Source organism: Pseudomonas sp. B2021 (assembly GCF_018135665.1).
Lineage (GTDB): Bacteria > Pseudomonadota > Gammaproteobacteria > Pseudomonadales > Pseudomonadaceae > Aquipseudomonas > Aquipseudomonas lactis.
The window spans coordinates 32228-89611 of the sequence record NZ_SMOF01000001.1 but is presented as its reverse complement, the minus strand read 5'-3'; the positions used below and the strand labels follow the sequence as shown (position 1 = coordinate 89611).

The 57384-nt window shown below is 59.9% G+C and carries 53 protein-coding genes and 1 pseudogene (1 of these 54 running past the window's edge); 22 read left to right on the top strand and 32 right to left on the bottom strand.

What is annotated here, in order from left to right:
• The 4 genes from E1K68_RS00390 to E1K68_RS00375 all read right to left on the bottom strand — a co-directional run.
• Positions 1–68 carry the 5' portion of a histone deacetylase family protein gene (locus E1K68_RS00390; protein WP_212613650.1) on the bottom strand. 967 nt of this gene lie to the left of the window's left edge, so the window shows 68 of its 1035 coding nt (coding positions 1–68); its start codon is at positions 66–68; its stop codon lies beyond the left edge, outside the window.
• Positions 69–201: 133 nt separating this feature from the next.
• A complete protein-coding gene (locus E1K68_RS00385) occupies positions 202–1194 on the bottom strand; it encodes an AraC family transcriptional regulator (protein ID WP_003195702.1) in 993 nt (330 codons plus the stop codon).
• A gap of 50 nt (positions 1195–1244) precedes the next feature.
• Positions 1245–2222 carry an asparaginase gene (locus E1K68_RS00380; RefSeq protein ID WP_034134093.1) on the bottom strand — a complete coding sequence of 326 codons (978 nt, stop codon included), beginning with the start codon at positions 2220–2222 and terminating at the stop codon, positions 1245–1247.
• Positions 2223–2298: 76 nt separating this feature from the next.
• Positions 2299–3744 carry an alanine/glycine:cation symporter family protein gene (locus tag E1K68_RS00375; RefSeq protein WP_003195697.1) on the bottom strand — a complete coding sequence of 482 codons (1446 nt, stop codon included), beginning with the start codon at positions 3742–3744 and terminating at the stop codon, positions 2299–2301.
• Between the two features lie 628 nt (positions 3745–4372).
• On the opposite strand from E1K68_RS00375, the pseudogene E1K68_RS28115 reads away from it, so the two are divergent.
• The 3 genes and pseudogenes from E1K68_RS28115 to E1K68_RS00365 all read left to right on the top strand — a co-directional run.
• A pseudogene (locus E1K68_RS28115) lies at positions 4373–4570 on the top strand (PAAR domain-containing protein); the annotation flags it as partial.
• Positions 4571–4822: 252 nt separating this feature from the next.
• Positions 4823–5785 carry a hypothetical protein gene (locus E1K68_RS00370; RefSeq protein ID WP_309298516.1) on the top strand — a complete coding sequence of 321 codons (963 nt, stop codon included), beginning with the start codon at positions 4823–4825 and terminating at the stop codon, positions 5783–5785.
• Positions 5786–6651: 866 nt separating this feature from the next.
• Complete coding sequence (locus E1K68_RS00365; RefSeq protein WP_212613649.1) at positions 6652–7041, top strand: hypothetical protein; 390 nt, start codon at positions 6652–6654, stop codon at positions 7039–7041.
• 73 nt (positions 7042–7114) lie between these two features.
• On the opposite strand, the gene E1K68_RS00360 is transcribed toward E1K68_RS00365, so the two are convergent.
• The 18 genes from E1K68_RS00360 to aspA form a co-directional block, all read right to left on the bottom strand.
• A complete protein-coding gene (locus E1K68_RS00360) occupies positions 7115–8341 on the bottom strand; it encodes a hypothetical protein (RefSeq protein ID WP_212613648.1) in 1227 nt (408 codons plus the stop codon).
• A gap of 444 nt (positions 8342–8785) precedes the next feature.
• Entirely contained in the window at positions 8786–9745 is a 960-nt protein-coding gene (locus E1K68_RS00355) for a PDR/VanB family oxidoreductase (RefSeq protein WP_094774002.1), read from the bottom strand.
• Positions 9742–10776, bottom strand: coding sequence for an aromatic ring-hydroxylating dioxygenase subunit alpha (locus E1K68_RS00350; RefSeq protein ID WP_003195686.1), 1035 nt, complete (start codon positions 10774–10776; stop codon positions 9742–9744). The genes E1K68_RS00355 and E1K68_RS00350 overlap by 4 nt, the downstream gene beginning before the upstream one ends.
• A 19-nt stretch (positions 10777–10795) precedes the next feature.
• Positions 10796–11023 (bottom strand): recombinase-like helix-turn-helix domain-containing protein, encoded by a 228-nt coding sequence (locus tag E1K68_RS00345; RefSeq protein WP_003195684.1) that lies wholly within the window; start codon positions 11021–11023, stop codon positions 10796–10798.
• A gap of 25 nt (positions 11024–11048) precedes the next feature.
• A complete protein-coding gene (locus tag E1K68_RS00340) occupies positions 11049–12191 on the bottom strand; it encodes an FAD-dependent monooxygenase (protein WP_034134088.1) in 1143 nt (380 codons plus the stop codon).
• Positions 12192–12204: 13 nt separating this feature from the next.
• Positions 12205–13170, bottom strand: a complete 966-nt coding sequence (locus E1K68_RS00335) for a VOC family protein (RefSeq protein WP_003195680.1) — start codon at positions 13168–13170, stop codon at positions 12205–12207.
• Positions 13167–14663 carry an aldehyde dehydrogenase gene (locus E1K68_RS00330; protein ID WP_169912817.1) on the bottom strand — a complete coding sequence of 499 codons (1497 nt, stop codon included), beginning with the start codon at positions 14661–14663 and terminating at the stop codon, positions 13167–13169. The genes E1K68_RS00335 and E1K68_RS00330 overlap by 4 nt, the downstream gene beginning before the upstream one ends.
• 9 nt (positions 14664–14672) lie before the next feature.
• Entirely contained in the window at positions 14673–15476 is an 804-nt protein-coding gene (locus E1K68_RS00325) for an aspartate dehydrogenase (protein WP_003195676.1), read from the bottom strand.
• 10 nt (positions 15477–15486) lie between these two features.
• The gene (locus E1K68_RS00320) at positions 15487–17172 is read right to left on the bottom strand and encodes a thiamine pyrophosphate-binding protein (protein WP_212613647.1); all 1686 of its coding nucleotides are present in this window, start codon (positions 17170–17172) and stop codon (positions 15487–15489) included.
• Complete coding sequence (locus E1K68_RS00315) at positions 17165–17962, bottom strand: SDR family oxidoreductase (RefSeq protein ID WP_003195673.1); 798 nt, start codon at positions 17960–17962, stop codon at positions 17165–17167. Before E1K68_RS00315 ends, E1K68_RS00320 begins: the two co-directional genes overlap by 8 nt.
• Position 17963: 1 nt before the next feature.
• On the bottom strand, positions 17964–18797 hold the full coding sequence (locus tag E1K68_RS00310) for an IclR family transcriptional regulator (protein WP_003195671.1): 834 nt from the start codon (positions 18795–18797) through the stop codon (positions 17964–17966).
• Positions 18794–19672, bottom strand: coding sequence for an alpha/beta hydrolase (locus E1K68_RS00305; protein WP_003195669.1), 879 nt, complete (start codon positions 19670–19672; stop codon positions 18794–18796). Before E1K68_RS00305 ends, E1K68_RS00310 begins: the two co-directional genes overlap by 4 nt.
• Before the next feature lie 4 nt (positions 19673–19676).
• Complete coding sequence (locus E1K68_RS00300; RefSeq protein ID WP_212613646.1) at positions 19677–20216, bottom strand: cupin domain-containing protein; 540 nt, start codon at positions 20214–20216, stop codon at positions 19677–19679.
• A 13-nt stretch (positions 20217–20229) separates the two neighbouring features.
• Complete coding sequence (locus E1K68_RS00295) at positions 20230–20997, bottom strand: SDR family oxidoreductase (RefSeq protein ID WP_003195665.1); 768 nt, start codon at positions 20995–20997, stop codon at positions 20230–20232.
• Positions 20994–21770, bottom strand: a complete 777-nt coding sequence (locus tag E1K68_RS00290) for an ABC transporter permease (RefSeq protein ID WP_003195663.1) — start codon at positions 21768–21770, stop codon at positions 20994–20996. Before E1K68_RS00290 ends, E1K68_RS00295 begins: the two co-directional genes overlap by 4 nt.
• A 27-nt stretch (positions 21771–21797) precedes the next feature.
• On the bottom strand, positions 21798–22790 hold the full coding sequence (locus tag E1K68_RS00285) for an ABC transporter substrate-binding protein (protein WP_003195661.1): 993 nt from the start codon (positions 22788–22790) through the stop codon (positions 21798–21800).
• Between the two features lie 39 nt (positions 22791–22829).
• Positions 22830–23666, bottom strand: a complete 837-nt coding sequence (locus E1K68_RS00280) for an ABC transporter ATP-binding protein (RefSeq protein ID WP_050499539.1) — start codon at positions 23664–23666, stop codon at positions 22830–22832.
• Between the two features lie 409 nt (positions 23667–24075).
• Positions 24076–25500, bottom strand: a complete 1425-nt coding sequence (gene aspA / locus E1K68_RS00275) for an aspartate ammonia-lyase (protein ID WP_003195657.1) — start codon at positions 25498–25500, stop codon at positions 24076–24078.
• A 181-nt stretch (positions 25501–25681) separates the two neighbouring features.
• Here aspA and E1K68_RS00270 point away from each other — a divergent pair, with 181 nt between their 5' ends.
• From E1K68_RS00270 to E1K68_RS00240, 7 genes are all read left to right on the top strand, one after another.
• Entirely contained in the window at positions 25682–26602 is a 921-nt protein-coding gene (locus E1K68_RS00270) for a LysR substrate-binding domain-containing protein (protein WP_003195655.1), read from the top strand.
• 184 nt (positions 26603–26786) lie between these two features.
• Complete coding sequence (locus tag E1K68_RS00265) at positions 26787–27152, top strand: helix-turn-helix transcriptional regulator (protein ID WP_236270440.1); 366 nt, start codon at positions 26787–26789, stop codon at positions 27150–27152.
• Positions 27149–28453: a type II toxin-antitoxin system HipA family toxin gene (locus E1K68_RS00260; protein ID WP_212613645.1), complete on the top strand. Its 1305-nt coding sequence runs from the start codon at positions 27149–27151 to the stop codon at positions 28451–28453. Before E1K68_RS00265 ends, E1K68_RS00260 begins: the two co-directional genes overlap by 4 nt.
• Positions 28454–28648: 195 nt before the next feature.
• The gene (gene purE / locus E1K68_RS00255) at positions 28649–29140 is read left to right on the top strand and encodes a 5-(carboxyamino)imidazole ribonucleotide mutase (RefSeq protein ID WP_003195648.1); all 492 of its coding nucleotides are present in this window, start codon (positions 28649–28651) and stop codon (positions 29138–29140) included.
• A gap of 11 nt (positions 29141–29151) precedes the next feature.
• Positions 29152–30237 carry a 5-(carboxyamino)imidazole ribonucleotide synthase gene (locus tag E1K68_RS00250; protein ID WP_003195644.1) on the top strand — a complete coding sequence of 362 codons (1086 nt, stop codon included), beginning with the start codon at positions 29152–29154 and terminating at the stop codon, positions 30235–30237.
• A gap of 105 nt (positions 30238–30342) precedes the next feature.
• A complete protein-coding gene (locus tag E1K68_RS00245) occupies positions 30343–30588 on the top strand; it encodes a GlsB/YeaQ/YmgE family stress response membrane protein (protein WP_003195642.1) in 246 nt (81 codons plus the stop codon).
• A 77-nt stretch (positions 30589–30665) separates the two neighbouring features.
• A complete protein-coding gene (locus E1K68_RS00240) occupies positions 30666–31202 on the top strand; it encodes a DUF3299 domain-containing protein (protein ID WP_212613644.1) in 537 nt (178 codons plus the stop codon).
• A gap of 116 nt (positions 31203–31318) precedes the next feature.
• On the opposite strand, the gene E1K68_RS00235 is transcribed toward E1K68_RS00240, so the two are convergent.
• Both E1K68_RS00235 and E1K68_RS00230 read right to left on the bottom strand, forming a co-directional pair.
• A complete protein-coding gene (locus E1K68_RS00235) occupies positions 31319–32218 on the bottom strand; it encodes a D-hexose-6-phosphate mutarotase (protein ID WP_212613643.1) in 900 nt (299 codons plus the stop codon).
• Between the two features lie 58 nt (positions 32219–32276).
• Entirely contained in the window at positions 32277–32681 is a 405-nt protein-coding gene (locus tag E1K68_RS00230) for an acyl-CoA thioesterase (RefSeq protein ID WP_003176975.1), read from the bottom strand.
• Between the two features lie 561 nt (positions 32682–33242).
• On the opposite strand from E1K68_RS00230, the gene E1K68_RS00225 reads away from it, so the two are divergent.
• From E1K68_RS00225 to E1K68_RS00195, 7 genes are all read left to right on the top strand, one after another.
• Entirely contained in the window at positions 33243–34523 is a 1281-nt protein-coding gene (locus E1K68_RS00225) for an MFS transporter (RefSeq protein WP_186007458.1), read from the top strand.
• A gap of 119 nt (positions 34524–34642) precedes the next feature.
• Positions 34643–35629 carry a phosphate ABC transporter substrate-binding protein PstS gene (locus E1K68_RS00220; RefSeq protein ID WP_003195633.1) on the top strand — a complete coding sequence of 329 codons (987 nt, stop codon included), beginning with the start codon at positions 34643–34645 and terminating at the stop codon, positions 35627–35629.
• A 484-nt stretch (positions 35630–36113) separates the two neighbouring features.
• Entirely contained in the window at positions 36114–38147 is a 2034-nt protein-coding gene (locus E1K68_RS00215) for an ABC transporter permease subunit (RefSeq protein ID WP_212614862.1), read from the top strand.
• A 15-nt stretch (positions 38148–38162) separates the two neighbouring features.
• Positions 38163–39833 (top strand): phosphate ABC transporter permease PstA, encoded by a 1671-nt coding sequence (gene pstA / locus E1K68_RS00210; RefSeq protein WP_003195629.1) that lies wholly within the window; start codon positions 38163–38165, stop codon positions 39831–39833.
• A gap of 164 nt (positions 39834–39997) precedes the next feature.
• Positions 39998–40831: a phosphate ABC transporter ATP-binding protein PstB gene (pstB, locus tag E1K68_RS00205; protein ID WP_003195626.1), complete on the top strand. Its 834-nt coding sequence runs from the start codon at positions 39998–40000 to the stop codon at positions 40829–40831.
• A gap of 70 nt (positions 40832–40901) precedes the next feature.
• Entirely contained in the window at positions 40902–41663 is a 762-nt protein-coding gene (gene phoU / locus E1K68_RS00200) for a phosphate signaling complex protein PhoU (RefSeq protein ID WP_003195624.1), read from the top strand.
• A gap of 164 nt (positions 41664–41827) precedes the next feature.
• The gene (locus E1K68_RS00195; RefSeq protein ID WP_003195622.1) at positions 41828–42727 is read left to right on the top strand and encodes a response regulator; all 900 of its coding nucleotides are present in this window, start codon (positions 41828–41830) and stop codon (positions 42725–42727) included.
• Positions 42728–42859: 132 nt separating this feature from the next.
• Here the strand turns inward: E1K68_RS00195 and E1K68_RS00190 are convergent, their stop codons facing one another.
• The 3 genes from E1K68_RS00190 to phoB form a co-directional block, all read right to left on the bottom strand.
• The gene (locus E1K68_RS00190; protein ID WP_003195620.1) at positions 42860–44200 is read right to left on the bottom strand and encodes a hemolysin family protein; all 1341 of its coding nucleotides are present in this window, start codon (positions 44198–44200) and stop codon (positions 42860–42862) included.
• A 176-nt stretch (positions 44201–44376) separates the two neighbouring features.
• A complete protein-coding gene (gene phoR / locus E1K68_RS00185) occupies positions 44377–45663 on the bottom strand; it encodes a phosphate regulon sensor histidine kinase PhoR (RefSeq protein WP_186354929.1) in 1287 nt (428 codons plus the stop codon).
• Positions 45664–45758: 95 nt separating this feature from the next.
• Positions 45759–46448: a phosphate regulon transcriptional regulator PhoB gene (gene phoB, locus E1K68_RS00180; RefSeq protein WP_003195617.1), complete on the bottom strand. Its 690-nt coding sequence runs from the start codon at positions 46446–46448 to the stop codon at positions 45759–45761.
• A gap of 152 nt (positions 46449–46600) precedes the next feature.
• Between phoB and E1K68_RS00175 the strand changes: the two genes are divergently transcribed.
• Complete coding sequence (locus E1K68_RS00175) at positions 46601–46978, top strand: hypothetical protein (RefSeq protein ID WP_003195615.1); 378 nt, start codon at positions 46601–46603, stop codon at positions 46976–46978.
• 122 nt (positions 46979–47100) lie between these two features.
• Here the strand turns inward: E1K68_RS00175 and ubiA are convergent, their stop codons facing one another.
• Entirely contained in the window at positions 47101–47991 is an 891-nt protein-coding gene (gene ubiA, locus E1K68_RS00170) for a 4-hydroxybenzoate octaprenyltransferase (RefSeq protein WP_003195613.1), read from the bottom strand.
• Positions 47991–48554 carry a chorismate lyase gene (locus E1K68_RS00165; protein WP_003195610.1) on the bottom strand — a complete coding sequence of 188 codons (564 nt, stop codon included), beginning with the start codon at positions 48552–48554 and terminating at the stop codon, positions 47991–47993. The genes ubiA and E1K68_RS00165 overlap by 1 nt, the downstream gene beginning before the upstream one ends.
• Before the next feature lie 195 nt (positions 48555–48749).
• On the opposite strand from E1K68_RS00165, the gene E1K68_RS00160 reads away from it, so the two are divergent.
• The 4 genes from E1K68_RS00160 to E1K68_RS00145 all read left to right on the top strand — a co-directional run bounded on the left by E1K68_RS00160 (position 48750) and on the right by E1K68_RS00145 (position 52036).
• On the top strand, positions 48750–48917 hold the full coding sequence (locus tag E1K68_RS00160; RefSeq protein WP_002555879.1) for a rubredoxin: 168 nt from the start codon (positions 48750–48752) through the stop codon (positions 48915–48917).
• Positions 48918–48953: 36 nt separating this feature from the next.
• Complete coding sequence (locus tag E1K68_RS00155) at positions 48954–50102, top strand: FAD-dependent oxidoreductase (protein WP_003195591.1); 1149 nt, start codon at positions 48954–48956, stop codon at positions 50100–50102.
• A 190-nt stretch (positions 50103–50292) separates the two neighbouring features.
• On the top strand, positions 50293–50568 hold the full coding sequence (locus E1K68_RS00150; RefSeq protein WP_003195589.1) for an HU family DNA-binding protein: 276 nt from the start codon (positions 50293–50295) through the stop codon (positions 50566–50568).
• A 274-nt stretch (positions 50569–50842) separates the two neighbouring features.
• Entirely contained in the window at positions 50843–52036 is a 1194-nt protein-coding gene (locus E1K68_RS00145; RefSeq protein ID WP_212613642.1) for a type III secretion effector protein, read from the top strand.
• A 394-nt stretch (positions 52037–52430) separates the two neighbouring features.
• Here E1K68_RS00145 and E1K68_RS27650 read toward each other — a convergent pair whose 3' ends face one another.
• The 3 genes from E1K68_RS27650 to E1K68_RS00130 form a co-directional block, all read right to left on the bottom strand.
• The gene (locus E1K68_RS27650; protein WP_003195582.1) at positions 52431–53018 is read right to left on the bottom strand and encodes a hypothetical protein; all 588 of its coding nucleotides are present in this window, start codon (positions 53016–53018) and stop codon (positions 52431–52433) included.
• A 179-nt stretch (positions 53019–53197) separates the two neighbouring features.
• Positions 53198–53857: a hypothetical protein gene (locus tag E1K68_RS00135; RefSeq protein ID WP_212613641.1), complete on the bottom strand. Its 660-nt coding sequence runs from the start codon at positions 53855–53857 to the stop codon at positions 53198–53200.
• Positions 53857–57384: RHS repeat-associated core domain-containing protein (locus tag E1K68_RS00130; RefSeq protein ID WP_212613640.1), on the bottom strand; the 3528-nt coding region annotated here is incomplete at its 5' end. The genes E1K68_RS00135 and E1K68_RS00130, both read right to left, overlap by 1 nt.

Genomic DNA, 57384 nt, shown 5'->3' with positions numbered 1-57384 from the left:
AGTTGCCCGTCCATCAGCTCACAGCGGCCATGGTGCAGGTGGTGATCGTCCGAGTAGATCGTCAGCATGTTGTTGTTCTCCGCAGGCTGTATTCGTGAGTGCAGTCTTGCGGCGCACGCGGTTTATGAGAACGACAGGAGCGGCCAAAAGGGGATCAATATGGCCAAAGTGTGTGTCCGCAATTCGCCCCTCATTGGCGCGTCATGCACGAAATTGGCTCGGCGTGACGCCGCTCCAGCGCACGAACGCATGCCTGAAGCTTGCCGTTTCGCTGAACCCCAGCGTCTCGGCAATCCGGTGGATCGGCCACAGGCCGTTAGCCAACAACTGTTTGGCGCGTTCGAAACGCAGCTCATCGAGCAGTTCCTGATAGCTGCAACCCAGGTTGTGCAGGTGCCGGCGCAGGGTGCGCGCAGAACAGTTCATCTGCTGAGCCAGGCCATCGAGCCCAGGTGCGGCGTGCAATTGTGCAGCCAGCAGCTGGCGGATTCGCCCCAGCCAGGCCTCGCGCCCGGTGAATTCGGTGTTCTGTTTGCGGCAACGTTCGACCATGGCCTGGTGGGTGACCGCGTCGGCCAGGGGCAAAGGTTGGGCGAGCCAGCGTTTATCAAAGGCGAACGCGTTGGCGATAGCCTGAAACTGCAGCGGGCAGTCGAAGCTCTCGGCGTAGCGGGCCTGATAATCCGGCGCATCGTGCTCGAACCGAGCGCCCAGCAACGGCAGTGGATGGCCGAGCAGGTCGTCGCAAATGACCTTCAGTGATCCCAGGCACAGCTCGACATTGAAGGCAGTCAGTGCCGGGTTTTCGCGGTAATCGCCGGCCGTGAACCAGATACGCTCGCCGTCCTCTTCCAGGCTCAGTTCGAAGAGTGTTCCCAACAGCGCCGGATACCGCAGGGCCAGGCGCAAAGCGTCACCGAAAGTGGCACTGGTGAGCAGGGCATAGCCCAGTAGGCCGTACGAGGAAACATGCATACGCCGTCCAACGATCAGGCCGATATCACGCTGATGGGCCACGGCATTGGCACACACTTGCATCTCCTGATGTGTGGCGATACGCGTGTCGGCGCGGCTCAAATCCGCCGCACAGATGCCGCTGCCGGCCAGCAATGCTTCAGGGGGCAAGCCTTCGACCTCGAAGGTACGCAGCACTAGGGAAACGGCATTGAGGGTGGTGAGGTGGGAATGCAGCATGGGAACTTCCAGCCAGGGGATAGCTGGAAGTGGAGCAAGTTACATGCCGGTCAGCTCAGCTCGCCGCACAGGTCCAATTCCACCAGGCGACGGATTTCTGCGCTGTCCAGCCCCGCGCCGATCAAGGCGTTGAGCTTGCCGAAGGCCGCTTCTCGGGTCATGCCGCCGCCGGACAGTACACCCACGCTGCGCAGGCGGCTGCCGGCTTCGTAGACATCCAGTTCCACGCCGCCTTCATGGCATTGGGTGATTGCAACCACTACCACCTCTTGATCCTGCGCACGTTTCAGGCTGGCGAGGAAGGCCGGATTGTCACTTGGCCCGGTGCCGCTGCCGAAGCATTCGAGTACCAATGCCTGGATGCCGCTGTCGATCAATGCATCCAGTTGCGCGGCAGCAATGCCAGGAACCAGCGGCAGGACACCAACGTTGGCCGGGGCCTTGTCGTTGCGGTAGGCCAGCGCGGCGGGAAGCTTGTCTGCCAGCGCAACACCGCCATTGCGTTGCAGTGCGGCAAACGGGTTGCGCCCAAAACTGCGAATCTTCGCGCAGCGAGTCGGCGCCATCAGCGCGCCGTGGAAGTACAGGTGCACACCCGGCTTCAGGCCTTCGCCCAAGGCCGTCAACGCACCGCTGACGTTCTCCCAGGCATCGCTATCCGGTACACCCGCTGGCAGCATCGAACCGGTGAACACCACCGGCGCCGGCAGGCCCAGCAGTTGGAAGCTCATGGCCGCCGCGCTGTAGGCCAGGGTGTCGGTGCCGTGCAGGATCAGCACGGCGTCGCAGCCGGCATCTACCGCCTCGACCACGGCGCTGCGCAGGCGTTGCCAGTAGGCAGGGTTCATGTTGGCGCTGTCGATCAGTGGCGACATTTCCTGGAAGCGCCACGCGGGCAGGTCTGCGCCGGCAAACTGTTCACGCATGCGCACTTCAAAACCAGACGCGGGCGCCAGGCCGTTGGCGCTGGCCTGCATGCCAATGGTGCCGCCGGTATAGAGCACCATCACGTTATTAGCTGATTGCATCGAAAATCTCCTGAACGAAAAACGCCGCCGGGCCCAGAGCATGCCCAAGGCCGGGCGGCGTGTCATCTAGCTGCGATTAACGTTGCGCTTGAGCGCTCAGTTCCGCTGCCGGGGCCGTTTCGGTTTTCACCGGGTTGGCCGGCCATGCCTTGCGGTCCAGGTCCAGGTCGGGGAACTGGCTGGAATCGAACACCGGAGTCTTGATGCCCGCCGCGCGCTGGTTGTCGTAGTCATTGAGGATGCGCATGGCAATCTTGAACAGGAACGCCAGGGCGAACAGGTTGACGAACGCGAGCATGGTCATGGTGATGTCGGCGAAGGCGAATACCGTGCTCAGGTTCTCGATCGAGCCCCAGAAAATCAGCACCAGCACCAAGGCGCGATAACCCATCAGCACCTTGCGGTTGTTACCGACCAGGAAGCGCAGGTTGCTCTCGCCCAAGTAGTAGTTGTACATGATCGAGGTGAACACGAACAACGCCAGGGCCACCGAGATGAACATACGGCCCCAGTCACCGACTACCGCCGCCAGGGAGTTCTGGGTCAGGGCAATGCCGTCACCTTCAAAGCCTGGGGTGTAGAAACCGGACAGCAAAATCAGCAACGCAGTACAGGTGCAGATCACGAAGGTGTCGAGGAACACGCTGAACGCCTGCACCACGCCTTGGGCGATCGGGTGTTCTACCGACGCCACTGCCGCCACGTTAGGCGCACTGCCCAAGCCTGCTTCGTTGGCGAACACGCCGCGCTTCACACCCATGATGATCGCACTGCCCACCAGGCCACCGAAGGCTTGGTCGAGGCCGAACGCGCTCTTGACGATGGTCGCGAGCATGGCCGGTACATGGTCGAATTGCAGCACGATCACGTACAGGGTCACGGCGATGTAGACCAGGGTCTTGACCGGCACCAGCAGGTCGGCAATCGAGGCGATACGCTTGATCCCGCCGATGAACACCAGGCCCAGCAACACCGCCAGCGCAAGGCCGGTGTAGGTGGTGTCGAGGCCGAAGGCGTTGTTCAGCGAGTGCGTTACAGCGTGGGCTTGCAGGCCGTTGAAGGCAAAGCCGAAGGTCACCAGCAGCAGGAACGCCATGACCATACCCAGCCAGCGCTTGTGCAGGCCGTGCTGGATGTAATAGGCCGGGCCGCCACGGTAGGTGCCTTCAGCGTCGGTGCGCTTGTACAACTGGCCGAGGGAGCACTCGATAAAGCTCGAAGACATGCCCACCAGCGCGGTAACCCACATCCAGAACACGGCACCCGGGCCACCCAACGTCACGGCAATGCCGACACCGGCGATGTTACCGGCACCCACGCGGCCCGCCAAGCTGAGCATCAGCGCCTGGAACGAGCTGAGTTGGCCGGCGCTGCTCTTGAGGCTGTCTTTAAACACCGAGAACATGTGGAAAAAGTGACGCAATTGCACGAAACGCGAGCGGATCGTGAAATAACCGCCGAGCCCGACTATGAGCACGATCAGTACTTTCCCTGAGAGGAAGTCGTTGATGACTTCGAGCATGGAGTGTTCCTCGCTGATTTTTCTGATGGCAAACGCAGGACGGTCCGACGCATCGCTCGGCACCAGGCAGTGCACGACGCTCGATCCCCATCCTTTTGCGGGTGTTGTTATTCATGCGCTTTCGCGGTGTACCCGGGCCTCGTTATCGACGGCCGCAGACGCGAAGAGGGGCGGCACTATACCTAGGTGCGCGCCAGCCGTCTGCAAGGGGCGTAATTGACCGAGGAACGGTCAATTGGAAAAATCGCGCCGGGGCCGATAAATAGCTTACCTGTGGCGAGGGAGCTCGCTCCCGTTGGACTGCGCAGCAGTCCCATTTTCCGGGGCCGCTTCGCGTCCCAGCGCAAGCTTGCTCCCTCGCCACAACAGCCATTTGACGACTGTGCCTGGAAACGTTGGTGGCAACGAGTAATACGCGCCCGGTGCCCGGCATCGGGCGCCGCAACCCATCAGATTTATACGACAAAACTCACGGAATCGTCCGACTTTACCCTAAGTAAATCCCTCTCCAAAGTTTGGCTTGCCGCTGACTTTCCCTTACTCGTTTACCTCGATTGAAATGCGTCACGCGTATCGAGGCGGGGAGGAAAGCACGGCCAAAACACCATATGGATAAAGGGTAAAAACAATGAGTGAAGGGCACTTTGTTGGTCTAGGTGACAAAACTACATGCGGCGGTAAGATTCTCGACGGTGACGCCAGGGTAAATATGCACGGTGTTCTCCATGCGCGCGAAGGCGACCGAGTGACGTGCGGGAAACATGCAGGGACTTACCAGATTCTAGGCGGCATTTCCCATATTCAAAGTCATGGAAAACGTGTCGCTGGCACGCTGGACAGCTTCAGCAGTTGCCCCTGTCGAGCTCGCCTGGTTCCCTCGGTGTACTCGGCCACCTACGTAAACCAGAGCGCCCCATCACCCATGGGCCAGAGAGTTGCTCCATCGAGTGCATCAGCTGTAAACGGTAGCCCTGCAGCACCGCATCAATCTGGTTTCGTGCCATCCGCTCATACAGTGCCAACGCCATTCAACGGTGCGCACGGCCAGGAGCCAGGCTTCTATATCGTGCCCCAGAGCATGACCCGCGAGGCGCTGGAAGCCACACTTTTTCCGACGCTCGACCCGGCTGTAATGCGCAAGTTTCAGGCACTGAATCCCAATACCGGCAACGTCAAAGCCGGCTCGATGATCGTGCTCAGCGATCCGAACAACACCTCCTGCACCTATCAGGAAGCGCAACTGATGCAGGCGGCTCAACACGTCAGCGCATCTCTGGATGAGCTGACGCCGGACGAGGCCGACTTTCTGTATCGCCATGGTGCTGAAATCGCCGGTTTCATCGGCCACACCTCAACCTGGTTAGGTGTCAGTGCGGTGGTGATGGAAAAGCACCTGAGCAATCTGCGCGAAACCCTGCAGGCCATGGAGCGCCTGCATCAGGACAGCTATCGGCAGCACGGACACCTTAGGTCACCGCAGTTCTTTGCTGATCGCCAGCGGTTGATGAATCAGTTGGATGCTCATCTGCTCAACTCCACGCGCCTGCGCGGCCAGACAACCTTGGGCGATCACCCCAAGTTGAAAACGGCCCTGGGTATATCCAGTCGCAGCTTGGTACATCACTGGGACAAGGCGGGTGGGCCGGGTCAGATTCCGGGGTATGCGGCTCATGTGGAGGCGACGAGTCGGGCCGCCAAATACATGAAGACGGGCGGCTACATCGGGATTGGTATTGGCGGTGTTTCGTCGGTTTTGGCTATTCAACAGATATGTACCGGCGATTCGATTACGGCTTGTGAGAAGATTAAGTTTACTGAAGTTGGGAAATTTGGTGGGTCTACTATCGGTGGTTATATGACTGGAAAAATCGCCCAATCAGCGAGTGGCCCCATCTGCTTGGCGCTTGGCGCCTCTACTGGTATCGGTGGTGTTGTCTGCGTCGCGGCTGTCGTGGGAGCTGGCGCCTGGCTGGGAACGACTGTCGGAGGTATGAAGGGCGAAGAGTTAGGAGAGAAGTTGTATGAGAAAACCTTGCCATGATATCGGAGGATTTTTGGAACTCTTGGGTAGGTATCTGGCTTGTGGCTGGCCCGTTCCTGCTGGGAATTGCCAGTATTGTATACAGTCTTTATCTCAGCCATCGTCACTTGAGCTCCATAAAGCATGCTTTGAAGAATAGTCGCTATGTTTATCTTTGGGGGCCGAGTCTAGGAAAACGAGGCTTGGTTTGGTCTCTCTTGGAAATAGCAAAAATCACAGGGATGATAATGATGCCGAGGGCGTATATTCAGCTAGGAGATCTAGACTCTGACGATATAAAAAACTTTCCTCCTTATCTGAAGTTTCTATTGAAGATTGATTTTTTAATGTTGGTGAGTGGTGTCGTTTGGCTAGCAATTATATCTATGTTACAGGCGCTTAAGTAACTTGGTATGGCTACTGAGTGCTGGGGGCCGGCATTCAGTATGCCCTGCCGGCATCTGGTATATCACTAGGGGTAAGGCTGATGGACCGGGGCAGATTCCGGGGTATGTCGCTCATGTGGAGGCGGTCAGCCGTGCCACGAAGTATATGAAGGCCGGTGGTTATATCGGTATAGGCCTTGGCGGGGTGTCTTCGTTGCTGGCTATTGAGCAGGTGTGTAAGGGTGACTCTGGGGAGACGTGTGAGAAGGTCAAGTTCACGGAATCGGGAAAGTTCGGCTTGTCCACCGCTTTCGGTGCTTTAGCCGGATGGGGGAGCGGACTTGCCAGTGGTCCGATCTGCTTGGCACTTGGTGCCTCTACTGGAATAGGGGGAGTTGTTTGCGTCGCCGCCGTTGTAGGGACTGGCGCATGGATAGGTACGACGGGCGGTGGAGCTGCGGGGGAAGTCATCGGGGAAAAAATTTATGAAGTGATTCAACGATGACCAATATCGATACGTGGAATCCTTGGATTGTGATCATCGTTATTGGTGCACCTACCCTTATCGGAGTTGCTGGCCTCGCATTCAGTCTGTACCTCACCCACCGTCACTTGGACGCCATAAAGGAAGCTTTGAAAAACAGCCGTTATATCTACCTTTGGGGAGACAGCCTCGGGAAGCGAGGGTTGATTTGGTCTCTTTTGGATATTTCAAAAATCGCTGGGATGGTCTTGTTGCCAAAGTCCTATATCCGCTTAGGCGACTTGGACCCTGTAGACTTTGAAAACTTCCCACCCTATCTAAAACGCCGTCTCACAATCGTTACGACGATGATCTTTACCGCCTTGATTTGGATGGCTGTTGTAGCCATTGCGCTGAAGTTCAGGTAACCCAAACGGGCCTCACCCAAGGCCCGATATCAGCAAAAAGCGAACTGCCAGCCCGCTCCCACAGGGGGGGATGTCAGAAGTAGTAGCCGATGTTGACGTTGGTGCGGTAATACCAGTCGTTGCTACCCACCGAATTGGTGCTGGTAAAGCCGCTGCCATTCTCCGCCCCGCCGTAGGGGTTGGCATTGCGCGCCCAGGTGAAGTCGACCCAGGCCATCACCGGCATCGCCAGGAACTGCGCGCCCACGGTGAACATCTGCGAGTCGTCCCAGGCGCTTTTGTCTTTCATCATCCGGCTGTAATCGCTGTACAGCTTGATCTTCTTCAGTTGCCCCAGCCGGGGCGTGTGGATGTCGTAGCCGACGTTGAGCGAAGCCAGGCTGGCCTTGGAGGCGATCAGGTACGCAGGCGTCAGGCCATTGCCGCCCATCAGCACTGAGTCGTTGCTCACCCCGGCCGGGTTTTCGGGGTCGTATTCGTAGCGGATGGCTTGGGTGGTGACGGTCCACAGGCCCTTGCTGATGATGGCGTGCACGCCGGCGGCCCAGTAGTCGCCATTGTCTTTGGTGGTTGCGTTGTACAGTTGGGCGGTGGCGAGTGAGGCACCGACTTCGGTCTTCCAGCCCTCGTTGTTGAACGTGCGCGCCACGCGGGCGTTGAATTGGTTGCGCTTCTCGTTGTCCTGGCGCGACTGGGTGAAGGCAATCGCGTTGTCATTCAAGTCGGCGTAACGCCCCACTTCCGGCGAGTAACGCAAATCGCTGGGCAGCATGCGCGGGAAGTAGCCGAGTTGCACGTCCCAATCCTGATCCTTGTAGCTGTATTTGAGGCCGGTGCCGGCACTCACCGCGTAGCCCATGAAGAACGGCAGGTGGTAGCTCCAGCCAAATTGCGGATAAGGCTCCAGACCGAAGGGTTTGAACGGCGCCCCCAGTTGCAGGTTGGAGTTGGGATTGAGCCGATAGCCCACGAACCCGCGGTCAATGGAACGCTTGCCGTCATCCTGGAACCAGTAGCCGATATCGCTGTAGAGTCTCTTGTAGGTGGCCTGCACATCCAGACGGAACGTGTCGAACAGAAACCTGCCGTTGTTTTCGGTGGTGTCCCAATGCTCGTCGCGATAGTTGGTACGCAACGCCCCGCCGATGTCCAGGCTGCTGTCGCCGCTATCGCTGCGCCAGGAAATATGCGGGAAAGGTTTGTTGGCGGCGTTGGCCCGTACCGGCTCGGAAGGAATGGGTTCTGCGGCGAAACTGCTGAAACTGGCAAACATCAATCCTGCACACAAGACGCGCTTCATAGAGACCTCTCTACCGGGTGATCGGCAACACTCGTCCGCTTGCCTTTAAAGGCAACTAAGGAGGGAGCGGGTCTTACCGGGTTTAAGTGTTGGTTCTTATTGTTTTATCGGCGAAACGCCGTTTAATCAGTGAATGCACAGGAGTAGAGCAGGAAGTGTGCCAGGCGGATTATTAGTTTGTGCTTTAAGAAAACATCATTAAAAACAGTTGTTTATATGGGAAACAAGCTGTTTGTATAACCCACGAAACAACCCGCAAGTGCGGTAACAAAGTTGCCCATGATAGGTGCGTATTTATTGCACGCTGCCAATGAAACGGGCACTTTGCGGGTGATCCTGTAGGAGCGAGCTTGCTCGCGAAAAACGTTAACGATACTGCGAGCACCTTGGAGTAACGCGGTGCCTGGACGTTCTTCGCGAGCAAGCTCGCTCCTACAAGGGGGGTTAGAGGTCGAGCACCAACCGTCGGCTCTTGCAGCCTGAAACGCACACCATCATCGACTTGTTCGCAGCCCGCTCGGCCTTGGTCAGCACCCCATCGCGGTGGTCGATTTCGCCCCCCACCACCCGCGTCTCGCAGGAGCCACACACGCCTTCGCGGCAGCTGTGATCAATGTCGCAACCCGCCTCCAGCAGCACATCCAGCAAACTCAAGCCAGGTTCCACCGCCAGGGTTTTGCCGGACCTTTTCAGTTCAACGCTATAACTGCTCTGGGCGTCTTCGCTGGGCGGCAGTTCGGCGGCGGCAAAGCGTTCGATGTGAGCATGGGGATAACCCAGGCGCTCACAGGTACTTTCGAAAGCGTCGAGCATCGGCGTCGGGCCGCAGCAGTACAGATGGGTATCCGCAGGTTGGCCGGCGAGGTAGGCGGCCAGATCGGGCGGCACGCCTTTTTCGTCATTGAAGTGGTAAATCACCCGCGCACCGAGTCCGCCCAATTCTTCTACCAATGCAGCTTCCTGGCGTGAGCGGGCGCAGTAGATCAGCTCGGCGGATTTTCCCAGCGCCAGCAATTGGCGGAACATGCAGTAGATCGGCGTGATCCCGATGCCTCCGGCCACCAGCACACTGTGGCTGGCGCTCAGGTCCAGTTCGAAGTTGTTGCGAGGCGGCGAGATCGACAACGGCATGCCGACCCGCAATTGGCTGTGCACATACTCCGAACCGCCACGGCTGTTGCGGTCACGCAGGATACCGACCACATAACGCCCACGGTCGCTGGGCGAATTGAGCAGCGAATAACTGCGCACCAGGCCGTTGGCCAGGTGCAGGTCGATGTGCGAGCCGGCGTCGAACGGTGGGAACACGGTATCGCCCAAAGGCCGCAGTTCGACGCTGATGATGCCTTCGGCCTCATAGCGCAGGGTGTGGACGCGGGCGTTGAGGAGCGCGGCTTTGTTCATGGCAATTGCTTCGCGTCGATCAACTCGAGCTGGGCTTTGGCGGCGTTCTTCAGGTACCGCCGCAGCCGCACTACGCCCAGGTCGTGCTGGTAGAGGTTTTCACGCTGATTGGCATCCGGCTCCATGAATTCCAGCAGCACCCGGTCTTGTTCAAGCACCGCCCAATGCCGCGCTTCCAGACGGTTTTTGTACAAGAAGCGCCAGGTGTCACGCTGCCAGCCGGTCAGTGGGCGGCAGCGCCAGTGAAATGCGGCGGCCAGCGAACGACTGCTGGGGGTGTAGCTGCCGATGATGGTGAAGTTGCCGCCGGGGCCGCCGGTTTTCGGGTAGGGGATTTCCAGGCGCAGCCAATGGCAGCCGTTGTCCACGAACTCGGTCCAGTCGAAGTTCACGCCGCGCTGGCCTTCCTTCTCGAAGAAAAAACCGGTGTCGGTGTCGCGGGTGACAAACTTGGCGGTGGCTTCGCCTTCGCTCATCGAGTGCGACATCTTGTGCAGGTAGGTGCCGTGCATCGGGTCCATGACGTTGTCGATCACGTAGCGATAGTCGCCTTTCCACTCGGTGTAGCAGACGAAGCTGCTCCACTCGGGAGAGGTCAATTGTTCGGGCAGCACCAGCTCCGGCGCAACGTCCAGGTGCGGGTCGGTGGCGTTGAACAAGAAGATCGCGCCTGCGGCTTCGCGGGTGTGGAACATACGCGTGGGCCGGCTGCCTTCCAGTTTGCAGCCGGGGCTGCCGGGTACTTTGGTGACGGTGCCGTCGCAGCGCACTTCAACGCCGTGGTACGGGCACTGCAGGCGATCGCCCAGCACCGGCCCTTGGGACAGCGGGGCGCCGCGATGGGGGCAATGGTCTTCCAGCGCATGAACGCTGCCATCGTTGTCGCGCCACAGGGCGATCTTGTAGCCCAGGCGTCGTATCGACAGCGGCTTCTCACCCAAAAGGTCCGACGGCAATACCGGGAACCAGAGGTCTTTGAGGCCATTGGCCAGATGCTGTTCAACAGGGTCGACGGTCAATTGCATGTTCATTTTTATTCCTTCTGCCGGGTCATTCGCCCAGCCGGGCCATCAGGGTTTTGTAGGCATCTTCGGTCCACTCGCCGCTGGTCAGCGGGCACGGCGGGCCGGCCAGGTTCAAATGCGCGAGCAGGGCCGGCAGTTCGGTCACGCCACTGCCAAACGCGCGCTCGATGGAGTCGCCCAGCAACTCTTCGAACTGGGTGTTGGGTCGTTTACGTGCCTGATGGGGTTGCAGGTAGGGTTCGTGAGTACTCATGGTGTTGACCTCCGTACAGGTGTGTTCAGGCTGCGTGAGTTGTTGGGACGCCCCAGGCGTCGTAGCCGTAGACCCAATCGGCATTACCGCCGTCCTTGAGCCACTGGTTGCCCCGCGAGCCGATCTGGATCTGGCTGGTGCGTTCCAGGCGCGCTTGCTGGTAAGCCTGCAACGCGCCGGCCACCGAGGCCTGGCTGTCGAGGTCTTGCAGGTAGCGGGCGAGCACCACCGCATCTTCGATGGCCTGGCCGGCGCCCTGGGCCATGAACGGCATCATCGGGTGGCAGGCATCGCCCAGCAGGGTGATCGCGCCCTTGGACCAGAACGGCAGCGGGTCACGCTCATACAACGCGGTCTTGAGCACATCGGTGCAGGCATCAAGCAGGGCGCGGGCGTCCGGATGGAACGCCTGGTAGTGGCTGCGCAGCTCATCGGCATCGCCGGCGCTGGTCCACGACTCTTCGTGCCAGCTGTCCTGGGCGGTGGTGGCGAAGATGAAGATGTCTTTGCCCTGGTTCAGCGGGAAGGTGACGATCTGGCTTTGCGGGTTCGGCCCCCACCATTTGGTGAACGCCTGGATGTTCGGCACATGCGCCACCTGTTCGGCCGGTACCACCGCGCGATAGGCCACCACTCCGGTAAAGCGCGGATGCTCTTCGCCAAACAGCGCGCTTCGCACCACTGAGTGGATACCGTCTGCGCCAATCAGCACGTCACAGCGGTGCTGGCTGCCATCCTTGAAGTGCAAGGTAATGCCGTCGTCAGCCTGTTCTATCCGTTCGGCACGCTTGGCGAACTGCACGTTGTTCAGCGGGAACACTTCGGCCAGGGCCGCGAGCAGGTCGGCGCGGTGGATGGTCAGTTGCGGCGCGCCGTATTTTTGTTCGGCAGCATCGGACATTTCCAGGCGCGAGGTTTCCTCGCCGGTGTCCCACATGCGGCTGATGCGGTGCGTGGGGCGAGCGGCCGGGATGCGTACGGCGGGGCCAATGCCCAGGCCATCCAGCGCACGGACCGCGTTGGGGGTGAGGTTGATATCGGCACCGACGCGCAAAAAGGCCTTGGACTGTTCGAACACGGTGACCTGGTGACCGGCGCGATGCAGGGCGATGGCGGCGGTCAGGCCGCCGATACCGGCACCGGCGATAGCAATATTCAGGGAAGGCATGGGCGACTCCTGCTCAAGGTTTGGGTTTGTCGGTGAGGAACTTGCCTTGCGGCGCTTCGACGTGTTGCTGGCGCCGGGTGTTGCCGTCGATACCGCCAGCAATGGCCCATTCAGCGAAGACCGTAGGGCCGGGCTCAAAGGTGCGTGGCTGCCATTCGCCGGTCAGTTGGTCTTCATCGGCGTAGTACTCCACCAGCGCGCCGGCCGGGTTCTTGAAGTACCAGAAAAACGCCGAAGACACCGGGTGGCGGCCCGGCCCGATTTCGGTCGGCCAGCCGCTGCGGGACACATGCATGCCGCCGCCAAACACCTCATGAACGTCGCGCACGGTAAAGGCCACGTGGTTCAGCCCCGCCCGTGGTGCCGGCAGTTGCAACATGAACAGGTCGTGGTGGCCGCCTTCTTCGGCGGTGCGCAGGAAGGCGCCGCGGTCCGGGTAACGGTCCGAGGCCTGGAAGCCGAAACGCTCGTGGTAGAAGGCTTCGCAGGCGTTCACGTCCTTGACGAAAAACACCACGTGGCCGACTTCAATCGGCGTGGCGCGCTCATAGATCGGCGCCGCCTTGTTGATCCGGCCCTTGGTCTGCCAGGTGTTGTGGCCGCTGCATTCAATCTCCAGTTCACGCTTGCGCGTGACTTGCAGGCGGATCGCCAGACCGTTGGGGTCGGTGCAGCCGATGCGCCCGTCACATTCGACAAACCCCGGGTCATTGGCGATGCGTTGGCTGTACAGCGCCAGGTCGGCGGTGCTGGCTACGCCCCATACCACTTCGCGCACCGTGGAGCCGGCTTCGATGGCCGGCGGCAGGCCCGGCTTGTTCAGGTCCGCAAGCACTACGCGACAGCCGTTGAGGGTCTCGAACACCACCTCGTCCGATTGCGCGCTGACTTGGGTCAGGCCCCAGTCGCTGAAAAAACGTACGCAGGTGTCCAGGTCCTCGACGCCGTAAGTGACTTCATCAATACCTAAAACGCTCATTGCGCTACCTCTCGTGGCACACCGGCCCAGGCCAGTGGCTGTTCGTTCATGCCCCAGTAGAGGCTCTTCTGTTCCATGTACTGCAGGATGCCCAGGCGACCTTTTTCGCGGCCCAGGCCGCTGTCGCGCCAGCCGCCGAAAGGCGTGGAGATCGAGAACTGCTTGTAGGTGTTGATCCATACCGTACCGGCCTGCAAACGCCGGCCCAGGGCCCAGGCGCGCTTGTAGTCACGGGTCCAGATGCCGGCGGCGAGGGCGTAGACGCTGTCGTTGGCCTGCTCCAGCAGTTGTGCTTCGTCGTCGAACGGCATGGCGACCAATACCGGCCCGAAGATTTCCTCCTGGCACACTTGCTGGTGGTTGCTCAGGCCCTCCAGGATGGTCGGCGGATAGAAGTAACCCTGGTCATACACATTACCGCTGGGGCGCTGCCCACCCAGGCGCAGGCGCCCACCTTCGGCCAGGCCGAGGGCGACGTAACGCTCCACCGATTCGCGGTGGCTGGCGCTGATCAACGGGCCCATCTGTGTATGCTCGTCGGCCGGGTCGCCCACCCGCAGGTTCGCGGCGGCAGCGACCAGGCGCTGCATGAACGGCTCGTACAAGGCGCGGGCGATGAACAACCGGGAGCCGGCGATGCAGGCTTCGCCCGACGAACTGAAGATGCCGTACAGCACCCCGGCCACCGCATGCTCAAGGTCGGCGTCCTCGAGGACGATGGTCGGTGATTTGCCGCCCAGCTCCAGGGACACCGGCATCATCTTGTCGGCGGCGATATGGGCGATGTGCTTGCCCGTGCGCGTACCACCGGTAAACGACACGCGCTTGATCAGCGGGTGGCGGGTGAGCGCATCCCCCAGCAACGAACCCTTGCCCGGCAGCACGCTGATCAATCCCTTGGGCAAGCCGGCCTCTTCACACAGACGCGCCAGGCGCAGGGCCAGCAGCGGGGTGATTTCCGCCGGTTTGATCACCACCGCATTGCCCGCCGCCAATGCCGGAGCGACCTTCTGCGCCTCGCTGGCAATCGGCGAGTTCCACGGAGTGATCGCGGCGACCACGCCCATCGGTTCATACACGCTCATGCTGATGAAATCACCGCGTGACGGGGTGATGGTTTCTTCCAGGGTTTCGCAGGCCGCGGCGAAGAACTGAAAGGTGCCGGCCGCACTGGCTACCAGGGCGCGGGTTTCATTGATCGGTTTACCGTTGTCCTGGCGCTGCAGTTGCGCTAGCTCTTCGCTGTGCAGGCGGATCAACTCGGCGATGCGATACAACACGCCGGCCCGCTCGTGGGGTTTGCGCTGGGCCCAGCCGCTGTGCAAAAACGCCTGGTGCGCGCCCTGAATGGCTTCTTCCACATCCTGCAGGTCGGCGGCATTGAGCCAGGCCACGGCTTCGCCGGTGGCCGGGTAGCGGCTGGCATAACGCTCGCCACGGCCTGGGCGCCACTGGCCGGCGATGCAGATGGGTAATGTCTGTTCGGTGTTCATCGACGGCTCCTAAATGGAAATCGCGTGGGCATGGTTGCCCAAGGCACGGACCACGCTGTACACGGTCAGCGCCGAGGTCTTCGGGTTGGCCAGCAAGGGCTTGCCGCGCAGACTCAACTCGAAACGGCCAAAGGCGCCCCGGGCTTCGAAGTGGTGGACGTTTTCATCGCTGTGGGGGTCGGCGATCAACGTGACATGGGTGCGGTCCAGGCCCAGGCCGGCCAGCGACAGAGTGGCCGCGACGTTGGCGTTCTTGGGGTACAGCCGCGCCGCTTCGCGGGCGCTGCCCTGGAAGATCACCGTGGCTTGCTCGATGGTGTCCAGGTCACAGGCCTGCTCGCCGGGGGTGTTCTTCCAGGCGCGGGCCGGCTTGCGGCCGGTGTAGTTGACCGCGTCCAGCCCGCCGACCTTGGCCGCCGACAGCGCATCGATGCCGCCGATGGCGCCAGGCAGCAATTCGATGCGGGTCTTGCCGCGTTCCGCCGCCGCCTCCAGGCGCTCCACCAGGCCGATCTCGGACAACGCGCCCACCGACACAATCAGGCAGGCAATCCCACGCTCCAGCGCCGGCAGCACATGCTCTTCAATGGCGCGATGCCCGGCGCACTCCACCAGCAAATCCGGGCGGGCATCGGCGGGCAAGGCCGTCAGCACCTGCGGCGGCTGTTTGAAACTGGCCAGGCGCTGGCGCACCAAGGCTTCGGAGCCCTCAGACGCGATGACGTAATCCACGCACAGCTGTGGGTCGTTCTCCAGCAGCTCCAGCACACCGACGCCAATGGCACCGCAGCCGATCATGGTGATATGCAACATGGTGCGATCCTCAGGCGGTGGCCTTCTGGGCTTTGGTTTCGCTGTTGGGCGGGCCGGCAAACTGGGTGGCGAAGTTGCCGACGCTGAGCATGTCCACTTCCAGCAGGAACGGGCCTGGCTGGCTCAGGGCGCTGTCCACCACCGTGCCGAAGTCCTTGAGGTCGGTGACCAGGCCATGGCGCAGTCCCAGGGACTCGGCGAGCTTGGTGTAGTCCGGGGTGTGCAGGTCGACGTAGCAATGGCGGCTGCCGTAGACCGCGTCCTGGATATTGCGGATCACCCCGTAACGCTGGTCGTTCATCAGCAGGATCACCAGGTTGGCGCGCTCCTGGACCAGAGTCGCCAGCTCACCCAGGTTGAGGATGAAACCGCCGTCACCTGCGATTGCGAACACTTTGCGCTCCGGCGCCGTTTCCGCTGCGGCGACGGCTGCGCCGATGCCCATGGCCAACCCCTGGCCAATCCCGCCGCCCAAGGCATGCACACCCGCGCGTGGGTGATACAGGGTCAGCAGGCGGTTGCCCCAGATGCTGTTGGACAGGGTCACGTCGCGTACCCAGGAGAAGTTGCGCCCGGTCACGGCCTGCAATTGCTCGACCATGGCCGAGTACGGCCCGAGGTCGGCCATCAGTTGGCTACGTGATTGTTCGCGCACGGCTTTGAGTTCAGTGAGAAAGCTCGGGTCGGTGTGCAAGCGACCTTCCAGGCGATCCGCCAGGCCCTCGAGCGCCAGCGCCGCATCGCCGCAGACAAACAGTTCGCTGGCGTAACTGCGCCCTTCGATCGCCGGGTTGGCGTCGATGCGCAAGAGATTCGAAGGCAGTTTCAGTGCGTACTTGAAGGTTTCGTTACTGCGCAGGCGCGAGCCGGCGATCAGCAGCGCATCGCAGGTTTGCAGGAACTGTTCGACCCGCTTGTTCTGCGAAAAAGCCCCCAGGCAACGCTCGTCGTCTTCATTGACCACGCCGCGACCTTGCGTGGAGGTGATCACGCCCATGCCCATCGCCAGCAGGCGCTTGACCTGTACGCCGGCATGGCGGGCGCCGCCGCCGAGCCAGAGCATCGGTCGCTTGGCGCTGGCCAGGCGGTCGGCCATCAGGTCCAGGGCATCCGGCGCGGGCACGGCCACCGGGATCGGCAGGGGCGACAGGTCGGTGGGCATCGGGATAAAGGTGGACTGGATGTCGATGGGGATTTCGACGCTGACCGGCCCGGTGGGCGCGGTCAGGGCGGTCTGCACCGCGAGCTTCATGGTGCTCAGGGCGGTCTCGACACTGCGTACGCGAAAGGCGGCCTTGGACACGGCCTTGAGCATGTTCAACTGGTCGCGGGCTTCGTGGATGTAGGCCAGCTCCTGGTCCAGGTACGGCGTTTCGATCTGGCCGGTGATGTGCAGCAGCGGGGTGCCTGCAGTTTGGGCTTCGACCATCGCGCCTGCGGCATTGCCGGCGGCGGTGCCGGTGGACGTCAGGCACACACCCAGGCCGCCGGTGGTGCGGGCATAGGCGTCGGCCATGTTGGCGGCGCCGGCTTCGCCCCGGGCCATGACGAAGCGGATATTGCCGCGCACTGCAAAGGCATCGAGAATCGGCATGTTGTGGATCGAGATCACGCCGAACACAGCCTTGACGTCGCATTGCTCGAGAAAGGCGGTGATGGCAGCGCCCACGGTGACAGTGTTGTTTTCATTACGCATGGCGGGACAGGCCTCCGGATACATCGATATGGCTGCCTGTGGTGTAAGCCGACAGAGGCGAGGCCAGAAACAGGATCGCGCGGGCCGCTTCAATCGGCAGGCCCAGGCGCCCCAAGGGAATGTGTTTTTGTTGTGCCAGCCGTGCGGTCCATTGCGCCCAGCCGAGGTCGCGTTCTTCGCGCGCTTCGAAACGCCTGCGCCATTGCCCGGATTCCACCAGGCCGATCAGGATGCCGTTGACGCGGATGCCCTGCGGGGCGAACTCAGTGGCCATCGAGCGCACCAGGTTCTTGAGCCCGGCGCGTGCGGCAGAGGTGGCGACCATGTGCGGTTCGGGCTGGCTGGCCAGCAGCGAATTGACGCAGACGATGGCGGCGTCAGGCTGGTTTTCCAGCTGAGGCTTAAACGCGCGGACCGGGTTGATCACCGAGAAAAACTTCAGGTTCAGCTCTTCGGTCCAGGCGCTGTCGGTGGTGTCGGCAAAGGTCGAGACCCGGCCTTGCCCGGCGTTGTTGATCAGCACATTGGCCGCTCCCAGCGCAGCCAGGCTGGCGGCGGCAAACGCGTTGACCGACTCGGCATCGAGCACATCGCAGGCCTGGGCCAGCAGGCGGGCCTTTGGGAAGCGCTCGCGCAAACCGGCTTCAGCACCGCGCAGGCGCTCTTGATCACGACCGCAGAACGCCACCGCCGCACCGGCTTCCAGCAGCAGTTCGACACAGGCCAGGCCAATGCCCGAAGAACCCCCGGTGACAATGGCGACGCGGCCCTGCAATTGGTAAAGGCTCATGTCAGTCTCTCATCAAGGCGGTGACGCGGGGCTGCCCGTTGTGGGCGCCGCCGTTGTAGTTGAGCAGGCGTGACAGCTCGTCGGCGCTGCGCCGGACCTGATTCAAGAGTTCTTCAAAGTTGACGTGGCCGATCTGCGCGGTAGGGATGGTCACGCCCAGGGCTGCGACAATGCCGCCGCTCTGGTCACGCACCGGCGCGGCCACCGTGGAAATCGCCGACTCGAAAAAGCCTTCGCCGCTGACAAAACCGCGCTGGCGGTCGGCCTGGACCAGGTCGAACAAGGCCATCACGGTTTTTGGTGTGCAGGGCGAGTGTTGTTCCAGGTGCTCTTCGGGGTACAACTCACGCAACTCGGCCAACGACAGGTCTTCGAGCAGGATGCGCCCCAACACAGTGGCGTGGGCGGGCAGGCGAGTGCCGACGTTGACCGCGTTGGAGAACACCGACGGCGGTGAAACCTTGGCCACGTAGACAATCGAGCGACCATCACGCACCACCAGGTTGCTCGGGTAATTGACCCGGTCGCACAGGCGCGCCAGCAGCGGCTGGCCAAGCTCGGTCAGCTCCAGCGACGCCAGGTACTCGAAGCCCAGGCGCAGCACGGACATGCCGAGGCGGTATTCATTGCCGCTGCGGGTGACGAAGCCCATGGTCTCCAGGGTGGTCAGCAGACGGAAGATGGTCGAGCGAGGCAGTGCCAACCGGCGTGCCAGCTCCGGCGCGGTCAGGGTGCGGTTGCGTCGGCTGAACTCACAGAGCAGGAGCAGGCCGCGCTCCAGGCCTGGAACGATGTATTTGTCCTGAGCGTCTTTGAGCAGATCGGAATCGTTCATAGGGTTCTACCTGTCAGGGATTGATGAATGGCGCAGGCCAGGCGCCCGGCTACCACTTGGGGTTGCTCGATGGGGCTGGCGTGGCCGGCGTCGGCAATCAGGTTGAAGCTGGCGCCCAGCGCCTTGGCCACGCTCAGGCAGGCCTCGGCGGGGGTGATGCTGTCGGCTTCACCGCAATGAACCTCGCAGGGCATGGCCGGTTGGCCATGGCGCAGCAGGTCATCGCCGCACAGCAATTCAATGGCCTGGCGATAACCAACGGGGTTCAGGCGCGCCATGTTCCAGCGCACCCAAGCCAGGGCCTGGGGCGTGGCACGGGGCGACAGCATGTGAGCGCTGCGTTGTTCAGCCAGGCCGGCGATGCCCAGGCGTTGCAGGTTGTCCACGCGTTGCTGACGCACCTGCTGGCGCTGTTGGCCAAGGGCTGGTGCGCCATAGCCGCGCGCCGGGCTGATCAGCACCAGCCGGTTGACGCGATGGGCCTGTGAACTACGGGCGAATGCCAGGGCGGTGAGGGCGCCGAGGGAATGGCCGACCAGCACACATTCCTCCACACCCAGTGCATCCAGCATCTGCGCCAGACGGGCTGCGTATTGCTCGGCCTTGGGCGCATCCGACTCCAGCGGGCTGGAATCGCCGTAGCCGGGAGCGTCCCAGGCGATGACCCTGGCCTGGGGCGCCAGTTGCCGCGCCACTTGCAGCCAGGATGCCGCTCCGGAGCCGATACCGTGCAGCAACACCACCACCGGCCCCGCGCCACATTCGCGCAATGCCTGCTGCCCACCGGCCGAGGCCACCAGGCGTTGGGGGAAATCACGCTCCAGTTGGGCTTGCAGGTCCGCCGTCGGCGCGGCTTGAGAGAGTCCTGGCAGCATGGGCTTATCCGCGCTTGATCGAAGCCAGAGGGTGCTCTGGCGGGTAGGTCGGCGTGATGGGTTTTTTCGCGCCGAGCATCACGCACATCAACGCGTCTTCATCGCCGATGTTGATCTCCTCGCGGTACACGCCCGGTGGCACGGAAATCACGTCGCGGTCAGTGAGGATGGTCTCGAAGCGCTCGCCGTCTTTTTCCAGCACCACCTTGAGCTTGCCGCGTAGCACGAAGAACACTTCTTCGACGTCGATGTGCAGGTGCGGCGGGCCTTCGTGGCCAGCCGGGATCACCATGGTGGAAAAGGTGAAATGCTCCGACGGGATGGTGTTCATGTCGGTGCAGATGCCGGTGCCGCCGGTGCCGATGTAGCGCATTTGTGCGCGGCGGAACTTGGGGTCGTAGTCGGCCTGGAACTTCAGCGCATCCCAGTCGTACTTGCGCGTTTCGTAACGGGCGATACGGGTGTTCATCCAGCTTTCCAGGCTGGCGCCGGCCGGGCGGTCCCAGCTTTTCGGGGTGTCGTTTTGGGCAGATAGATCAGTCATGACAGTCTCCAGATCAAGGCATGACGAACCCGCCGTTGACCGGCAGGGTTTGTCCAGTGATGAAGCGGGCAAGGTCGGACAGCGCGAACAGCACGGCGCCGCTGACGTCTTCGGGCAATTGCGGGCGTTGGATGGCCCGCTGGTCGTTGTACAAACGGTGACGAGCCTCGGGCACGTAGGCGGTGGCTTCCACCAGCACCAGGCCAGGGGCGATGGCGTTGACCGTGATGTTGTCGGCGCCCAGCTCGCGGGCCAGGCTGCGGGTCATGGCGATGATTGCGCCCTTGCTGGCAACGTAGGCCAACAGGTTTGGCGCGCCCCACAGGGGCGTGTCGGAGGCCAGGTTGACGATGGCGCCGTGGCCACTGGCACGCAGTGCCGGCAGGCAGGCGGTAGTCATCAGCCAGGTGCCGCGCACGTTGACCTGCATCACCTGGTCCCAGGTGTCGATGCTCAGGTCTTCGCAGCCTTTGCCACCGGAGTTGGTGATGGAGGCGTTGTTCACCAGGCCATCGAGGCCGCCCAGCAAATCGAGTGTCGCGCTGATGCATGCCTGGATCGACTCAGGCTGGGCCAGGTCGACAGTGACAGCCTGCACGTCCAGCCCCAGGGCTTGCAGTTCACACGCCGCCTGTTGCACACGGTCTTGCAGCACATCGGCAATCACCACGCGAGCACCGGCCTGGCCGATGGCCTGGGCGAACCCGTAACCCAGGCCACGGGCGCCGCCGGTCACCAGTACGCGGCGACCTTCGAGCAAACGATTACGGTCGGTCATCATTGCGTGCTCAACATGGCTTTGGGCATGTAGTGCAGGACGCGTTTTTCTGCCCACACCACGGCGCCGTAGGCGACCACCCCAATCAGGGTGAGCATGACGATGGCGACGAATACACCGGCCGTGTTGCCTTGGCCCTCGGCGTCCACCAACAGGAAGCCCAGGCCCTGGTTACCGCCGACCAGCTCGCCGACGGTGACGCCGATCACCGCCAGGGTGGAGGCGATGCGCAGGCCGGAAAACAGCGCGGCCATGGCTGAGGGAAATTCCACCAGGCGAAAGATCTGCCAGCGGCTGGCGTTCATGGTGCGCACCAGGTTGATCATGTCCGGGTCGACCGTGCGGATCGCCGAGAGCACGTTGATCATCACCGGGAAAAACACAATCAGGATTGCGATCAGAATTTTCGGGTAGATGGTGTAGCCCAGCCACATCACGAACAGCGGCGCAAAGGCGACCTTCGGTGCAATCTGCAACGCCAGGATGTAGGGCGACAGCATTGCTTCCGCCGCGGGCGACAGGCCCAGGGACACACCAATCATCACGCCCAGCAAGGCGCCCAGGGCGAAGCCGACGACGATCTCCATGGCGGTGATCAGGGTGTGTTGCAGCAGGCCGCCGCTGTGCCACATCACCAGGCTTTCCTGGGCCACGCGGCTGAGTTTGGGCATGACGAATTCGGGCATGCCGAGCAGCCCGGGGCCCCATTGCCAGAGCGCCAGGAACAGGATCAGCAGCGCCACGCTACCGAGCACGGAGTGGTTCAGGTTTTTCATCGTATGCGTACCTTGTTGTCCGGTGCGTTATTGCGCGGCGACCGGGCTGTCGACGAATTGGTTGGTGAACAGCTCATCCAGCGGGGTTTCCCGGGGGACGATGCCTTCGCTCACGTAGAACTGGCGGACCTTGTCCAGGCGCTCGGGGTCGATGTGCCCCAGTACGCGCTGGTTGGCGTAGACGTGCTCGACATAGAGCTTGAAGATTTTCTCCAGTGAGTCTTCCTTGCCGGCGTAGGTCGGGACCGCTTTGGCAAAGGTGACGGCGGCGGCACGCGGGTCCTGGATAATGTCGTGCATGCCTTTGAGCGTGGCCTGCACCACACCGCGCACCACCTGGGGGTGGTTTTTGATGGCGTCATCCGAGGCGAGGATGGCCTGGGCCATGCTTTCGAAGATCTGCTCCTGGGGAATCAGCTTGATCTGTGCGCCGGCTTCTTCGGCGGTGACCATCCAGTCCGGCACGCCGGCCATAGCCTGGGCCTTGTTGGCCGTAAACAGTTGCCAGACGCCGGCAGGCCCAGCGGCCTGGATGTCCACGTCGTTCTTGCCAAGGCCGGCCTTGCGCAACGAAGCGAGCAGCGCGTAATAGGTGGTGTCGGAATACGACATCACCGTCATGGTCTTGCCCTTGAGGTCGCTGACGTTATTGATGTTGTCCTTGGAATGGGTGGCGATCATGGTCACACCGCCTGCACCCAGCACCGCCACGGCGCGCACCGGAATACCGTTGCCGCGCACCATGATCGGCGTGTCGCCGATGGCGCCGCCGAGCAGGGCATTGCCGGCGCCGATCTGCTTGGCCACGTCGACGCCACCTTTGGCGGCAATGAACGTGAGGTTCAGGTCCTGGGCCGCGTAGTAGCCTTTTTCCTTGGCGATGATCCACGGTGCAAAGGCTGGCAAGTTAGGTGGGGCCGGCAGCAGGTAGGTGACGTCGGTTGGCTGCGCCTGGGCCGCGCAGGTCAGGCCGAGGCCAAGGCTGAGCGCGCAGAAACGTTGGAACAGAGACTTGAGCATGGGAACTCCTGAATCGGTTGGGGGCCGCAAGCGCGGCAATCAGTGCAGTTCGGTGTCGGCGCCGACGTGCAGCAGCTCCATCAGGCGACCGACCAGCGGGCCGATCTCCGGTAGCTTGCGGCGCTCCAGCGGGTTGTCGCGAAACGGCAGGTCGATGCTGATTTCTTCGATGATGGTGCCGGGGCGGGCGCTCATGACCAGCAACCGGTCAGACATGGCGATCCCCTCGATCAGGTCGTGGGTGATGAACAGCGCGGTCTTCTTTTCATCGAACAGCATCCGCGCCATGTCCTGCTGCAGGATCATCTTGGTCTGAGCGTCGAGGGCGGAAAACGGCTCGTCGAGGAACAACACCTGAGGGTCGATGGCCAGGGTGCGTGCCAGGGCAGCGCGTTGGCGCATACCGCCGGAGAGCTGGAACGGGTAGTGATCGGCGAAGCCGTTGAGGTGGCAACGGTCGAGCAAGTCCAGGGCTACCTTCTGCCGGGTCGCGCTGGGCACGCCTTGAATCTCCAGGCCCAGTTCGACATTGCGGCGAATGCTGCGCCACGGCATCAGCAAATCTTTTTGCAGCATGAACGCGACTTGTGGCACGGGCCCGGTCACCGGTTCGCCGCCCACGAAGACTTCTCCTTCAGTGGGGCGATACAGGCCAGAGCCCATATTGAGGATGGTGCTCTTGCCACAGCCGGACGGACCGATGATCGACACGACCTCGCCGCGACGGATCTTGAAGTTCACATCGCGAATGGCAAATGGCGCTTCGGTTTTACCTTTGGCTGGGAAACATTTACCGACATTACGGAATTCAATTTCAGTCGGCTCCAGCTCTTCCTTAAGTGCGGGCGTATTCCATTGGGGCGTCACGGCGTACATCTCTTTCACAGCCATCAGGAAGGTACTCTGGTCTGTTTTATAGGTGATACGCCGTTTAGTGCATGAACAATGCCAGTGAGTTAATTCCTACAAATTTTTGTTGATTTCCCTTTTAAATTAATTAGTTGCGAGATTAAGGTTACTTATTGAGCGTTTCATATATGAAACCATTGTTTTTATATGGCACGAAACTGCACACCGTTTGTGCACGCAATGGGAATTTGCAATGAATGAATGCTTTTTCAAGTAACGCCGCAGGCGTGATGTTTTATAGGTGAAACGCACTAACAGCGCTTTATATAAGGAGAGGAATTACGAGCAAAAAAAAGGGCCTGAAGAACGAGTCTTCAAGCCCTCAAAAGGTGAGAGGTGTCTAGTCCCTCAGCCTGGTGAGCGGTGCAACAAACGCTTAGGCCTTCAGCGGGACCAAGCGTGGGGCAATCATGTTTTCCGGGCGCAGGATGTCGTCGAGCATGGCGTCGTCGAGCAAGCCTTCTTCACGCACCAGTTCCAGCACGCCGCGCCCGCTTTCAAGCGCGATACGCGCAATGCGGGTGGCGTTTTCATAGCCGATGTATGGGTTCAGCGCGGTGACCAGGCCGATGGAATGTTCCACCAGTTCGCGGCAGCGGGCTTCGTTGGCGGTGATGCCGACGATGCAGTGCTCGCGCAGCATGTCCATGGCGCGTTGCAGCAGGCGGATCGAGTCGAAGATCTTGAAGGCGATCAGCGGCTCCATCACGTTCAACTGCAGTTGGCCGCCTTCGGCTGCCATGGTCAGGGCCAGGTCGTTACCGATGACTTGGAACGCTACCTGGTTGACCGCTTCCGGGATGACCGGGTTGACCTTGCCGGGCATGATCGAGCTGCCTGGCTGGCGAGCCGGCAGGTTGATCTCGTTGATGCCGGTGCGTGGGCCGCTGGACAGCAGGCGCAGGTCGTTGCAGATCTTGGACAGCTTCACGGCAGTACGCTTGAGCATGCCGGAGAACAGTACGAAAGCGCCCATGTCGGAGGTGGCTTCGATCAGGTCGGCCGCCGGTACCAGCGGCTGACCGCTGATGGTGGCCAGGCGTTGTACGGCGAGGGCCTGGTAGCGCGGGTCGGCGTTGATGCCGGTACCGATCGCGGTTCCGCCCAGGTTCACTTCGGTCAGCAGCTCTGGCGCCAGGGTTTTCAGGCGGGCCAGGTCTTCACCCAGGGTGGTGGCGAACGCGCGGAATTCCTGGCCGAGGGTCATCGGCACGGCGTCTTGCAATTGTGTGCGGCCCATTTTCAGCACATGGCTGAACTCGGCGCCTTTGGCGGCGAACGCCTGGATCAGGCTGTCGAGGCTGGCCAGCAGCGCGTCATGGCCCAGCAGCAGACCCAGGCGGATCGCGGTCGGGTAGGCGTCGTTGGTCGACTGCGCCATGTTCACGTCGTTGTTGGGGTGCAGGTACTGGTATTCGCCCTTCTGGTGACCCATGGCCTCCAGCGCGATGTTGGCGATGACTTCGTTGGCATTCATGTTGGTTGAAGTGCCAGCGCCGCCTTGAATCATGTCCACCACGAACTCTTCGTGGAAATCGCCGCGGATCAGACGAGCACAGGCTTCGCTGATGGCAGCGTGCTTGGCTTCGCTGAGCTGGCCCAACTCGCGGTTGGCGTCAGCCGCTGCTTGCTTGACCATTGCCAGACCGACCACCAATTTCGGGTAATGCGAAATCGGAACGCCCGAGAGGCGGAAGTTATTCACCGCTCGCAGGGTCTGGATGCCGTAATACGCTTGAGCCGGTACTTCGAGTACGCCAAGCAGGTCTTTTTCGGTACGGAAAGATGCAGCAGAGGACATGACGGAAATCATCTCAATATGGACCCGGGACTGGCCGGAACGCTGCGAATGCTAGGCTTGTAGAACTTTTTGGGCCAATGCTGTTAAACACTGGCCTATGCACAAACGGCATAATGTGGATGTGACCCGGTTATCTTGGCGGGCGTGTGTGCCAAAATGGTGCATTCCGTGGGAGGCAGTGATGAACCTTGAGAGCAAGTGGTTGGAAGACTTCAGCGCCCTGGCGGCGACGCGTAGTTTTTCCCAGGCGGCTGAGCGGCGCTTTGTCACCCAGCCGGCGTTCAGTCGGCGTATCCGCAGCCTGGAAGCCGCGTTGGGGCTGACGCTGGTCAACCGTTCACGCACGCCGGTGGAGCTGACAGCGGCCGGGCAGTTGTTTCTGGTGACGGCGCGCACGGTGGTCGAACAGCTGGGCGAAGTGCTGCGCCATTTGCATCATCTGGAAGGCGGGCAGGGCGAAGTCATGCAAGTGGCGGCCGCCCACTCCCTGGCCTTGGGGTTCTTCCCACGCTGGATCGCGCAGTTGCGCAACGAAGGGCTGAACATTGCCACGCGGCTGGTGGCCACCAACGTCGGCGACGCCGTGCACGCCCTGCGCGAAGGCGGTTGCGACCTGATGCTGGCGTTCTATGACCCGGACGCGGCGATGCAAATGGACGCCGAGATTTTCCCGTCGCTGCACCTGGGTAACACCGAAATGCTCCCGGTGTGTGCCGCCGATGCCGATGGCAAGCCGCTGTTCGACCTGGAAGGCGAGGGCAGTGTGCCGCTGCTGGCCTACAGCGCCGGCGCGTTCCTGGGCCGCTCGGTGAATTTGCTGCTGCGCCAGCGGGCCCTGCGCTTTACGACCATTTACGAAACCGCCATGGCCGACAGCCTCAAGAGTATGGCGCTCGAAGGCCTGGGTATCGCCTGGGTACCGCAGTTGAGCGTACGTGCAGAGTTGGCACGGGGCGAACTGGTGGTGTGCGGCGGGCCGCAATGGCATGTGCCGCTGGAGATTCGCTTGTATCGCTGCGCGTTGGTGCGCAAGGCGAATGTGCGGTTGTTGTGGCGCAAGCTGGAAGGTGGGGCAGCGCAAGGAGATCGAGGTCTCGCTTGAATGAAATTGAGTGGTTTACTGCTCAATAGATCGTTTTTTATCATGTTTTGATCATTTTTCTGCTCAAAAAGTATTGTTCAATACGTGATCACTTGCCGGGATAAATATTGGCTAGAATACTGATCAGAGGTTTGTGTAAATCCATCTTTTGATCAGGAAACTGCACAAAATGCGAATGACGACGATGAGTGAGCAAGCTATCGCACAAACGATTGGCTCGCGCGTTGAAGCCTTGAGGGTGAAGAAGAACATCAATCAGGAAACGGTTGCCGAGGAGGCGGGTATTTCCCGCACGACGTTACGGCAGTTGATGGCGGGCAAGGGCACCTTGCTCAATCTGATTGCGGTATTGCGGGTGATCGGGGAACTGGATCGGTTGAGTTCTCTGGTCGAGGAGGTGCGTTCAAGCCCCATCCAGATGGCGAAAATGGCTGGGAAAAAACGTCAGCGCGCCTATACCACCCGCAAAGACTCATCCGAAACCACCTCTATACCGGGCCAGAAAAAGCGCCTTGTGCCCGACGCAGTCAAAAAGGACACCCGTTGGTGATTGCACAGATCTATTTATGGGGTTTATACGTCGGAGCGCTCAATTGGGACGAGACAACCCAGGTGGGCGAGTTCGAGTTTTCACCCGAGTTTGTCTCCACGGGGCTTGAGATCTCGCCCATTCACATGCCCGCCCGCGCCGAGTACACCTACGCATTCACCAACCTGAACCGGGAAACCTATAAGGCGCTTCCGGCGATTTTTGCCGACTCGCTTCCGGATGACTTCGGTAATGCCTTGATCAACGCATGGTTGGCGCAGCAGGGTCGCGACAAGCTTTCGTTCACGCCGGTGGATCGACTCCTCTACCAAGGTAATCGCGGCATGGGCGCGCTGGAATATCGGCCGGCCATGAACACTGAGGCCAATGAGGCCGAAACCATCGAGGTCGCGGCGTTGGCCCAGTTGGCTGGGGAGGTGCTCTCGGGGCGCCAAAGCCTGGAGGACCGGCTGACATCCAATGACCCTAGCGTGGACGACGCCGCGTTGCAGCGCTTGATCCAGGTGGGCACAAGTGCCGGTGGCGCTCGCGCAAAGGCGATCATTGCCATCAATCGCGAAGGGCATATCAGGTCAGGGCAGGTTCCAGCGCCCAAAGGCTATAGCTACTGGTTGCTCAAGTTCGATGTCGCAAAAAACACCGACGTGCTTGCCGATAGCCAGGGGTTTGGTCGCATTGAATATGCCTACCACCTGATGGCCAGGCAAGCCGGTGTGGTAATGGCTGAGTGCCGTCTGCTTGAAGAGGGGGGGCGTGCTCACTTCATGACCAAGCGATTCGACCGCACCGATGACGGCGACAAGATTCACACCGCGACGTTGTGCGCACTGGACCATGCCGACTACAAAAAACCGGGTGAGTACTCCTACGCCGAGGCCCTGAGCGTGTTCAGGGCGCTGAAACTGGGGCGCCGGGAGGCGGAGCAGTTTTTCAGGCGCATGGTGTTCAACGTTATCGCTCGAAACCAGGACGACCACACCAAGAACATCAGCTTTTTGCTGGACACTGACGGTACCTGGTATTTGTCGCCTGCCTATGACGTTACCTGGTCCTACATGCCTGGAAACTTCTGGGTCGACAGCCATCAGATGAGTATCAACGGTAAGCGCGACAATTTTGTGGTGGCTGACCTGCTCAGTGTGGGCAGCCAGATCAAAGGGCTGAAGGCCATGCAGATCATCCGTGAGGTGCATGAGGCGGTGGCGCAATGGCCTGTGATCGCTGCAGAAGTGGGGGTCTCGTCGGTCATGATTGATGCCATTGCCAAGACCCATCGAATGGACCTCGCGCCTGACTCTTAAGTCAATAAAACCGCCACTTTGCGCCGCTAGACAGATGGTCATCCCAGGGGCTGTTTATCTGGATTATTACGGTATACTGCGCGGCCTTCGGCCGGTCCAACCGGCCTTAATTCGTACACCAAGCCACGCCGGTCTCCCGCGTGGCTTGTTGTTTTTTGACGCGCCTGCGGGCGCCCAGAGAGAAGAGGCACGACGATGAGTGCATTGGTTGGCGTGATCATGGGCTCCAAGTCCGATTGGTCCACCCTTAGCCACACCGCCGATATGCTGGAAAAACTCGGCATTCCGTACGAAGTGAAGGTGGTCTCCGCCCACCGCACCCCGGATTTGCTGTTCCAGTATGCCGATGAAGCAGAATCCCGTGGCATCGAGGTGATCATCGCCGGTGCCGGCGGCGCGGCGCACTTGCCTGGCATGTGTGCGGCCAAGACTCACCTGCCCGTGCTTGGCGTGCCGGTGCAGTCGTCGATGCTCTCGGGCGTGGATTCGCTGTTGTCCATCGTGCAGATGCCGGCCGGCATCCCGGTGGCAACCCTGGCGATCGGCAAGGCCGGCGCGATCAACGCAGCCTTGCTGTCGGCCAGCATCCTGGGTGCCAAGCACCCGCAGTTTCATGCGGTGCTGAAAAAATTCCGTGCTGAGCAGACAGACAGCGTGCTGGACAATCCAGACCCACGCATCGCCTGAGGTTGTTATTGATGAAGATCGGTGTAATCGGTGGCGGCCAACTGGGCCGCATGCTGGCTTTGGCGGGTACGCCGCTGGGGATGAACTTCGCTTTCCTGGACCCGGCGCCGGACGCCTGCGCTGCGGCCCTGGGTGAACACCTACGCGCTGACTACAGCGACCCGGACCACCTGCGCCAACTGGCCGATGAAGTCGACCTTGTGACCTTCGAATTCGAAAGCGTCCCGGCTGAAACCGTGGCCTTCCTGTCGCAGTTCGTGCCGGTGTACCCGAGCGCCGAAGCCTTGCGCATCGCTCGCGACCGCTGGTTCGAAAAGAGCATGTTCAAGGACCTGGGCATTCCGACACCCGCCTTCGCCGATATCCAGTCCCAGGCCGACCTGGACGCCGCAGTCGCCAGCATCGGCCTGCCGGCGGTGTTGAAAACCCGCACCCTGGGTTACGACGGCAAGGGCCAGAAAGTCCTGCGCACCGCCGCCGATGTGGTCGGTACCTTTGCCGAGCTGGGCAGCGTCGCCTGCCTGCTGGAAGGCTTTGTGCCGTTCACCGGCGAAGTGTCGCTGATCGCCGTGCGGGCCCGTGATGGTGAAACCCGCTTCTACCCGTTGGTGCACAACACCCACGACAGCGGCATTCTCAAGCTTTCCGTGGCCAGCACCGACCACCCGCTGCAGGCCCTGGCCGAAGATTATTCCAGCCGCGTCCTCAAGCAACTGGATTATGTCGGCGTGATGGCGTTCGAGTTCTTTGAAGTCGACGGTGGCCTGAAGGCCAACGAAATCGCCCCGCGTGTGCACAACTCCGGGCACTGGACCACCGAAGGCGCCGAGTGCAGCCAGTTCGAAAACCACCTGCGGGCGGTGGCGGGCTTGCCGTTGGGCTCCACGGCCAAGATCGGCGAGAGTGCCATGCTCAACTTCATCGGTTCTGTGCCGCCAGTGGAGCGCGTGATGGCGATCAAGGATTGCCACGTGCATCACTACGGCAAGGCCTTCAAGGCCGGGCGCAAGGTCGGCCACGCCAACCTGCGTTGCAAGGACCGCGCGACGCTGCAGGCGCAGATCCTCAAGGTTGAAGCGCTGATCGCCGAACAATAAGCCTGGCCCTGGCGGGAACCATTGGGGTTCTGCGTCTCTCTGATTGCAGGATGCCAAAGCCTGACTAGGCTTTGGCATGACTCATACCAATCAGAGGGAAATGCCATGGGTATCATCGGAACCATCTTTATCGGCTTGATCGTCGGCCTCCTGGCGCGCTTCCTCAAGCCTGGCGACGACAGCATGGGCTGGATCATGACCATCCTGCTGGGTATCGCCGGTTCCCTGGCCGCGACCTACGGCGGTCAGGCCCTGGGGATCTACCAGGCAGGCCAGGGCGCAGGCTTCATCGGCGCGCTGGTAGGTGCCATCGTGTTGCTGGTGATCTACGGCCTGGTCAAAAAGAAGTAATCAGCCGACAAAGTCCTCTGCGCTGCGCAGGCGCAGAGGGCTAGAATGCTCGGCACTTGTATTTGCCGAGCCTCTCCATGCGCCGTCTTCTGTTAACGCTTCTTCTGCTGAGCTCTGGCCTGGCGCACGCTGGCGAACTGCCGGAAACCGACTGGCTCGACCTGATGCCGCTGTCGGATCAGAAAGCCCTCGAGGCCATGCCCGAGATCGACCACAACTCCCCCGAAGCCCAAGGCACGTTCACCGAAAAGGGTGGCTTGAAGCAGAGCAAAGGTTTGCCTGCGGTGATGTATTCCACCAAGACGGTGGCGGCGATGAACGGCAAGAATATCCGCATTGGTGGCTACCCGGTGCCGCTTGAAACGGACGCCAAGGGCCGCAGCACGCTGTTCTTCCTGGTGCCTTACCCGGGCGCCTGCATACACGTGCCGCCACCGCCGCCTAACCAACTGGTGCTGGTGCGCTATCCCAAGGGGCTGAAGCTGGATGATATCTACACGCCGCTGTGGGTCACGGGCACGTTGAAGGTGGAGAAGGTCAATAACGACTTGGCGGATGCCGCGTATGCGCTGGAGGCCGGGAAGGTTCGGGTGGTGCAGGAGTCTGATCTCTAAAGCCCAAAGCATAACCCCTGTGGGAGCTGGCTTGCCTGCGATAGCAGCGCCTCGGTGTTCCTGACACATCGAGTTGTCTGCATCGCAGGCAAGCCAGCTCCCACATTGGGTTGGGTTTACAAGGCCAGGGCCGTGATGCTCACGCCCAAGGTGTGGCTTTCGCCGGGCGCCAGGTTCACCACATCATCCAGCACATTCGCTGTCTCGATGCACAACATACCCTGCCAGCCGTCATCGGCCATATCGTCGAAAGCCTTGGCGCGTTCGGTCCAGGGGTTCCAGACCACGGTGGATTTGGAGCCTTCGCTGGTGAGCTGGATACGGCGCTGCCAGTCGCTATCAACGATATTCAACTGTGCAGGCGTATTCAGGTAAATGCGGTCTGTCTCGGCGCGAAAGTGCAGCAGCCCGGCTTGCTGCTTCTCGGCCCACCCATCGGCGGTATCGATGTAATCCACGCCATCCAGGCCCTCGACCTGCACCTTGCGCACATCGCTCACGGCGAAGTAGGTGTGCAATGCCTGGCTGAGGGTCACGGTGTCGGTGCCACGGTTGTGACTGGTCAGGCGGATATGCAGGTGATCGTCCAGCAGCAGGCTCAGCGTCAGGTCTACCTGATGGGGCCAGCCTGGAAAGCCGCCCGCCGGCACCGGCAATACCAGGTCCACTCGCAGCGTCTGGCCGTCGAGTTCGGTGGTGGCCAGCTCCCAACGCGCGGTGCGCACAAAACCGTGGGCGCCGGCAGGCTGATCGCTCTGGCGCATGGCTCTGACGCTTTGCGGGTTGCGGTCGAACACCCCAAACCACGGCCAGCACACCGGTACGCCGGTACGAATGCCTTTGCCCTGCTTGAACACGGCCTCAGGGTTCGGCCAGATCAGCGGCTGTTCGCCCTCGCGCTGGTAACTGAAGATATGCGCACCCTGTTGGGCCACCATCAGCTCGGCACCGTTGTGGCGGATGCGCCAGCAGTCCAGCTCGTCGATTTTTACCGTCTCAACGTGGGGCGTAGGCATGACAAAGCTCTCTTAATGGCAGGCAATGGGGCAATTGACCGTTAAAACCCGGCGAGGTTTAACGCGCCCGTGACGGTACCGAACGCGTGCGGCCGCTGCCATCGATGGCGACGAACACAAATACGGCTTCGGTCACCTTGCGCCATTCGCTGGACAACGGATCGTCGCTCCACACTTCGACCATCATCTGGATCGAGCTGCGGCCGATTTCCAGGGCCTGGGTATAGAAGGAAAGCTGCGCACCCACGGCCACCGGCACCAGGAACGCCATGCGATCAATCGCCACGGTGGCCACGCGCCCACCGGCGACCTTGCTGGCCATTGCCGTGCCCGCCAGGTCCATCTGCGCGACCAACCAGCCGCCGAAGATATCGCCAAAGCCGTTGGTTTCACGCGGAAGCGCGGTGATTTGCAGGGCGAGATCGCCTTGCGGGATAGGATCTTCTTGTTCGAGTTCGATCATGCCGGGGGTGCCTCTGACCCGTGACTCTTGGACTATGTAATCGGTGAATAGCCGTCTTGGAAAAACGATTCAGCCCCGAACATACTACGTTCGTCACGTTTTTCGAAAGGCGCCTTGAGGGAAACTCTGCGAAATCGGCTGGCCGGTGCCAACGACGGTTTCGCGCAACTTCCACGCAATAGACAGGTGCAGGGCTGGGAGTATATCGGTCGATAGCCTGCGCGACGACCATCTGCTCCTGATTTTGTGCATCTATATAGACGAGTTTCCAGGCGTCAAAAAATTGGCCAAAACGGTCATTCAAGTTGAGGGGTTTGACCATTGTTTCTTTTTAGCGCTGGCCGTCAGTATCTGATGGCGTTTTCGGCCCCCCATAACAATTCGGAAAGGGAATAAGGCGCTTCGCAAGTGGGGATGCTTGCGAGGTGGCGCTGATGCGGCGCAAGGGTTTGGACTGTGCTTTTCCGGGCAATTTGCTATCGTGCCGGACCTGCCAGGCGCAAACCCACGCTGTTGCGGATTCCTGATCTGACTAATAAGAGAAGCCTTGCCATGACCACAGTGCCTTCAAGCATTGCGCCGCCCGCACGACCGCTTAACCGCAACGACTACAAAACCCTGTCGCTGTCTGCCCTGGGTGGGGCGCTGGAGTTCTACGACTTCATCATCTTCGTGTTTTTCGCCACCGTGGTTGGGAAGCTGTTCTTCCCCGTCGACATGCCCGAATGGCTGCGCATGATGCAGACCTTCGGCATCTTCGCCGCAGGCTACCTGGCCCGCCCCTTGGGCGGCATCATCATGGCGCACTTCGGTGACCTGCTGGGCCGCAAGAAGATGTTCACCCTGAGCATCTTCATGATGGCCGTGCCGACCCTGATCATGGGCCTGCTGCCGACCTATGCACAGATCGGCCTGTGGGCGCCGCTGCTGCTGCTGTTGATGCGCATCATCCAGGGCGCAGCGATTGGCGGCGAAGTACCGGGCGCCTGGGTGTTCGTCTCCGAGCACGTGCCGCCGCGCCACATCGGCTACGCCTGCGGCACCCTGACCAGCGGCCTCACCGCCGGTATTCTGCTGGGCTCGTTGGTGGCTACCGCCATCAATAGCGCCTATACACCGGAACAGGTCTCTGATTACGCCTGGCGGATTCCTTTCCTGCTCGGCGGCGTATTCGGCCTGCTGTCGGTGTACCTGCGTCGTTGGCTGCATGAAACCCCGATCTTCGCCGAGATGCAGCAACGCAAGAGCCTGGCCGCTGAACTGCCCTTGCGCGCCGTGTTGCGCGATCACCGTGGCGCCATTGTGCTGTCGATGCTGCTGACCTGGCTATTGTCGGCCGGCGTGGTGGTAGTCATCCTGATGACCCCGACCGTGCTGCAAACTATCTATCACTTCAGCCCCACGGTGGCACTGCAGGCCAACAGCCTGGCCATCGTGACCTTGAGCCTGGGTTGCATCGCCGCAGGTGCGCTGGCCGACCGTTTTGGCGCCGGCCGCGTGCTGGTCACCGGTTGCGCACTGCTGCTGGCGACTTCCTGGACGCTGTATCACAGCCTGATGGCGCATCCCGACTGGCTGTTCCCCTTGTATGCCCTGACCGGCCTGTTTGTCGGCACCATCGGCGTAGTGCCCTACGTGATGGTCAAAGCCTTCCCGCCGGTGGTGCGCTTCAGCGGCCTGTCGTTCTCCTACAACGTTGCTTATGCCGTGTTCGGCGGATTGACGCCCTTGGCGGTGTCGCTGCTGATGAAGGAGAGCCCGATGGGCCCGGCTTATTACGTAGCCGTGCTATGCGTGATGGGGATGCTGGTAGGCGGGTATCTGTGGAAACGCGGTCGCTGAAGCCTGCACATTCAGATAGTGGCCTTTCATCTAATTGTCATATTTCAGACATAGAGTGTTCACACGGCCTGCCGATACTTGGCCCCGATCCAATTATCCCTATCTGCTAGGAGCAAGGCATGAAACTGAAACGTTTGATGGCGGCAATGACTTTTGTCGCTGCTGGCGTTGCGACCGCCAACGCGGTGGCCGCTGGTGTTGATCCGGCAATCCCGGCTTACGTCAAGACCACTGGTGTGTCGGGTAACCTGTCCAGCGTCGGTTCCGATACCCTGGCTAACCTGATGACCCTGTGGGCCGAGGGTTACAAAAAGGAATACCCGAACGTCAACATCCAGATTCAAGCTGCCGGCTCTGCCACGGCGCCACCTGCGTTGACTGAAGGCACCTCCAACCTGGGCCCGATGAGCCGCAAGATGAAGGACACGGAACTTGCGGCCTTCGAGCAGAAGTACGGCTACAAGCCAACCGCTATCCCGGTTGCCGTGGATGCCTTGGCGGTGTTTGTGCACAAGGACAACCCGATCCAGCACCTGACCATGGAACAGGTCGATGCGATCTTCTCGTCGACGCGTCTGTGCGGCGCCAAGGCTGATGTGAAAACCTGGGGCGACCTGGGCGTGACCGGCGACCTGGCCAACAAGCCAGTGCAACTGTTCGGGCGTAACTCGGTATCCGGCACCTACGGCTACTTCAAGGAAGAAGCCCTGTGCAAAGGCGACTACAAGCCAAACGTGAACGAACAACCGGGCTCGGCTTCGGTTGTGCAGTCGATCAGCTCCTCGCTGAACGGCATCGGTTACTCGGGCATCGGCTACAAGACCGCCAGCGTGAAGACCGTGCCACTGGCCAAGAAAGGCAGCACTGACTACATCGAAGACTCCGAAGAAAACGCCCTGAACGGCAAGTATCCGCTGTCGCGTTTCCTCTACGTGTACGTCAACAAAGCCCCGAATAAGCCACTGGCGCCGCTGGAAGCTGAGTTCGTGAAACTGGTGCTGTCCAAGCAGGGCCAGGAAGTCGTGGTCAAAGACGGCTACATCCCACTGCCAGCCAAAGTCGCCGCCAAGGCCCTGGCTGACCTGGGTTTGAAAGAAGGCAACTAAGCCTGCGATACCTGATGTAGACGCATGCTTTTTTGTGGGAGCGGGCTTGCCCGCGATGCTGGCGACGCGGTTTAGCGTTGAAATCGTGTTGATGCCATCGCGGGCAAGCCCGCTCCCACATAAGCAGTCTGCATCCCTAATTTTTTATCCGCTGCCAGCCCTGCTTCGCGGCGGATTTGTTGCGTCACTGCACTGTCATCTTTCTGTCATACAGGATCGCTAGGGTGTGCGCATGAATGATCTGGCCAATTCCACCATGACGACGACTTCCCCTCCCAAGCGCATTGATTTCAATACGCCTGAGCTGCAACGCAAGCGCCGCATTCGCGCGCTCAAGGATCGCTTCACCCGTTGGTATGTGCTGGTCGGCGGCCTCGCCGTGCTGGCTGCCATTACCCTGATCTTCTTCTTCCTCGCCTACGTGGTCGCGCCCCTGTTCCAGGGCGCCTCGTTGACCAAGGAAGACGCGTTGACGCCCGCCTGGATGCAAGACGCCGGCAAGCCGTTGATGATTTCCCTCGAAGAACAGAACCAAGTCGCCATGCGGGTTTCCGACAAGGGCCAGGCGCTGTTCTTTGCCGTGGACACCGGTGCCGAGCTCAAGCGTGTCGACCTGCCGATTCCCGCCGGTACCAGCGTTGCTTCCATTGGTGAAGACCAGCCGGGCAGCCCGCTGGTGATCCTCGGCTTGTCCAATGGCCAGTCCCTGGTGTTCCGCCACACCTATAAGGTGTCGTACCCGGACGGCAAGAAAACCATCACCCCGGCAATCGAATACCCCTACGGCGAAACGCCGATCGTGCTGGATGACGCCGGTCGCGCTCTGGAACACGTCGCGCTCAACGCCACCGACACCTCGCTGGTGGTGGCAGGTTCCGCTGGTTCGCACTTGAACGTGCTGACCCTGAGCCGCGAAGAAAACATGATGACCGGTGAAGTCACCAGCGAGCAGAAGCGTGTCGAGCTGCCGCAGATGACCGAGCCGGTGAAGGCGATCTTCATCGACCCACGCCAGCAGTGGCTTTACGTGATCAACGGCCGTGCCCTGGCCGACGTGTTCAGCCTGCGCGACAAGAGCCTCAACGGTCGCTACAAACTGCTGGAAGACGCCGACACGGAAATCACCGCCAGCACCCAGTTGGTTGGTGGTATCTCGCTGATCCTGGGTAACTCCAAAGGCGGCCTGGCCCAGTGGTTCATGGCCCGAGATGCGGATGGCGAACAGCGCCTGAAACAGATCCGCACCTTCCAGATGGGCACTGCGCCCATCGTCGAAATCAGCGCTGAAGAGCGCCGCAAAGGCTTCACCGCCCTGGATGCTGCTGGCCAGTTCGGCGTGTTCCACAGCACCGCCCACCGCACCTTGCTGGTGGACCCGGTGGTCGACGGCCAGGGCCTGTTCGGCATGTCGCCACGGGCCAACCGTGTGATCGTCGAGGCGGGTGGCAAGCTGCAACCGTTGCTGCTCGACAACCCGCACCCGGAAGTGTCGTGGAGCGCGTTGTGGAGCAAGGTCTGGTACGAGAACTACGACGAGCCTAAATACGTCTGGCAATCTACGGCCGCCAACACTGACTTCGAACCCAAGATGAGCCTGGCTCCGTTGACCTTCGGTACCTTGAAGGCTGCGTTCTACGCCATGCTGCTGGCGGCGCCACTGGCGGTTGCTGCAGCGATCTACACCGCTTACTTCATGGCACCGAGCCTGCGCCGCAAGGTCAAGCCGGTGATCGAGCTGATGGAAGCCATGCCGACGGTGATCCTCGGCTTCTTCGCCGGCCTGTTCCTGGCGCCGTATGTGGAAGGGCACCTGCCGGGCATTTTCAGCCTGTTGATGCTGTTGCCGATTGGCATCCTGGTCGCCGGCTTTGTCTTCAGCCGTTTGCCTGAGTCGATCCGCCTGCGTGTTCCCGATGGGTGGGAAAGCGCGATTCTCATCCCGGTGATCCTGTTCGTGGGCTGGCTCTCGCTGTACATGAGCCCGTACCTGGAAACCTGGTTCTTCGGCGGTGACATGCGCATGTGGATCTCCCACGATCTGGGCATTACCTACGACCAGCGCAACGCGTTGGTGGTCGGCCTGGCCATGGGTTTTGCGGTGATCCCGAACATCTACTCCATCGCCGAAGACGCCGTGTTCAGCGTGCCGCGCGGCCTGACCCTGGGCTCCCTGGCCCTGGGTGCCACGCCGTGGCAGACCATGACCCGCGTGGTCATCCTCACTGCCAGCCCGGGCATCTTCTCGGCGCTGATGATCGGTATGGGCCGCGCCGTGGGCGAGACCATGATCGTGCTGATGGCCACCGGCAACACCCCGGTGATGGAGATGAACCTGTTCGAGGGCCTGCGCACCCTGGCGGCCAACGTTGCGGTGGAGATGCCCGAGTCGGAAGTGGGCGGCAGTCATTACCGCGTGCTGTTCCTCTCGGCGCTGGTGCTGCTGTTATTCACCTTCATCATGAACACCCTCGCCGAGCTGATTCGTCAGCGTCTGCGCAAGAAATACTCGTCGCTTTAAGAAAGGTAGAAGTCTGTGAAACAGAACTCCCTGAATGGATGGTTCAAGAGCGGCGCCCCCGGCGTCTGGATCAGCGGTGGCGCGGTGTCCATCGCGGTCATCATGACCATTGGTTTGCTGGCTGTGATTGCGGTGCGGGGCCTGGGCCATTTCTGGCCGGCCGACCTGATCCAGGCCAACTACAACGTGCCAGGCCAGGCCAACCACATCGTGATCGGCGAAGTGGTGCAGAAAGAAGAAGTGCCGCGTGAGCGCCTGAAAAGCGCGGGCCTGCCGGTGCCGGACCAAGGCCCGGAATTCATGACCCGTGAGCTGATCAAGGTCGGCAACCGCGACCTGAACGGCAACGATTTCACCTGGATCGTCGGCGAGTGGCTGAAGGACCAGACCAAGCCTGCGAACCTGATGGCCATCGAGCGTCGTGAGTGGGGCAACTTCTACGGCACCCTGGTCAACGTCAAGCAGGATGGCAAGGTTATCGCTGAAGGCGAAGCTGCGTGGCCGGAACTGCAGGCGCGTGTCGAGCGTGTGAACAAGCTCGCCGCTCAGCTCAAGACCTTGGAAAAATCCGATATCGGCGCGATCAACGCCGGGCTGGAGCGCATCCGCCTGCACGGTCGCAAACTGGAACTGGAAGGCAAGCTCGACGCAGCCGCCCAGGCCGACATGGACGCCGACCGCGCTGAGCTGAACGCCCGCTACCAAGACATCGAAGCGCGCCTGGCCGACCTGCACGCACAGTTCAACCGCGACGCCCTCACCGCACGTGACGGCAACGGTAAGGAAGTGGAAATCGGTATCGGCAAAGTGGTGCACGCCTACCAGCCGAACGCCATGGGCACCATGACCAAAATCGGCTTCTACTTCAGCAAGGTCTGGGAATTCCTCAGTGATGACCCACGGGAAGCCAACACCGAAGGCGGGATCTTCCCGGCCATCTTCGGCACCGTGATGATGACCCTGATCATGGCAATGATCGTGACCCCGTTTGGCGTACTGGCCGCGGTGTACCTGCGTGAATACGCCAAGCAGAACACCTTGACCCGCATCATCCGCATCGCCGTGAACAACCTGGCCGGTGTACCGGCTATCGTCTACGGCGTTTTCGGCCTGGGCTTCTTCGTGTATGTATTGGGGGGCTCGGTCGACCGTCTGTTCTTCGCTGAAGCCCTGCCGGCGCCGACCTTCGGTACGCCGGGGCTGCTCTGGGCCTCGCTGACCCTGGCCCTGCTGGCGGTGCCGGTGGTGATCGTGGCCACCGAAGAAGGCTTGGCGCGCATTCCCCGCACTGTGCGTGAAGGCTCCCTGGCACTCGGCGCGACCAAGGCGGAAACGCTGTGGAAGATCGTGCTGCCGATGGCCAGCCCGGCAATGATGACCGGCATGATCCTCGCCGTGGCGCGTGCCGCCGGTGAGGTGGCACCACTGATGTTGGTGGGTGTAGTGAAGCTGGCGCCGTCGCTGCCGCTGGACGGTAACTATCCGTACCTGCACCTGGACCAGAAGATCATGCACCTGGGCTTCCATATCTATGACGTCGGCTTCCAGAGCCCCAACGTCGAAGCCGCACGGCCGTTGGTGTACGCCACTGCCTTGCTGCTGGTACTGGTGATCGCCACGCTCAACCTGTCGGCGGTGTGGATTCGTAACCACCTGCGCGAGAAGTACAAGGCGTTGGACAGTTAATGCGATCCAATGTGGGAGCTGGCTTGCCTGCGATGCAGACGACGCGGTGTATCAGTAAGACCGCAGTGATGCCATCGAAGGCAAGCCAGCTCCCACAGGCACAGAATTTGAGTAAGCCGCCCCGGCGGTTCAACGAAATGAATTGGTAGCACAGGGAGCATCCCATGCAACACGAAACCCAATCCCACGGCATCAACATGTCTGCCCTGGGTCGCGACAAGCAGAGCCTGAGCCTGGCCCAGGAAACCGTGGCCATCGAAGTCCCTGGCCTGAGCCTGTACTACGGCGACAAGCAGGCGTTGTTCGACGTCAGCATGAACATCCCCAAGCAACGCGTGACCGCCTTCATCGGCCCGTCGGGCTGCGGCAAGTCCACGCTGCTGCGAACCTTCAACCGCATGAATGACCTGGTGGACGGTTGCCGTGTAGAAGGTGCGATCAACCTCTACGGCACCAATATCTACCGCAAGGGCGAAGACGTGGCCGAGCTGCGTCGCCGCGTGGGCATGGTGTTCCAGAAGCCCAACCCGTTCCCCAAGACCATCTACGAAAACGTGGTCTACGGCCTGCGTATCCAGGGCATCAACAAGAAACGCATCCTCGACGAAGCGGTTGAATGGGCGCTCAAGGGCGCGGCATTGTGGGACGAGGTCAAGGACCGCCTGCACGAATCGGCACTCGGCTTGTCCGGCGGCCAGCAGCAGCGTCTGGTGATCGCCCGTACCATCGCCGTAGAGCCGGAAGTGTTGCTGCTCGACGAACCGTGCTCGGCCCTCGACCCGATCTCCACCCTGAAAGTCGAAGAGCTGATCTACGAGCTCAAGTCCAAGTTCACCATCGTCATCGTCACCCACAACATGCAACAGGCGGCGCGGGTTTCCGACTACACCGCGTTCATGTACATGGGCAAGCTGGTGGAGTTCGGTGATACCGACACCCTGTTCACCAATCCGGCGAAGAAGCAGACCGAAGACTACATCACCGGTCGCTACGGCTAGGAAGCTGTGGTTCTGATTGCACTGACGCTGCGGTTCTCCGCACCTTACCGGACGCTCCAAGGACGCCAACATGATTAGCAAAGAAGGCCTTACCCACCACATCTCCGCGCAGTTCAATGCCGAGCTTGAGGAAGTGCGCAGCCACCTCCTGGCGATGGGCGGGCTGGTGGAGAAGCAAGTCAACGATGCGGTCACCGCGCTGATCGAGGCCGACTCGGGCCTGGCCCAGCAGGTGCGTGAGATTGATGAGCAGATCAACCAGATGGAACGCAATATCGACGAAGAGTGCCTGCGCATTCTCGCCCGTCGCCAGCCGGCGGCCTCGGACCTGCGTTTGATCATCAGCATTTCCAAGTCGGTGATCGACCTGGAGCGCATCGGTGACGAAGCCACCAAGATTGCCCGCCGCGCCATCCAGCTGTGCGAGGAGGGTGAAGCCCCTCGTGGCTACGTGGAAGTGCGCCATATCGGCGATCAGGTGCGCAACATGGTGCGTGATGCCCTCGACGCCTTCGCTCGCTTTGACGCCGAACTGGCGTTGTCTGTGGCCCAGTACGACAAAATCATCGACCGCGAATACAAGACTGCGCTGCGCGAGTTGGCCACTTACATGATGGAAGACCCGCGCTCGATCTCGCGAGTCTTGAACATCATTTGGGTGCTGCGTTCCCTGGAGCGTATCGGCGACCATGCGCGCAATATCTCGGAACTGGTGATTTATCTGGTGCGCGGCACCGACGTGCGGCACATGGGCCTCAAGCGCATGAAAGCCGAAGTTGAAGGCACTGCTGATCTAATCCCTAATGTTTCGGGCGAATCTGACGATAAGTAAGGTTGCCCGAGAAATTAACGCCCGGCCTCTGGCCGGGCGTTTTCGTTTGTGGCATCTGAATTTTTTGCACAGCAGGCGCCATAAAGTCCTTCTGTGACCCGCGAGTTTTGGCAAAATGCCATCAGTCAGGCGTTTTGCAGACGTTTTTATAGGATGAAGGGTCGATGAGTAAAGTCAGTGTGTTGGTGGTGGATGACGCCTCGTTTATTCGCGACCTGGTGAAGAAGTGCCTGCGCAATTACTTCCCTGGGATCAAGATCGAAGATGCGGTGAACGGCAAAAAGGCGCAATCCATCCTGATGCGCGAAACCTTCGACCTGGTGCTGTGTGACTGGGAAATGCCGGAAATGTCCGGCCTTGAGCTGTTGACCTGGTGCCGCGAGCAAGCCCACCTGAAGGCCATGCCGTTCGTGATGGTGACTAGTCGTGGCGACAAGGAAAACGTGGTGCAGGCCATCCAGGCAGGCGTTTCCGGCTACGTCAGCAAGCCGTTCACCAACGAGCAGTTGCTCAACAAGGTCAAGCAGGCCCTGCACAAGATCGGTCGCCTCGATGCACTGATTGCCAGCGCGCCGACCAAGATGAACTCAGCCTTCGGCAACGACTCCCTGAGCGCCCTGACCGGCGGCAAACCCGAAGCGGTCAAGCCGGCCCCGGTGGCGGCGCCCAGCAAAGGCCTGCTCAACACCCCGCCCGTCAAGGCCCCCGCGGCAGCGGCGCCGGCTGGCAGTCGCGGTCAGGGCCAGTTGCGCCTCGCAAGCGGCACTCAGCAATGCGTGATCAAGGCCCTGAGCATCAAGGAGGCGTTGCTGGTGGTAAAGCGTGGCGAGGTCCTGCCTCAGGTACTGGAAAGCGCCGTGCTCGACCTTGAGCAGGGCGACAACGCCGAAGTCGCACGGCTCAACGGCTACCTGCACGCCATCGTCGCCTACGAGCCCAAGCCCGACAGCGACTGGTTGCAACTGACCTTCCGCTTTATCGACCAGGATGCGCAGAAGCTGGATTACATTTCCCGCCTGATCGCCCGTGGCACGGCGCAGAAGCATTTCGTGCCGGGTGCGTGACCCTTCAAGGCGACGCTTGGTCCATGTGGGAGCGGGCTTGCCCGCGATAGCAATCTATCAGTCAACGATGCGCTGGCTGACCCACCGCTATCGCGGGCAAGCCCGCTCCCACACACAGCACTGCGCCTGCAGTCAGTCCAGCAGCAGCACCTTGGCCAGTACGATCTTCGGCCCTTTCATCTTCTTGATGATGATCCGCAAGCCTTCCACTTCCAGCACTTCCTCTTCTTCCGGCACGCGCTTGAGCGTGTCGTAGATCAGGCCGGCCAGGGTTTCGGCTTCGATGTGGTCCAGGTCGACGCCCAACAGGCGCTCCACCTTGAACAACGGCGTGTCGCCACGCACCAGCAGTTTGCCGGGCTGGTAGGCGAGGATGCCGCGCTCGGCCTTGCGGTGTTCGTCCTGGATATCGCCCACCAGCACTTCCAGTACGTCTTCCATGGTCAGGTAGCCGATGATCTTGCCGTCGGCTTCTTCCACCAGGGCGAAGTGCGCGCCGCCTTTGCGGAACTGCTCCAGCAGTTGCGACAACGGCATATGCCGCGATACGCGTTCCAGCGGGCGGGTCAATTCGGCCAGGTTGAACGATTCGGGGATATGGTCCAGGGCCGCCAGCTCCAGCAGCAAATCCTTGATGTGCAACAAGCCGACAAACTCGTTGCGCACCGCGTCATACACCGGGTAACGGCTGAATTTGTGACGACGGAACAGCGCGAGGATTTCCTTGAGCGGGGCGTTGAAATCCAGGGTCACCAGGTCTTCCCGGGAGTTGGCCCAGTCCACCACTTCCAGCTCGCCCATTTCCACGGCGGAGGCCAGTACGCGCATGCCTTGGTCGCTGGGGTCCTGGCCACGGCTGGAGTGCAGGATCAGCTTGAGTTCTTCGCGGCTGTAATGGTGCTCATGGTGCGGGCCAGGCTCGCCTTGGCCAGCGATGCGCAAAATGGCGTTGGCACTGGCGTTGAGCAGGTAGATGGCCGGGTACATCGCCCAGTAGAACAGGTACAGCGGCACGGCCGTCCACAGCGACAGCAGCTCGGGTTTGCGGATCGCCCAGGACTTGGGGGCCAGTTCGCCGACCACGATGTGCAGGTAGGAAATCACGAAGAAGGCGGCAAAGAACGACACGCCCTTGATCACTTCCGGCGACTGCACGCCGACCGCGCCCAGCATCGGCTCGAGGATGTGCGCAAAGGCCGGTTCACCGACCCAGCCCAGGCCCAGGGACGCCAGGGTGATACCCAGCTGGCAGGCCGACAGGTAGGCGTCGAGCTGGCTGTGCACGGTACGCAGGATCTGCCCGCGCCAGCCGTTCTTATGGGCGATGGCCTCGACGCGGGTGGCGCGCAGTTTGACCATGGCAAATTCCGCCGCAACGAAGAAGCCGTTGAGCAGTACCAGGATCAGTGCAAAAAGAATCATGCCGAAATCGGCGAAGAGTGTAGCCAGGGTAATGCCAGGGGAAGGGTCCATGATGGGGTTTTGCAGGTTCCGTGTGTTCAATAAGGGGTGACAGGTGGGCCTGAAAGGCAGGCACAAGTCGGCCAATGTAGCGGCTGACGGGGCGCTTGCCTAGTGCCCGCTGCCGGGCGGGGCTGCAAAGTCGTGTCGCAGAGCCAGCTCCCACATTAGGCCGTGCTCACTTCAACTTAATTATCGGCCTCGACCGCTCGCTCACGGGTCACCTGCGCCGGCGGAAAATGGCAGGTAAAGGTACTGCCATGTCCCAGCACGCTGCTGATTTCCAGGCGGGCCCGATGGCGCAGCAGTACATGCTTGACGATGGCCAGGCCCAGACCGGTGCCGCCGGTGTTGGAGTTGCGGCTGGAGTCGACACGGTAGAAGCGTTCGGTCAGGCGCGGCAGGTGCTTGGCGTCGATACCGATACCCGAGTCCTGCACACTCAGGTGCGCGCCGTGCTCGTCGGCCCACCAGCGAATGCGGATATTGCCCTTGTCCTGGGTGTACTTCACCGCATTGAACACCAAGTTGGAGAAGGCGCTGCGCAATTCGCCTTCGCTGCCCTTGAGCAATACGGTTGGGTCGGCCTCCAGCGTGATCTGCTGCCCGCGTTCGCCCGAGAGGGCCTGGGCATCGTTCTTGATCGTCTGCAACAGGCTCTGCACAGCCACGGGGTGGTTGTCCGAGGGGTAGTCCGTGGCTTCAAGCTTGGCCAGCAACAGCAGGTCGTTGAGCAGGGTCTGCATGCGTGAGCCTTGCTGCTGCATCTGTTGCAGGGCGCGGCTCCAGCGCGGGTTGATCTCGTCGACATTGTCCAGCAGCGTCTCCAGGTAGCCGCAGATCACCGTCAGCGGTGTGCGAAGCTCGTGGGAGACGTTGGCGACGAAGTCTTTACGCATCTGTTCCAACTGATGGATACGGGTCACATCACGCACCAGCATCAAGTGTTCGTTGTTGCCGTAGCGCGTCAGGTACAACTGGATGCGAACGCGGTCGTTGGTAGGCGAGGGAATTTCCAGGGCTTCTTCGTAGTTGTCCTGCTCGAAGTATTCCTTGAAGCGCGGGTGGCGCACCAGGTTGGTCACCGGCTGGCCGCTGTCCTGGGGCGTCTTGAGGCCCAGCAGGGTCTCGGCGGCACGGTTCCACCATTCCAGGTTGCCGTCGCTGTCGAGCATGATCACCGCGTCCTTGAGCGCGGCGGTGGACTCCTGCACCCGGTCGATCACCGCTTGCAGCCGCCCGCGTACCCGTTGGTCGCGGCGTTGCAGGTGGTAGATGCTGTCGAACACCTCGCCCCACAGGCCGTAGCCATCGGGCGGTGCTTCATCGGGTTTGTGCTGGCGCAGCCATTCATGCAAGCGCAGCAACTGCTTGAGGGTCCAGCCCAGGTACAAGGCAATGCCCGCGGCCAGGCTCCAGCCGTAGTAGCCGCTGACCAGCCCCACCAACAGGCAGCCGGTGACCAGCAAGAGCATGTGGCGGATCAGGGTGCCATGCCAGTTTTGATTCACTTGAACATGCGTCCTTGTCAGCTGTTTAAGTCAGGCTATTGATTCACGAAACGGCTGGCTCAGCCTTTGGTAGAAAATCGATAGCCGGTGCCGCGCACGGTTTGTACCAGATTCTCGTACGCATCGCCCAAGGCTTTGCGCAGGCGGCGGATATGCACATCCACCGTGCGCTCTTCCACATAGACGTTGCCGCCCCACACCTGGTCGAGCAGTTGGCCACGGGTGTAGGCGCGCTCCTGGTGGGTCATGAAGAATTGCAGCAGGCGGTATTCGGTCGGCCCCATTTCCGCAGGCTTGCCGTCGATGGTCACGCGGTGGCTGATCGGGTCCAGGATCAAGCCGTCGACTTCGATAGGCGCTTCGCCATCGGTCGGGCCGGCACGGCGCAGCACGGCTTTGAGGCGTGCCACCAGTTCCCGTGGGGAAAACGGCTTGGTGATGTAGTCATCGGCGCCGACTTCCAGGCCCTGGATCTTGTTGTCCTCTTCGCCCTTGGCGGTGAGCATGATGATCGGGATATCCCCGGTCAGCTCGTCACGCTTGAGACGGCGGGCCAACTCGATGCCCGAGGTGCCGGGCAGCATCCAGTCGAGCAGAATCAGGTCCGGCTTGCGGTCGACGATAATGGCGTGGGCCTGCTGGGAGTTCTCCGCCTCCAGGCAGTCATAGCCGGCCATTTCCAACGCGACGGCGATCATTTCGCGAATGGGCGCTTCGTCGTCAACGATCAGAATGCTCCTGCCAACCATGCTCAATCCTCTTGTCATTTAACTGTCTTGCGCCGCATTAGATAACGGAATTATTGCAGTCGTGTGACAGTAATTTAGTCGCTTGGGCAATTAACGGCACTCTGGACTACCCTTTGGGTCCGAATCCTGACAACCACAAAAGGAAGGTTCCGATGACTTACAGCACTGTTTCCTGGAAAGCCCTGCTGGTATCTGCGGTGTTGACGCTGCCAGGCCTGGCGTTTGCGGCAGAGCCGGCGATGACCAAAGACGGGATGTTGGTGGATCACAAGGGGATGACGCTCTACACCTTCGACAAGGACGCTGATGGCAAATCAGTGTGCAAGGACCAGTGCGCGACCAACTGGCCACCGCTGAAAGCAGAATCCACCGACACCAAGACCGGCGATTGGACGGTGATCACCCGCGACGACCAGACCAGCCAGTGGGCCTACAAAGGCAAGCCTGTCTATACCTACAAGGACGACAAGAAAGCCGGTGACAAGACCGGTGATGGGAAGGGTAGCGTCTGGCACATCATCAAGCCTTAAGTCTGCGGCGCTGCTGAATCCATCGGGGGGCAAGCCTCTCCCAATTTTTTGATCTGCGAATACAGTCAAAATGTGGGAGCTGGCTTGCCTGCGATGGCGTCCCAACAGTCACCACAGAATCCTCAGCGAACCGCGTAATCCACCACAATCCCGATAAAAATCGCTAACCCGGCCCAGTGGTTATGCAAGAACGCCTTGAAGCACTTCATGCGGTCCCTGTCCCGTGTGTACCAGAACTCCCAGGCAAAACAGCCCGCTGCCGCCAGCAGCCCCAGGTGGAACCACCCGCCCAGCTCGAACCGCGCGCCGGCCAGCAACAGACACGCCAGCGCCAGGCCTTGCAACGTGAGGATGATCACGCGGTCGGCATCGCCAAATAGAATGGCGGTGGATTTCACCCCGATCTTCAAGTCGTCATCGCGGTCGGTCATGGCGTAATAGGTGTCGTAGCCCACCGTCCACAACAGGTTGGCGATGTACAGCAGCCACGCCGTGGCAGGCAAATGGCCGGTCTCGGCGGTAAACGCCATCGGCATGCCCCAGGAAAACGCCGCGCCCAGCACCACTTGGGGGTAATAGGTGTAGCGCTTCATGAATGGGTAACTTGCCGCCAGAGCCAGGCCGCCCAGGGAGAGCAGGATGGTGCTGGCGTTGGTCAGCAGCACCAGCAGGAAACTGATGCCCATCAGCACGGCAAAAAACACCAGCGCTTCTTTCGAACTGATCTTGCCGCTCACCAGCGGGCGTTGCTCGGTGCGTTTCACATGGCCATCGACCTTGCGGTCGGCCCAGTCATTGATCACGCAGCCGCCGGCCCGGGTGAGTACCACGCCCAGCACGAAAATCACGATATTGATCAGCGACGGCGAGCCCTTGCCGGCGATCCACAGGGCCCACAGTGTCGGCCACAGCAGCAGGTAGATGCCGATGGGCTTGTCCATGCGCGTCAACTGAATGAAATCCCAGGCCCTGGGGTTCAGGCGGTTCAAGGACTTGAGCAGACGTTGGTACATCAGCAGTTCTCCGGATGATCGTGCAACGCGTGCCAGAAACTCGGCAGGAATACTTCCGCCACCAGCACGCTCAGCGCCCCGCGGTCGAAGCGCGAGCGGCGCGCCCACAGGTTATCGGCCTGGTCCGCTGTTGGCAGCCAGGCACGAGGGTAGTGACACACTTCAATAGCCTGGCGGGTAAAGGCGCGGTCGCAGAACAGCAACTCGCCCAGCGAACGGCTGCCCAGCTCGTCCATGTGCAGCCCGTCGCCCTGCAAGGCACTGCGGGCCGCCACGCTGCGGGCGAACACCCAAGGCTGGCCGTGCCCGCGCAAATACACCTCGCGTACCCAACCGATACTGGCCGGCGGCAGGTCCAGCGCGGCACATTCGTCGTCGCGCAACGGTTGCCAGCCTTCGAACAGCGGCGTCACGCTGAAACCCTCGTTGGAAAGCCACGTCAGCCGTCGCGTCAGCGAGCCTTCGTCAAACAGCCAATTGAGGGTCAAGGGCGTGGGCAAGGGGCTCAGAAGGCTCTGGGTCAGCCATTGGCAAGCATCGGGAAGGGCGATTGAGTGCGGCACGGTGAGTCAGTATTGGCAGCAAAAGAGGCCGCGAGCTTACCATGGCACCCTGGGCTTTTGCCGTGCCAAACCCGTCGTTTGCGTCGAACATGCTTGCATCTGCAGGCCCCGATCAGTACAAAACGCCCTGAGCCGCGCGGCAACGCTGGATCCATCGACCGCCGGCCAACACGCCTGAACCTGAGGAAGCACGTAATGAAGAAGTGGCAATGTATCGTCTGTGGCCTTATTTACAACGAAGCGGACGGCTGGCCGGATGACGGTATTGCACCAGGCACTCTGTGGCAGGACGTCCCGGAAGACTGGCTGTGCCCGGACTGCGGTGTGGGCAAAATGGATTTCGAAATGATCGAAATCGGCTAATCAACGAATTAAGAAACGTACTACAAGGAGAAGGGAATGAACGCACCTGTCGTGATCATCGGCACAGGATTGGCCGGTTACAACGTCGCCCGGGAGTTTCGCAAGCTCGATAGCGAGACCCCATTGCTGCTGATCACTGCCGATGACGGACGCTCCTACTCCAAGCCCATGCTCTCCACCGGCTTTGGCAAGAACAAGGAAGCCGATGGCCTGAGCATGGCCGAGCCTGGCGCGATGGCCGAGCAACTCAAGGCCCAAGTGCGCACCCATACACGCATCAGCGGCATCGACCCAGGCCACAAGCGTCTGTGGATCGGCGAGGAAGCAGTGACCTACCGCGACCTGGTCCTGGCCTGGGGCGCAGAAACCGTGCGCGTACCGGTCGAAGGCGATGCGGCTGAGTTGATTTTCCCGATCAATGACCTGGAAGACTACGCGCGCTTTCGTGCCGCCGCTGCCGGTAAACGACGCGTACTGCTGCTCGGCGCCGGCCTGATCGGTTGTGAGTTTGCCAATGATCTGATCCTGGGCGGCTATGAAATCGACCTGGTCGCGCCGTGTGAGCAAGTCATGCCGACCCTGCTGCACCCGGCGGCAGCCGCAGCGGTGCAAGCCGGGCTGGAAGGCATCGGCGCGCGTTTCCACCTGGGCCCGGTGCTCAATCGCCTGCAACGCACGGCTGATGGCCTTGAAGCGCACCTGTCGGACGGCGAAGTGATCCACTGTGACCTGGTGGTGTCCGCCATTGGCCTGCGCCCTCGCGTGGACTTGGCCGCAGCCGCCGGCCTGCAAATCAACCGCGGCATCATGGTGGACCGCCACCTCAAGACCTCCCACGCCAACATCTACGCCTTGGGCGACTGCGCAGAGGTTGATGGTCTGAACCTGTTGTACGTGATGCCATTGATGAGCTGCGCCCGCGCCCTGGCGCAAACCTTGGCCGGCAATGCCACGGCGGTGAGCTATGGGCCTATGCCGATCACGGTGAAAACCCCGGTGTGCCCGCTGGTGGTGTCTCCTGCGCCACGGGGCACCGAAGGTGTGTGGAGCGTCGAAGGGCAGGGTGCCGACATCAAGGCCCTGTGCCGCGATGCCAGCGGCCGCCTGCTGGGTTACGCACTGACCGGCAGCGCCGTCATGGAAAAACTGGCGCTGAACAAAGAACTTCCGCCGTTACTGGCGTAAATACCAGCCGTTCTGTCGCAAACATCACGTTCATACCCGGAGAAAGGCCGCCGCGAGACTGGCGCGGCGCCCGAGGGCATGCCATCCTCACTCCCGTCTGCCGCAGAGTAGAGCCTGCGGCGCCTTGGCGCTGCTCCACCAGAGAGCAGCACGGACATAACAACAAAAAACCGTCAAAGAGGCTTCACCTATGCGTAAACCAGATCTCGCAGCCGCCATCGCTGAAAAAGCCGATCTCACCAAAGAACAGGCCAACCGCGTCCTCAACGCCGTCCTTGAAGAAATCACCGGCGCCCTGCACCGCAAGGACAGCGTCACCCTGGTCGGCTTCGGCACCTTCCTGCAACGCCACCGCGGCGCCCGCACCGGCAAAAACCCGCAAACCGGTGAGCCAGTGAAGATCAAGGCCAGCAACACCGTCGCTTTCAAGCCAGGCAAGTCGCTCAAAGACAGCGTCAACCCGTAAGTTAAGCGGTACCGTCTCGAAGGGAGGCGGGGCGGTAAAGAAAATGGGCACGCCGACGGGGTCGGGTGCCCATTTTTGTTGGGTGTTAGAAGCGTTCCCGGTGGAATAACAGTCGTTGCCTCTTGCTTAGGTATTAATAAATACAGTAGCGACTACTTGAATCACTGTTTATGGTTTATGTTTTTTACTTCACTGTGGAACTACATCTGTACAAGAAGACACATATAGCGCGAGACAGCAGGGAGCGGCTCTAACTCATTTTAGAGGTGTGTATATGAAAATTGATCAGCCTTTTGTTCCATCTTCCTTTTTACCTCAAGAGAAAAAAGTGGAGGCGAATGCTCCAGCGGCCTCGGGTACTGCCGGCACAGTAGCAGACAGTTCTAACGTTGAACGTGACTCTAGTGCCGCGAACGAGAAGGCCCTTAAATACCCACTGGCGACCCCTGAAGAAATCGCTGCTAAAAACAAACGTGCCGATGCTGCAGTTGCTAATAACCTTAGCGCTGGTGTATCCGAGCTTGATACTGCCAAGTCTCGTGGAGCTGGATTTGGAGTACTTGGATCTAGCCGTTCTGGTCGCGGCTCCAAGAGGCCTCCGTCTCGTAGGCAGCCCGTGCCGAATACACCAACTCCGCCGAATAAACCAACTTCGCAGGACAAACCAACTTCTCAGGACAAACCAACTTCGCAGGACAAACCAACTTCGCAGGACAAACCAACTTCGCAGCACAAACCAACTTCGCAGAATAAACCAACTTCGCAGAATAAACCGCCCGTGTCGCCTTCGCAGCATAGGCCGACTACGCCATTGCCAAGTGGTACACCGAACAGTCCGAAGCCTACCGTAAGCACAATACAAAGTATTGTCAGCCAGCCACAGAGCTTGCCTCCAGCGCCTCCATCAGTAGCAGCCACTGTACGTAATGCTTTTATAAGCGCCGCGGCAGACAACATGGTCAGTAGCCCCTTTACTGTCGGACAGCAATTCTCGTCCAGCTATTTCCAGAATAAATTTGCAGCGTACAGTGAAATGCCAGGGGCGGAAGTACAGAACGCAGATGGCACGATTGGAACTGTAGATCCTGCTGCAACGAAAGAGCAAAAAATGGAGGCTCGCCTCACCGGCGCTGAAATAAAAAATGAGGCGACGGCCAACCTGTTTATTTTTCTGGCTTTAGGGCGCGACGCGATAGGGGTGCAGCCGAGCGATGATGCGCCTACTGATACAGAAGGGCGCTTGAGCAATATTGAGAAGACGCTGGATGAAATCGAAAAGCAAATGCCAGAGCTCGCCGAGCGGTTCGACATTCTCTACAAACCGTATGTAACTCCTGAGTCATCAGAAGCGCCGACTGAGCAGTCTCGTATGGACAATATTGAAAAGCGCCAAGCTTATATAGATGAAAAAGTCGATTTGCTGAAAACTATCCAGGAACAAAAGGCAAAGAAAAAACTAGGCGTTTAAGTAAAGGGACGAATAGGCGGGGAGGTTATTCGATTTTGGCAGTTGCTTAGGCCCCGTTATTTATTGAATAAACCTCTCCTCCTTCTCGTTGAAAAAGCCTTCTTTCTTTTGCCCGCTATATGTTCGGACAGGCAGGGACGGGTTTGAATAGCACTTACTCAACAGGTAATCCACGGAACCTGCTAAAAAATTGAAAAAGGCTGGCCTTGGTCTATAGCGATAGTTGGATGAACCCACCTTTCGGTATTGGGATTTCCCCTTTCAAAACCATATAAACGTTACCCAATCCAATTTGCACAGTTCGAAGTCAACGAGAATGGTAAAGGGGACGGATTAACTTAATTTATCTTATGGGTATTCATTTTGAATAATCTGCCTAATGAATAAGTTTGGGTCACACAAGAATAATAGGGTGAAATTCCAAAAGAGAATGGTCAAAGTCAAAGCCCTGCAACTTATTTTTATACGCTTCGCAAATGACGATGTTGAAAGCTCCGCCCCAGCCCTCTAAGCGAAAAACCTCTGTTTTTTTTGGGATTTTGTCTATGCTTAATGTTGGGTTGAAAAAGAAACGACCTCTTGGATTTTGCCACTCTTTGACCACATGTGATTCGGGCCACGCCTCGTATTCTGACAGCGCCCAATCGACGCAATCGACATGTTTGTAAGCGTGAAGAAGACGATAACGCACGTTTTGTTTTTCGTGGCTGATGGGCAAAAATTGCACATGCTCCGTCAGCAAGTTATCCAATCCTTGGAGAGCTTCGTCGAATACAAAAAAATCAGCCCCGATGGTGTTGACCGGAGCTGTTTTTCCATCTAGGAGAATCTCGTAGTGCAGGGGTTCGAAGACACAAGGCGTTCTACTATTAGACAGCTCGACATCGTCTAATTCCTCTCCTTTATAAAAGAGCCCTCCCAGGTTTACATAACCTTCCCACTTTTTACTGGTAACGTTTGGATTAAGTTTGAAGTAATTCATAAGTCTACTTTCCTCAAAATCTTATTAAGCGTGGAGGTAGGGTCCAGTGCCTCCTTCCTAAGCTCTGCGAGCTCGGCCTTGAATTGATCCGGCCCTTTCGGCTCGCATTTTGCGGTCGTTTGTTTTATGGTCGTGGGTTTAAATAAAACCGTTCATTTGTGCTGTGTTGCACTGGTTTTTTATGGCAAGTATTCGTGAAATAATTTTACTTCCTGTGGATCTTCCGATGACTGTAATGTTGCCCTGTATTGTTTCTCAAGGCTTTGCTTGAGCCCTTCCTTGTTGAGAAGATACAGAGAAGGGTAAACAGTATTGGAACGGATCCAGTCGTCTGAATCGACCTCTCTAAACCAAATCATTGCCAATTCAAAGCTCGCCATTAATTGCTCTTCCCAATCAGGCATTTCATCCAAATGGTCGAATGAGTACAACCATATGGAGAACCGTTTATTGAAATGCTCAAGCGGTTCGCTGGGGTCTTTTAACCCTCGCCAATCGGTGAGCTCGGCGACAATGTGATTAGACGTTCGGGTTTTTATTGTCTTTTCGATAATTGACTGCGACCAGTTTTCCGGATATTCAAGTCTTTCATCCCTGAGTGCTTTTTCAAGGATGATGTTAACGCTTTTCATTAGAGCTGGATCAAGCATTTGTAGCGTCAGGTGGAGAGAGAACCAGCCTTTTTTATTAGATAGGTTTATAGCATATCGACGAATCCGACCATTCTGTTCTACGTGTTCAAAGTATCGATCTTTTTTCAGGATATACCCGTTTTCGTTAAATGGAACTGTCAAAAAATCTGTAAGTGCTTTTAGTATGTTTTTTGTAGATTCTGTCACTACGGCAACCTCCATAATGGAACCCTGGCTTCGCTGACGGTTACGCCTTTGGTGCTTTTTCCAGAGCTTCCGAAAATACCTTTTCCGTCTGTGATAATTTTATCTTTTGCTAGCTGAGCTTTAGATCGTACCGCCCCGCCTGACTTGACTTCGACGGCGACAATTTTTCCAGTCTTGTTATTTCTTATAAGAATATCTACATAACGGCCCCGCCCCGCCCCGGGGGTTCTGATGTACACCTGTGTACCGAGTACAGTGACATTAGGGTTGTTGAGGAGTTTTTTATGCACCAAGTTTTCGGCTGCTTTACCGTTGGCTTTATTCTGTCGCCGTTGTGCGGAGGAACAAGCCCAACCCAATGGATCTATCCAGCCTGTCGGATTGGGGGCGTACTGGTAAAGGTTGCCCCCGCCCGCCAGCCCAATCGGGTCGGGTGTAGTAAAGCACCCCACAGCGGGATCGTAAAACCTGAACGTATTGAAATGCAGCCCAGTCTCTCGGTCCAGATACTGCCCCTGGAACCTCAAATTCTGCTCTTCAATATAGGACGGTTCGCGCTCCTCCGTCAGCGTGCTACCCCACACCCGATAAGTAGCACGCCAAACATCATGACCATCGGCCTCGGTGAGCTGTTCCGGCAAGCCATTGAGGTCGTTATGGTAATAGCGGATTTTTTGCAGCGGGCCAATACCGTCGACACGAGCGAGTGGTTCATAACCTTCGTCTTCATAAATATAAAGGCTGGTCTGGCGGTATTTTTGCTCCTGCAACAGACGCAGGCCATCCCAGATGAAGCGGGTCTCGCCCAGCGGATAGCCGTTACTGTCGTGCTCGGTTTTTTCATTACGCCGGCCCAGCGGGTCATAGGCCATCCTGACCACGCTGCTGTTTTCATTGCGCACTTCCACTAACCGGTTTTCGGCATCGTAAGCAAATCGTTGCAAACCCCGCGCCGCGCTGCGCTTTTCGATCATCCGCCCGAGGGCGTCGTACTTGTAACGTTTGTCCTGATAAGTGAGCAGCCGGTTATGTCGTACCAAACCACTTTGGCTCGGGCTGTCGAGTAAATTGGCGGCAGCATCGTAGGCATAGGTTTCGCTGTGTCCCGCTTGGTGGCTTGAGAGGATACGTCCCGTACTGTCGTAGCCCAGGTGCTCTTGACGGTCAATACGACGACGCCCGAGCAGATTATCACTGGGGTCGTAGGTGTAATCGGTCTCGACCAAGGGGGGCAACTGCCATGGCTGGTCGATGCTGCGACGCTGTCGGGACCGAACCCTTCCGCTACGGTCGTACGTAGTGCTTGTCTTGAGTTGACCCTGGGTACGCTGTACTTCGCGATGCAAGCGATCACGCTCGAAGTCGCTGATGACCTTTCCATCGAGATTCAACTGATGCAGATGGCCACTGCCGTAGTACAGGCGGTTCAGCCAACGACCGTCGGGCAACTGGGTCTGAATCAGGTTGCCCAACTCGTCATAGTGATGCCGCAAGGATCCTGCTGTGCTTTGCTCCTGTACCATTTGCCCCAGCGCGTCATAGCGAAAGCCCAGTACCTGCTCTGCACCGTCAAGCGCTGTGAAAGTGACGCTTACCAGTTGATCGTTCGGATCATGCTGATAAACGGTAGTGCCGTCCGCAGTGATTTTACTGGTCAGGCGTCCCACTGCATCTCGCTGAAACTGATGTGACAGCGGCGCTACCGGCTCACCTTCCGTCCCAGGCAGGTAGTCAACGGCGATGACATCATTCAGCGGATCATAGGTATAGCAGCGCCGGCTTTTATCCAGGTCTTGCTGCTGCACCATACGGTCGGCCGCGTCCCATTCAAAGCGGTAGCTTTCTCCGTTCTCGTTTGTCAGCTTGCGAAGTCGCCCGTAGGCGTCATGATCGAACATGACCGTGCGGTTATGCGCATCCCAGCGTTGCTTGACCAGGCCGCGTACGTCATAGGCATAGCGCGTGGTGCTACCGGCCGGGTCGATGTAAGCCGTCAGATAACCACTGGTGCTACGTTGAAATTGCTCCACGCGACCATCTGGAAGCTGGCATTCCAGCAATAGTCCCTGAGGTCCGTATCGGTAGCGCACCGATTCACCTTCGGCATTGGTCTGCACCACCAGATTGCCAAACGCGTCATATTGATAACGCGTCGGATAACCGGAGCAATCGACTTCTTCGACCAGTTGGCTCCACTCGTTCCAATGCAATGTTCTGGTTTTTTCCGTCGCATCAATGATGCGCACCGGCTGTCCGAAACCGTCATAGACATAGCGCGTGCGGTTGCCCAGTGGATCGACTTCCTCAATGCAGTTGCCACGTTGGTCGTAGCGGTAATGCCAACTATTGCCCGCAGGGTCGGTTTCAATCTGAGGCAATGCCCAATGCGCAAGCCATTGTGTGCCATGGGTCCTGCCCAGTGGATCGGTCACTGTACTCAGATTGCCGGAGTCGTCGTAACAGAAGCGCCATCTGCCATTTTTTGGGTCAATCGCGCCTACAAACTGGCGATCTTCGTTCCATTCGAATTCCCAGATATTGCCCGCGTTATCAACGTATCGGGTGATCTGATATTGCGGGTTCCAATGCCGAGTGCTGACGCGCATCAACCCATCGGTGACGCGTGTAATGCCCGCATCCAAGTCGTAGTCGAAGGTGTATTCATCGCCCGCATCTGTCCAGTGCCGACTGACGCGCCATTCCTGGCCGTCTGGTCCAGGTACTTGAGCCCATTGGTAGAAGCAACGCAGACCACTCGCCAATTGGTGCTCGACCATGCGTCTGCTGCTGTCGTAGGCAAAGCGTCGTAGGGTCGTGCCCTGGGCGTCCAAGACTTCGGCAAGATCACCGTTGCTGTCATAGCGATAACTGACGAGCACGTCGCAGCGCCCATCGAAATGCTCCTGGCGCAGGTAACGGCGTTCGATATGGCTTACACGCCCAGGATGCTCTGCGGTGTAGCTCAGGTCGACGTGCATCAAGTCATGGGTGTCGCGTAGGCGGCACAGCCGTCCTTGGGCATCGTAATCAAGGAAGATCCGACCTTCATTGCGATCACCCAACAAGTGCAAGCGCATCCGTGAACTGTTCAGCGGATCGGGCTCGAACAGCCGATAAAGGCCGTCGATGCTCTCGATCAATACCGCGCCGTCGCCGTTGCGTCTCACCGCGAGGCCTTCGCCGGGATCGAACGCGCCACCGGACAACGGGATATAACCGATCTCCAGGCGCCGTCCCTGCTCATCGATATAGAACAGGTTTTCGTCGGCATCTATTTCGACGGACACCTCATAGTCGACGCTCCAGCCTGCGCCGAAGAGGCCATCGCGACGTGTATCGAGACTGTTGTAGAAACGTTGCCAATCGATAGGGAGCAGACCGGGCAGGACAAAGTCCAGCTCCTCCTCTTCGCCCAAGACCTTGGCCCCCGTCGCACTGTGCACCGGATTGGGCGAGCCATGCATGGCGCTCTTGAGTGCCGAGGTGACCTTGGCGGTCCCGTAAGAGATCGCGCCACCCACCAACGC

Bases quoted from the DNA above. Each gene is read 5' to 3' on its own strand.
- E1K68_RS00335 (WP_003195680.1), bottom strand. From the start codon at position 13,170: ATGAGCGTTTTAGGTATTGATGAAGTCACTTACGGCGTCGAGGACCTG.
- E1K68_RS00280 (WP_050499539.1), bottom strand. From the start codon at position 23,666: ATGTACGCCGTGACGCCCCAATGGAATACGCCCGCACTTAAGGAAGAG.
- phoR (WP_186354929.1), bottom strand. From the start codon at position 45,663: ATGCTCTTGCTGGTCACCGGCTGCCTGTTGGTGGGGCTGGTCAGCGGC.
- E1K68_RS00150 (WP_003195589.1), top strand. From the start codon at position 50,293: ATGCGTAAACCAGATCTCGCAGCCGCCATCGCTGAAAAAGCCGATCTC.
- E1K68_RS00215 (WP_212614862.1), top strand. From the start codon at position 36,114: ATGCAAGACGCCGGCAAGCCGTTGATGATTTCCCTCGAAGAACAGAAC.
- E1K68_RS00195 (WP_003195622.1), top strand. From the start codon at position 41,828: ATGAGTAAAGTCAGTGTGTTGGTGGTGGATGACGCCTCGTTTATTCGC.
- E1K68_RS00250 (WP_003195644.1), top strand. From the start codon at position 29,152: ATGAAGATCGGTGTAATCGGTGGCGGCCAACTGGGCCGCATGCTGGCT.
- E1K68_RS00265 (WP_236270440.1), top strand. From the start codon at position 26,787: ATGAGTGAGCAAGCTATCGCACAAACGATTGGCTCGCGCGTTGAAGCC.
- E1K68_RS00350 (WP_003195686.1), bottom strand. From the start codon at position 10,776: ATGAACATGCAATTGACCGTCGACCCTGTTGAACAGCATCTGGCCAAT.
- ubiA (WP_003195613.1), bottom strand. From the start codon at position 47,991: ATGTACCAACGTCTGCTCAAGTCCTTGAACCGCCTGAACCCCAGGGCC.
- E1K68_RS00325 (WP_003195676.1), bottom strand. From the start codon at position 15,476: ATGTTGCATATCACCATGATCGGCTGCGGTGCCATTGGCGTCGGTGTG.
- E1K68_RS00370 (WP_309298516.1), top strand. From the start codon at position 4,823: ATGACCCGCGAGGCGCTGGAAGCCACACTTTTTCCGACGCTCGACCCG.
- E1K68_RS00355 (WP_094774002.1), bottom strand. From the start codon at position 9,745: ATGAACAAAGCCGCGCTCCTCAACGCCCGCGTCCACACCCTGCGCTAT.
- E1K68_RS00190 (WP_003195620.1), bottom strand. From the start codon at position 44,200: ATGGACCCTTCCCCTGGCATTACCCTGGCTACACTCTTCGCCGATTTC.
- E1K68_RS00345 (WP_003195684.1), bottom strand. From the start codon at position 11,023: ATGAGTACTCACGAACCCTACCTGCAACCCCATCAGGCACGTAAACGA.
- E1K68_RS00320 (WP_212613647.1), bottom strand. From the start codon at position 17,172: ATGCGTAATGAAAACAACACTGTCACCGTGGGCGCTGCCATCACCGCC.
- E1K68_RS00235 (WP_212613643.1), bottom strand. From the start codon at position 32,218: ATGCCTACGCCCCACGTTGAGACGGTAAAAATCGACGAGCTGGACTGC.
- E1K68_RS00315 (WP_003195673.1), bottom strand. From the start codon at position 17,962: ATGAGCCTTTACCAATTGCAGGGCCGCGTCGCCATTGTCACCGGGGGT.
- E1K68_RS00270 (WP_003195655.1), top strand. From the start codon at position 25,682: ATGAACCTTGAGAGCAAGTGGTTGGAAGACTTCAGCGCCCTGGCGGCG.
- phoU (WP_003195624.1), top strand. From the start codon at position 40,902: ATGATTAGCAAAGAAGGCCTTACCCACCACATCTCCGCGCAGTTCAAT.
- E1K68_RS00360 (WP_212613648.1), bottom strand. From the start codon at position 8,341: ATGAAGCGCGTCTTGTGTGCAGGATTGATGTTTGCCAGTTTCAGCAGT.
- E1K68_RS00290 (WP_003195663.1), bottom strand. From the start codon at position 21,770: ATGAAAAACCTGAACCACTCCGTGCTCGGTAGCGTGGCGCTGCTGATC.
- E1K68_RS00300 (WP_212613646.1), bottom strand. From the start codon at position 20,216: ATGACTGATCTATCTGCCCAAAACGACACCCCGAAAAGCTGGGACCGC.
- E1K68_RS00285 (WP_003195661.1), bottom strand. From the start codon at position 22,790: ATGCTCAAGTCTCTGTTCCAACGTTTCTGCGCGCTCAGCCTTGGCCTC.
- E1K68_RS27650 (WP_003195582.1), bottom strand. From the start codon at position 53,018: ATGAATTACTTCAAACTTAATCCAAACGTTACCAGTAAAAAGTGGGAA.
- E1K68_RS00310 (WP_003195671.1), bottom strand. From the start codon at position 18,797: ATGAACGATTCCGATCTGCTCAAAGACGCTCAGGACAAATACATCGTT.
- E1K68_RS00385 (WP_003195702.1), bottom strand. From the start codon at position 1,194: ATGCTGCATTCCCACCTCACCACCCTCAATGCCGTTTCCCTAGTGCTG.
- E1K68_RS00375 (WP_003195697.1), bottom strand. From the start codon at position 3,744: ATGCTCGAAGTCATCAACGACTTCCTCTCAGGGAAAGTACTGATCGTG.
- E1K68_RS00245 (WP_003195642.1), top strand. From the start codon at position 30,343: ATGGGTATCATCGGAACCATCTTTATCGGCTTGATCGTCGGCCTCCTG.
- E1K68_RS00230 (WP_003176975.1), bottom strand. From the start codon at position 32,681: ATGATCGAACTCGAACAAGAAGATCCTATCCCGCAAGGCGATCTCGCC.
- aspA (WP_003195657.1), bottom strand. From the start codon at position 25,500: ATGTCCTCTGCTGCATCTTTCCGTACCGAAAAAGACCTGCTTGGCGTA.
- E1K68_RS00340 (WP_034134088.1), bottom strand. From the start codon at position 12,191: ATGCCTTCCCTGAATATTGCTATCGCCGGTGCCGGTATCGGCGGCCTG.
- E1K68_RS00145 (WP_212613642.1), top strand. From the start codon at position 50,843: ATGAAAATTGATCAGCCTTTTGTTCCATCTTCCTTTTTACCTCAAGAG.
- E1K68_RS00305 (WP_003195669.1), bottom strand. From the start codon at position 19,672: ATGCTGCCAGGACTCTCTCAAGCCGCGCCGACGGCGGACCTGCAAGCC.
- E1K68_RS00155 (WP_003195591.1), top strand. From the start codon at position 48,954: ATGAACGCACCTGTCGTGATCATCGGCACAGGATTGGCCGGTTACAAC.
- pstB (WP_003195626.1), top strand. From the start codon at position 39,998: ATGCAACACGAAACCCAATCCCACGGCATCAACATGTCTGCCCTGGGT.
- E1K68_RS00175 (WP_003195615.1), top strand. From the start codon at position 46,601: ATGACTTACAGCACTGTTTCCTGGAAAGCCCTGCTGGTATCTGCGGTG.
- purE (WP_003195648.1), top strand. From the start codon at position 28,649: ATGAGTGCATTGGTTGGCGTGATCATGGGCTCCAAGTCCGATTGGTCC.
- phoB (WP_003195617.1), bottom strand. From the start codon at position 46,448: ATGGTTGGCAGGAGCATTCTGATCGTTGACGACGAAGCGCCCATTCGC.
- E1K68_RS00330 (WP_169912817.1), bottom strand. From the start codon at position 14,663: ATGAACACCGAACAGACATTACCCATCTGCATCGCCGGCCAGTGGCGC.
- E1K68_RS00160 (WP_002555879.1), top strand. From the start codon at position 48,750: ATGAAGAAGTGGCAATGTATCGTCTGTGGCCTTATTTACAACGAAGCG.
- E1K68_RS00380 (WP_034134093.1), bottom strand. From the start codon at position 2,222: ATGCAATCAGCTAATAACGTGATGGTGCTCTATACCGGCGGCACCATT.
- E1K68_RS00365 (WP_212613649.1), top strand. From the start codon at position 6,652: ATGACCAATATCGATACGTGGAATCCTTGGATTGTGATCATCGTTATT.
- E1K68_RS00295 (WP_003195665.1), bottom strand. From the start codon at position 20,997: ATGATGACCGACCGTAATCGTTTGCTCGAAGGTCGCCGCGTACTGGTG.
- E1K68_RS00240 (WP_212613644.1), top strand. From the start codon at position 30,666: ATGCGCCGTCTTCTGTTAACGCTTCTTCTGCTGAGCTCTGGCCTGGCG.
- E1K68_RS00220 (WP_003195633.1), top strand. From the start codon at position 34,643: ATGAAACTGAAACGTTTGATGGCGGCAATGACTTTTGTCGCTGCTGGC.